Genomic DNA, 54,194 nt, shown 5'->3' with positions numbered 1-54,194 from the left:
TCCTCCTGCGCCGATTCGCGCTTCGCCGCGGCCTTGCGCCGCTCGTCGCGATGATTGGCGAACTTGTCCTCCAGCAGCAGGGTCTGCCGCAGCGACTTGGCGACCACGGCGATCCGCTTGCAATAATCGGCACCGGGCTGCGGCGCCTCGACCGCCTCGGTGCGGGTGGCCTCCATGATCTCCATCTGGATCTCGGCCGCCCGGGCCAGCATGCGCAGATGCCGCGCCGCCCGCTCCTCCTGGGGAGTGGCCGGGGCTTCCGACATCCGATCGGTCTGCGCCTTGTCCATGGAACATAGCATGAACGCAGTTGCCGATTAATACAATTGCACAATGTGTTTACTCACCGGCGCCGTGAGCTCTCGTGCTGGTCAGCGTGTCGCCGCGGCGCCGACGCCCGGCGGAGCCGGGCGGCACGTATGGCAACCGATTGCCGGGTAATGGCAACGTTAACCCCCTTTGCAATAGCTTTTTCCCGGGTCTAATGGACGGCACGTCGCCGCGGGACAGCATGGCCGGCGGCACATGGGAAAGAACGCGCGGGATCATGGCCAGGCGGCCCCGGGACAGTCAGTCGTTCGGCCCCCTCATGCGCGATGTCGCGCGGCTGGCCGGCGTCGCGACATCGACGGTCAGCCGCGCCCTCGCCAATCCCGGCCGGGTCAACGAGAAGACGCGCCGCCGGATCGTCGCGGCGGTCGAGCAGCTCGGCTACGTCCCCAACGCCGCCGCCCGGAACCTGCGGGTCGGCACGTCCAACATCGTCATGGCCATCCTGTCGGAGCCGACGATCGCCAACGGCGCCTCGCAGATCGTCCCCGAGGTGCTGCAGAGCGTCGCCTCGACCCTCTCGGACAATGGCTTCGGCCTGCTGATCGCCGGCCGCAACCGATCGGCGGCGGCGGAACGGCACATTCCCGACCTGGCGGTCAGCGGCATCGTCCGCGGCGCCATCCTGATCGGCGCCGCGGAGCTGCCGCCGCATGGCCAGCGGTCGCTGACCAATGCCGGCATCCCGATCGTGTCGGTGCTGCAGGACCGCAGCGCCGCCGGGATCCCGAGCGTGATCGCCGACGACCGCAACGCCATGCGCAAGGCGGTGCTGCACCTGATCGGGCTTGGCCACCGGTCGTTCTTCTATATCGCCGGGCCGGRGGGCAGCTATCACGAGGCCGAGCGGTTCGGCGGGCTGGCGGAGGCGCTGGCGGCGGCCGGCCTGCCCGACCGGGCGGTGGTCCGGCACGGCGGCGGCCATGCGTTCCAGGACGGCTTTCCGAGCGGCGTCGACGCCGCCCGGGCCTATCTGGCGCTGACGCCGCGCCCGACGGCGGCGGCCGCCTGCTGGGACGACGCCGCGATCGCCTTCATGAGCACGGTCCGGTCGCAGGGCGTGGCCGTGCCCCGCGACCTGTCCGTCCTGGGCTTCGACGGCGTCCCGGTCGGCGCCTTCTGCGAGCCGCCTCTGGCCACGCTGCGGCAGCCGACGGCGGACCTCGGGGCCAAGGCCGCGGAGATCCTGCTGCAGCTGCTGGACAGCGACGCCGCCGATCCGCCGCTGAAGACGACGCTGCCGAACCAACTGCTGCTGCGGGCCAGCACGGCGGTGCCGAAGTGCGGCGGGCATGGGGTCAAGCCTGTCTGATAGCGGCCTGGAGCGGAATGAATTGAGGTCGGATCACGTCGGCGCGTTCAGGCAGCGGCCGACGTCGAGCATCGATCAAGAGAGATAAAGAGTCCCCCCTCCCCTCGCGGGAGGGGGCTAGGAGGAGGGGGTTTTCGCCACCAAGACCGGCCTGGACTCTGGCGATCCGGCTCTGACCGTGAGACCTGTTCTCTGCCCATTCGCGCGCGGACGCGCGCAGCCCCTCCCCCTGCCCCCTCCCGCAAGGGGAGGAGGGACTAAAAAGGGACGGGCTTCAGTTATTCTGAAAAGACCTCGATCCCTTTAAGGACCCGCCGATATCAGATCGCCCCGGTGCCGCGCCAGCCGATCAGCGCGCCCTCGTCCTCCAGGAGGTGCAGGCGCTGGGCCGCGACCCGGCCGAACTCCAGCACCAGCGCCTTGCGCCGCGGCGGCGGCAGGCGGTGTTCCGGCGGCGGCCGCAGCAGCACCGCGTCGAAGCCGTCGGCGACGATCAGGCCGCATTCCGGGCCGATCAGCTCCTGCGGGAAATCCTCCGGCACGGCGAAGCAGAATCGGTCGCAATAGGCGGCGTAGTTCGGCCATTTGCGGTCGCCGCGGAAATCGGCGATCGAGACCTTGACCTCGACCAGGGTAATACCGCCCGCGCCATCGAGCGCGAGGATGTCGGCGCGGCGGCCGTCGGGCAGCCCGAACTCCGGCAGGCTGGTCTGGCCGGCGGCAGCCAGCCAGCGGCGCACCCCACGCGTGACCTGCGCCGTCTGCAATCGGGCCAGGGAGTCCATGTTGCTTCTTTGTTCCATGCAGCGCCTATCCTAAACTCCGTTTGGGCCCGCCGCCAAGGGAGAAGGATCGGTCTTGAAATCGACAGAATTTTGCCATGCCCATCACTGAATCTGTCGGGACAATGGGTGTTACCTGTGACACTGTTACAAAGCTCGGAATGAATTAATCAAATACGGGTCCTAGTGGGGATTCAGTTCGCTTTCCGGTAGCGGGGCGATCTGCTTCTCGATCAGTATACGACGGTATATAAAGTCGGCTTCGGGCGGTGGCGCCCGGGGGCGCCGACGAGGGGAAAAAAGCATTATGGCGAAGACCGAATCGACACCGCCGAGCGCCGCCCGCCAGGCCCTGAGATCCGTCAGGCCCTGGTTCCTCGTGGCGGCGGGATTCAGCTTCGCCATGAACCTGCTGGTGATGGTCTCGCCGCTGTATTCCTACCAACTGTTCGACCGGGTGCTGGGCAGCGGCCATGTCGAGACGCTGGTGTTCCTGACGCTGATCGCCGGCTTCGCCTTCATCATCCTCGGCTGGATCGACGGGCTGCGCTCGGCCCTGCTGGCCCGGATCGGCACCCGGTTCGAGCGCAAGCTGGCCGGCACGCTGGTCGAAACCGGGGTGAACGGCGCCGTGCTGGGCGCGCCGGTGGGCGGCCAGGCGCTGCGCGACCTGTCGCAGATCCGCGCCTTCATCGGCGGCCCGGCGATCGGGCCGCTGTTCGACGCCCCCTGGGCGCCGGTCTTCATCATCATCATGTTCCTGCTGCACTGGGTGCTCGGCGTCACCGCGCTGATCTCGGCCCTGATCCTGTTCGGCCTGGCGCTGGCCAATGAGAAGATGCTGCGCGGCCCGACCACCAATGCCAACAAGCTGCAGGTCACCGCCCAGCGCCAGGCCGAAGGCGCCATCCGCAGCGCCGAGACGGTGCGCGCCATGGGCATGCTGCCGGCGCTGCTGACCCGCTGGCGGCGCGACGCCGAAGCGGCGCTGCAGGGCCAGGAAAAGAGCTCCGACCTGTCGTCGATCATCGGCGGCTCCTCGAAATTCGTCCGCATCTTCGTGCAGAGCTTCGTGATGGGCGTCGGCGCCTATCTGCTGCTGCATGGCGAGCTGACCTCGGGCGGCATGATCGCCGGGTCGATGCTGCTATCCCGCGCCCTGGCCCCGGTCGAGCAGGCGATCAGCTCCTGGCGCCAGTTCATCAGCGCCCGCCAATCCTATGACTCGATCGAGAAGATCCTGACCGCCCTGCCGAAGCGCAAGGACGGGCTGACCCTGCCGCCGCCATCGGGCACGGTGCAGATCGACAAGCTGGTCTTCGTCGCGCCGGGCAGCAAGGCCCCGATCATCAAGCGCGTCAGCTTCGAGATCGCCGCCGGCGAGGCGCTGGGCGTCGTCGGCCCCTCGGCCTCGGGCAAGAGCACGCTGTGCCGCCTGCTGTGCGGCATCTATCCGCCGACCGACGGCGCGGTGCGGCTGGACGGCGCCGATCTCGGGCAATGGTCGCCGGAGACGCTGGGGCCGCATCTCGGCTACCTGCCGCAGGTGGTCGACATCTTCCCCGGCACGGTGGCCGAGAACATCGCCCGCATGGGCCAGGTCGACTCCGACCAGGTGGTGGCGGCGGCGCAGCTGGCCGGCGTGCACGACATGGTCGTGCGGCTGCCGCAGGGCTATGACACCCCGATCGGAGACGGCGGCGTGCCGCTGTCGGGCGGCCAGCGCCAGCGCGTCGGCCTGGCCCGCGCCGTGTTCGGCCAGCCCAAGCTGGTGGTGCTGGACGAGCCCAACTCCAACCTCGACGCGGATGGCGAGGCCGCGCTGATGGGCACGATCGCCGGGCTGAAGGCCCTGGGCACGACCGTGGTCATCGTCGCCCACCGACCGCAGATCCTGGCCGATGCCGACCGCCTCCTGGTGATGCGCGACGGCGAGATCGCCTTGCTTGGACCGCGGGCCGAGGTTCTGGCCCGCATCGCTGGACCACGTGCCGCCGACACGACGCCGGCGCCAAAGGGAAGTTCGGAAAATGTCGCTTACCCCTCAGGAGCCTGGACAGCCACTGCCGCCGGCCGTCCTCAGCAGCCCCCGCCTGCCCGCTCCGCTGGATGACACGGCAGCGACGCTGAAGCGCAACGCCTACGGCCTGAACCGCCTGAGCCTGATCGGCGGCGTCGTGATCGGTGTCTTCGTCTTCGGCTTCGGCGCCTGGGCCGCGGTGTCCCCGCTGGCCAGCGCCGCGATCGCCAACGGCGTGGTCAGCCCGGAGGGCAACAAGCGCACGGTGCAGCACCTCGAAGGCGGCATCATCCGCGAGCTGACGGTGAAGGACGGCGCCGCGGTCAAGGCCGGCGACACGCTGCTGGTGCTGGATTCGACGCGCGACCTCGCGACCTTCGATTCGGTGCGGATCCAGCGCCTGGCCGACGTCGCGGCGCTGGCCCGGATCGAGGCCGAGCAGACCGGCGCGGCGTCGCTCGCCATGCCGCAGGAGGTGCTGGACGAGGCGGCGAAGAACCCGGTCGCCGCGGCCCTGGTGCGGGCGCAGCAGGAGCAGTTCACTTCCCGCCGCGAATCGATCCTCGGCCAGAAATCGGTGCTGGAGCAGCGTGTCGAGCAGAGCCGCTCCGACATCGACGGGCTGCGCGCCCAGATCACCTCCGGCCAGACCCAGCTGGACCTGATACAGGAGGAGATCGACGGCGTCGCCCCGCTGGTCACCAAGGGGCTGGAACGCAAGCAGCGGCTGCTGGCGTTGCAGCGCGAACAGGCCCGGATCGTGGGCGTGAACGCCTCCAACGTCTCTTCCATCGCCAAGGCCGAACAGACCGCCGGCGAAAGCCAGATGCGGATACTGGCGCTGGACAGCGACTTCCGCGACAAGATCGCCGAGGAGCGCGCCACCACCCAGAAGGAGCTGGCCCAGCTCGAGGAGAAGATGCGCTCCGCCGGCGACGTGGTCGGCCGCACGCGGATCGTGGCGCCGGTCGACGGCACCGTGGTGAACCTGAAATACCACACGCTTGGCGGCGTGATTCAGGCGGGCGCCCCGATCCTGGAGATCGTGCCGAAGAACGACAAGCTGGTGATCGACGTGCAGGTGCAGCCGAACGACATCGACACCGTGCGCGAAGGGCAGACGGCTCTGATCCACTTCACCGCCTACCACCAGCGCAACATGCCGCGGATCGACGGCAAGGTGATCTATGTCGCCGCCGACAGCACCCAGGACGAGCAGACCCGCCGCTCCTACTTCCTGGCCAAGGTCGAGGTCGACCCCACCCTGCTGAAGCAGGTAGCGCCGCAGGTCAACCTGTCCGCCGGCATGCCGGCCGAGGCCTCGATCCAGACCGGCACCCGCACCGCCCTGCAATACGCGGTCGACCCGCTGGTCCACGCCTTCCAGCGCAGCTTCGTCGAGGATTGAGACGGGGCGCTGGGTTCAATCCCTTCGGCGATACAGAGGCCACCCTCTCCAGGGTGGCCTCTTCGCTTTCGGCGTTCACGCGACATCACGGCGGGGGTGTCATCGCCACCACGAGCTTGCTATAAGGGCGCCGGGTCCCCGTAGCTCAGCAGGATAGAGCGGCTGCGTCCTAAGCAGCGGGTCGGGAGTTCGAATCTCTCCGGGGACGCCATCCGCCCATTCTCTCCGTCGGTTCGGCAGAAGCCCCTCCCCTGCGCGGCACCGTTACCCGCGCGCGACACCGGACGGCTTCCCTGAACCCGAGCCCCGTCTACAGGAACGCAAAGGCATCTGGCGCTGGCGGAAATGCGCCAAAGGTGCGCGAGATCTGCCGGCAGCGGGCACAGCGGAGAAGGGAGGGAGAGCGCCATAGCGCGCTTCCCGCTTCCCCGATCCCGGCCTCGGGCCGCAGCTAGTCACCATGTGCGAGTTGTGGCCCAATCGAGACCAAACCCGAGTCAAGAAACCCATCATCAGTTAGATCGGGCGTGTCGTCGGTCACAACCCAACTGCTCGGCCCCAGGATCCCAATTTGCCAACCAGAGGTTTCACGGTTGAAAATCCAGGAAAAAAGACGCCCCTGGAAGGCAGACGAGTCCGGGGTCTGAATATAGGAACCGATCGATGTCAATTCTTCATCAGTAGCTTCTTTTTTATTAGTGTTTGGGTACATGACCAACAACTTCCAAACACTTCCGGTCCATCGAGCAGGGGCCCAAAGCGGTTCATATGGCGGGACGTCAACGAAGACCCAATAGTATCCCAGTGCACGATCAGCCATGATTATTCCCTGTCTGGTTCGGCTCAACCCTGCAGAGCAGCCATCGATCCTTATGTCCATGCCGAGTCGCCGCTCATAGTTTATCCCAGATTAGGTTTAAGGTCCCACGGGTAACAAGTGAGCGGAATCGGCGGGCGTCCGAGGGGTCTCCGCAGCCTGGGCCGCCCACGGTCCCCTAAGGCCAGGCCACCCGTCTCCGAAGCCACGGAAGCTGTCACCCGTGTGACCGATCCCGCCCGGGATGCCGGCCGAATGCCCGTCGTCATCTTGCGATGCCGATCATGTCAGCGCTGAGCGCGCGGCGCCGCCACGCGCCCGGAACTCATTCATAACGCCACCATCGGCGACGGCGAGGAACGCCTCCCCCTCGACAATGATGGTCCGTGAGCGCCGGCGACCGCGCGGGAACTGGTCGACGCCATGGCGGAGGCGGTCAAAGCCGCCAAGGCGGGCGCTTCGGTGCTGATCGACGCCAGGGTGTCGCCGGGCTACAGCCCGGCCATGGCCGCCGGGATGACCCGGCACGCCGGAGAGACGGCAACAGGCTGACTACACGTCTTCGCCGGAGTCGGGCGGAAGGTCGGCGAAATTCCGCTGCACGGCATGAAGATATGCGAGAAAGCGCGCCCGGTCCTCCGCCGAGAAGCCTGCCGTGGCCTGTTCGACGACCTCGGCCGCCAGCGGCAGAAGGACATGTTCGAGCTCCCGCCCCTTCGGGGTCAGCAGCACGTTCAGCTTTCGCCGATCCTTGGGGTCTCGCTCGCGCGTCACCAGCCCGGCCCGCTCCATGGCGGAAAGCGCCGTCAGGGTGGTCGGCTCCATCGTCCCGATCCGGCGGGAGAGTTCACGCTGCGTCAGGCCATCCGCCTCCCAGAGCGCGCGGAGGAAGTACCACATTCCGAGAGTGACCCCGAAGGGCTCGATCCTGCTCTGCAGATAGCGTTGGGTCGCGCGGTTGGCCATCCGGAGCTGGTAACCGACGCTGGCTTCGAACGGCAGTTCCCGCGGCCGCTCCGCCGACGCCCTGTCCTGAACCGCCCTGGTCGCCACCACCGCTCCAATTCGTCACGCCATTTTCCGCGGCATTATAGGCGCGGAGCCCTGCGCCGCCAGCGCGGTGGATGCGACCATCCGGAAAAGTCTGACTGGTCAAGCCAGATAGTCTTGGACCGCCCGGATCCGTGATCCCTAACGTATGACGCTCATAGGCTGCACACCGACAAGGAAGATGGCCGTGTCCAGGGATGAAAGGGATTCCGCCCGGCTCATCGAACCCCACCCCTTTCGGGCAAAGCTGCGCCGGGAGCGCCACCCTCGTGCCCGCCGCGGCTGACGATGAGCGGCGCTCTGCCGGAGGATGAAAGCGTCATGGCCACCTCGACCGCCAAGCTGCAGCTCACCGAAACCCGACGTGACGTCGATCTGGTCATCGATGACGTCACGATGCGTTTCGATGCCCGCGAGGGCCCGGTGACGGCCGTCGAGAACATGTCCTTCGCGATCGAGCGCGGCGAGTTCGTCTCCATCATCGGACCGTCGGGCTGCGGCAAATCCACGGTGTTCAACATCCTCGGCGGGCTCGTCCGGGGCTACCAGGGCCAGGTGAGCGTCGACGGCGAGATCATCGACGGCCCGCATCGCTCGATCGGCATGGTCTTCCAGGAGGAATCGACCTTTCCCTGGCGGACCGTCATCGACAATGTCGCCTTTCCCCTCGAGGTCAAAGGCGTCGGCAAGGCCGAGCGCCATCGGGTCGCACGCCGCTTCATCGACATGGTGGGGCTGGGCGGGTTCGAGCAGCGCTATCCCTCGGAGCTGTCGGGCGGAATGCGGCAGCGGGTTGCGATCGCCCGCACGCTGGTGTTCGAGCCGAAGATCCTGCTGATGGACGAGCCTTTCGCTGCGCTCGATGACCAGACTCGGCTGCTGCTGGGCGACAAGGTGCTCAAGATCCAGCAGGATCTGAGGCAGACCACGCTCCTGATCACCCACAACATCACCGAGGCGGTGCAGCTGTCGGACCGGGTCATCATCATGACCTTCCGCCCCGGCAGGGTGAAACGGATCGTCGATATCAGGCTGCCGCGCCCGCGCACCGGAGACGTCGTCGGCAGCGAGGCGTTCGGACGCTATGTCGCCGAGATCTGGAGCGACCTGCGCGAAGAAGCCTCGCGTGGGATGACTGACTGCGAAGACGGCGCACGCTGAGAGCGGAGCTGACCGATGAAACTCTCTGCACTCCCTCCGCAAGTCTTCGGATTGCTCACGGTCGCGCTCTTCCTCGGCATTGTCGAGTTGCTGCTGATGCTGGGCGCGCTGAACCAGTTCGTGATTCCATTTCCGTCGGACGTCCTGGGCAGCTTCGACCGGCTTTTTGCCGAGGAGCAGTTGCTGAACCGGCTCATGCTGACCGGTGCCGAGGCCCTGGCAGCCAGTGTCCTGGTGAGCATCGTCGGGGTCTCGATCGGCGTCCTTCTCTACAAGGTCCGCATCCTGCGCCTGGCCACCGAACCATGGGTGGCGGCAATGGCCGCGGCGCCGATCGTGCTGGCGTATCCCCTGTTCCTGGTCATGTTCGGCCGGAATGCGGTGACCATCGTCGCGATGGGCTTCGTCGCCGGCCTCGGCCCGGTCATCCTCAAGACGGTCGAGGCCTTGAGAGGAGTCCGAAAGAGCCTCGTCAATGTCGGCCTCAGCTACAATCTCAGCCCGTCCCAGCAATTCTGGAAGATCCTGCTGCCCGCCGCGGCCCCGACCATTTTCGTCGGCGTCCGGCTCGGCCTCATCTTCGCCCTGATCAATCTCATCGGCGTCGAGTTCCTGATCAATTTCGGAGGCCTCGGGCAGCTCATCAACGATCTGGCGGAACGCTACGATCTCCCCGGCGTGTTCGCGACGATCGTCTTCGTCGTGCTGGTAAGCGTCGCGCTCTTCGCAGGGCTGGAACGGGTGGAACGCTGGTTCCGGCCGGGTCGCCGATAGGGCCAGCGCCATTCGGGCTTCGGCCCTTGCCCGGCCACGGGGGGCGCAGCATGATTGCCGGGAAGAAGAACGCGCCAGGGAGGCCGATATCAATCTCCGCCAGCTTCGTTACTTCGTCAAAATCGCCGAAGTCGGGAGCATCACCGGTGCGGCGGAGCAACTGAATGTCGCCCAGCCGTCGCTGGGGCTGCAGATCAGGCAGCTCGAGCAATATCTCCGTGCGGATCTGCTGGTGCGGCATTCGCGCGGCGTCGTGCTCACGGAAGCCGGCCACCTGTTGCTGGAGCGGGCCCGCCGGGCGCTCCAGGACATCGAAGACATCAAGCGCGATATCCGGGCCCTGTCGGGTTCGGACCAGGAATTCCTGACCCTCGGACTGACGCCGAGCATCATGCTGCAGATCGGCCCCGACCTCCTGCTGAAGGCGAAGGAGGTCATTCCGTCCGTGTCGCTGAGCCTGGTGGAGGAGCTGAGCTACGGCCTGGTCTCGGCGCTGGAACGGGGCGAGCTGCATGCCGCGTTCGCCTATGGCGTTGACGAGCCGCGGCCCGGCGTGGACCGCGTCGCGCTGCTCGAGGAGGAGCTGCTCTTCGTCCGTCCCACCACCGGGGAGCGGCTTCCGGACACCGTGACCCTGGCCGAGGCCCTGACCCATGACCTGGTGCAGGCAGGCGAGCGCGACATGGTCCAGCGCCTGCTGAAGGCCGCCGCCGAGAAATTCTCGATGCCGTTGCGGATCGTCTACGAAGCGCAGTCGATCCCCGCCATGCGGACTCTCGTCGTGCGCGGCGCCGCCGCGAGCTTCATGCCCTATGGGACGGCGATCGAGGAGTTGCGGGCCGGCAAGCTGGTGATGCAGCGCATCTCCGACCTGCCGCTGAAGCGCACGCTGTATCTGATCAAGCCGAGCGGCGGTACGGCGTTCCGGCAGCAGGATGCGATCGACCGCTTCCTGGCGTCCGTGACCGACCATCTGCTGGAATCGCTGGGCCAGCTCGCGCATCGGGTCGGCGGCTGATCGTCGGCCAGCCATACGGCGTCGATCTCACTCTCATTCCTGCGAAGTCTTTGTTGGGCCGCCGGTGAACCGGCATCCTTCCGGACGTCATACGGCACTTCGGTTGTGCCGCTCGGGAGGAACCAGTGTCCGATCTGCGCCTGTCCATCGCCATCGGCGACTATGATCGCAATCGCCCGCTGATCGACGGCGCGGTGCAGATCGACGGTGTCGATCCGGTGTTCATGAAGCTTGTGCCCGAGGAGATTTTCTTCCGAGCCTTTCGCCATGCCGAGTTCGACGTCTGCGAAGCCTCGCTGTCGAGCTTCGCCATAAAGTCCGCGCGCGGCGACAATCCCTATGTCGGCGTCCCCGCCTTCCTGTCCCGGGCCTTCCGGCACACCGGCATCTTCATCCGCAACGATCGCGGCATCACCGGGCCGGAGGACCTCAGAGGCAAGCGGATCGGCTGTCCCGAATACCAGCTTACGGCATGCGTCTGGATCCGGGCGATGCTCGAGGACGACTATGGCGTGCAGCCATCCGACGTGACCTGGGTCCGGGGCGGCATCGAACAGCCGGGCCGCGCCGAGAAGATCAGCGTCGAGCCGCCGCCGCATATCAAGGTGGTGCAGGCCCCGCCCGATCGGTCGCTCAACCAGATGCTGGTGGAGGGCGAGATCGACGGGTTCATCGGCCCGCGCTCGCCCTCATGCTTCGATGCGGGACATCCGAAGATCTCCAGGCTCTTCCCGGAGCCGCTCACGGCGGCGTCGGACTATTATCGACGAACCAAAATCTTCCCGATCATGCATGTCCTCGGCGTGCGCCGCTCGATCGTCGAGCAGCAGCCCTGGCTGCCTGCCGCGCTGCTCAAGGCTTTCGAGCAGTCGAAGGCGGTCGCCCTTGCAAAGCTCGGCGACACGTCCGCGACCAAGGTGACGCTGCCGTTCATCGAAGATCAGCTTCAGGCGGCCCGCGATCTGATGGGGCAGGATTTCTGGTCATACGGGGTCGCGCCCAACCGGCACGTCCTCGACGCGTTCCTGCAGGCCCACCATCGCCAGGGGCTGTCTCATCGGCAGCTCGCCGTCGACGATCTTTTCCACGCATCCACGCTCGAGGCCTTCAAGATCTGACGGCCAACTCCAGCCACGGAAAATCCGCCGCAAGAGCGGATTCGGGCGATCACCAGCGCCACCAGACCTGAGTATGGGAGGATGAGATGAAGAGATTTTGCACGATCGCAGTCTCGCTGATCGTGTTCGGCCTCGGCGTCTTTGTCGCGAAGACCGCGCCTGCCGCGGACGGGCTCAAGATCGCCGCCGGGCAACGCGGGAACTGGGACACGTCGGTCTGCGAGATCGGCGTCCGCCTCGGCATCTTCCAGAAGCACGGCCTCGATCTGGAGATCCTGTACACCCAGGGCAGCGGGGAAACCCAGCAGGCGGTGCTTTCCAACAGCGTCGATATCGGCGTGGCCGGCGGTGTCATGGGTGCTTTGTCCGCCTTCTCGAAAGGCGCCCCCGTGCGGGTCATCGGCGCGGAGACCACCGGCGGCCGGGACCTGTTCTGGTACGTCAAGGCCGACTCGCCGATCAAGACCTTGAAGGACTTCGACGGGAAGACGGTGGCCTATTCGACCAACGGTTCCTCCACGCATGGCGTGGCCACTGCCTTCGTCAATGAAAACGGGCTGAAGGCGCAGCTGACGGCGACGGGCGGACCTTCCCAGACGCTCACCCAGGTGATGTCCGGCCAGATCGATGTCGGCTGGTCCGCACCGCCCTTCGGGCTCGACCTGCTCGACAAGAAGGAGATCCGGATCATCGCGACCGGCAACGACACGCAGGCCTTCAGGAACCAGACCGTGCGGCTGCTGATCACCAACACGAGCGTCCTCGAGGAGAAGAAGCCGCTGATCGACCGGTTCATGGCGGCCTATCGCGAGACCATCGACGCCATGTACTCCGGTGACGAGGCGATCAAGGCCTATGCCGCGTTCGTCGGCATTCCCGAGCCTATCGCCAGGCGGACCCGCGACGAGTTCTTTCCGAAGGAGGTCCTGAACCCGGACAGCATCGTCGGGCTGGGGACGATCGTGCCGAATGCCGTGACGCTCAAATACACGGCAAAGCCCATGACCGAAGAGCAGCTCGCCGAGCTGATCCAGATCCCGCCGCGTCAATGAGTGGCGGCAGGAGCACCGAGGCCGCAATGACCCCCACAGCCGCTTCAGGCAGGACCGACGGCCGCGCAACCGGGAGCAGCGAGGCGCGCGCCGTCCTGCTGACCAGGACAGGCATCGCTGTCGCGATATTGATGTGTTGGGAGCTTCTGGTCCGATCCGGACTGCTTTACCGCGACGTCGTGCCGTCGCTCTTCCTGATCGCGAAGGCGTTCGGGCGCCTGTTCATCGATGCCAGCTTCTACGCCAATCTGGGCGCCACCGCGGGAGAAGTCCTCGTCGCGATCGCTATCGGCGGGGGCGCGGGCATCGCGGTCGGCATCGTGCTCGGGCGCAACCGTTTCCTGCGGCGGGCCTATGAGCCCCTGCTGCACTATCTCGGTCCGACACCCAAGATCATCTTCTTTCCGATCCTGATCATGTGGTTCGGCGTCGGACCGGGCTCGAAGGTCGCGATGGGTGCGCTGTCGTCCTTCTTCCCCGTCGCGATCAGCGTCGCCGGAGCGGTGCGCGAAATCGATCCGGCCCTGATCCGGGTCGGGCAGAGCCTCCGGCTGAGCACCGTCCAGATGATCCGAAAGATCTACCTGCCGGCGATGCATGCACCGATCGTCAACGGCATCCGGATCGGCCTTGGGGTCGCCATCATCGGCACGCTGCTGGCCGAGACCAAGCTGGCCAACCAGGGCCTGGGCTATGCGGTGATCCAGACCTATGTGACCTTCGACATGCCCCGCATGTATGCCCTGCTCGCCGTCGTCTTCCTCTTCGCGATCGGCGTCAATTCGCTGCTGGGCCGCTACATCGAAGCCCGGGCCGCGCCCGGCGAACGTGATCCTCGAAGAGGCAGAACGCCTCGGCGGGGATGACGCGCCGGTCGATGTGCGCGCCGACTGGCCGTTCGCGGCCGGGATCCACCGGCGGCATGCTCCACGACTCGCGCGATCTGGCCGGCCATGCCGGGCTGCTCCTGGCCGACGACAACACGCGTTGATCATGCAATCGCGATGATGATCCTTCCGGTGACGTGGCCCGTCGCGCTCAGTGCGTGTGCGGCTCCGATCTGTTCAAGCGGAAACGTCCGTTCGATCGGCAGGGTGAACGCTCCCGCGACAAACAAGGCAGCAGCTTGAGCCAGCGCCGGCGTCGCGTCGCGTGGGTTGAACGACGTCCTGGCCCCATGGGCCGATGCATTGATGTCGGCTATCGAGACGACCTTCGCGGGATCGCCTGTGATCGCCACAAGCTCAGGGATGATCCCCGAGCCGGCGATGTCGAGCGCCGCCTGCACGCCCGCTGGCGCCAGTGCCGCAACCCGGTTGGCCAGACCCGGGCCGTAGGTGGTGGCGATCGCCCCCATCGACTGCAGATGGGCCTGCTTGGGTGCGCTGGCGGTGCCGATCGTGCGGATGCCGGCTGCCGTCGCCAGTTGCACCACGGCAGAGCCCACGCCGCCCGCAGCCCCGCTGACCAGAAGCATCTCGCCAGGCTGCACGCCGACCTCGTCGATGATGCGCGTTGCCGTCTCCACCGCCACCGAATAGCCAGCCGCCTCTTCGAACGACAGGGCGGCGGGTTTGGTCGTCCATTGGTGCAGGATCGCATAGTCCGCCATCGTATTGCGGCCTTTGCCGAAGACCGCATCGCCGACGGCCGCGCCCGTCACGCCCTCGCCGATGGCGTCGATCACGCCCGCCGCCTCCAATCCCGTTCCAGCCGGAAACGACAGCGGCATCACCTTGTGCATATGTCCCGACCGCAGCTTCCAGTCGAGCGGGTTGATGCCTGCCGCCTTGACCGCGATTCGGATCTGGCCTGCGCCGGGTTGCGGCAGGTCGACGTCTTCGACGGCCAGAACCTCGGGGCCGCCATATTCGTGGAAACGCACTGCCTTCATGGGTGAGCTCCTGATCCGCACGGCGCCGACGGACGAGCCATCGCCATGCAGGTTGTTGTCGGGCTATATGCCGCACGAGGTAACTAGATGAGACCAAAGCCAGCGAGAAGGAGGCAGGATTCTGGAACAAGGTCACCTGGCGGTAACCGCCCTTCCGGCCGCGCTGGCAAGGGACTATCGGAACCGTGCGGCCAGGGGGCATGACACGACGCAGTGCCCCGTGCGCGATGTCCTGAGCCGGGTCGGCGACAAATGGACGATGCTGGTCCTGCTGACCCTGGCCGAGGCGCCACACCGCTTCAGTCAGGTACAGCGTGCCATTCCCGATATTTCCAAGCGCATGCTGTCGCAGACGCTGCAAACTCTGGAACGCGATGGATTGGTGCTGCGCCAAGTCTTCGCCACCAAGCCGCCCAGCGTCGAATATCGGCTGACGGAGCTTGGCTGCAGCCTGTTCGAACCGCTCACGGCGCTGGTGCGCTGGGTGGAGAGGAGTCATAGCTCGATCCGGGCCGCGCGGCAGGATTACGATACGTCCTCCTGACCCGGCGCCGTCACGCCGACCAGATGCCGAGATTCCGCGGATGACGGGCCGATTGTTGCCGGCGATAGCCGGACGTCACGCGATCGCCGGGAGGCGATCGAGGAACTTGTCCAGCGTGATCGGATAGTCCCGAACCCGCACGCCGGTGGCGTTGTACACGGCGTTGGCCACCGCCGGCGCGACCCCGGTCAACCCCAACTCCCCGACGCCTTTCGCCTTGACCGGCGAGATCGCCGGATCGACTTCGTCCACGAACAGGACCTCGAGGTGTGGGATATCGGCGTGAACGGGCACCTCGTAGCCGGCAAGATCGTGGTTGACGAAAAAGCCGAGACGCTTGTCGACGGCCATCTCTTCCATCAGCGCGGCACCGATGCCCATGGTCATCCCGCCGATCACCTGGCTGCGGGCGGTCTTGGGATTGAGGATGCGGCCGGCGGCGCACGCCGCGAGCATGCGCCGCACCCGGATCTCGCCGGTGAAGGCGTTCACGCCGACCTCGGCGAAATGCGCGCCGAAGGTCTGGATCGCGTAGCGCTTCGCCAGGTCGCCGAACTCCATGCTGTCCTCGACGACGAGGTCGCCGTCGTCGGCCGCGCGCGCGATCGGCACGCTGCGATTGCCCGAACGGACCTCGCCGTCCGTGAACTCGGCATCGACGCCGTTGAAGCCGAGGCGCTGGGCGATCGCCTCGCGCAGCTTCATGCAGGCCGCATAGACCCCCGCGGTGACCGACGGAGCGCCCTGCTGGCCGCCGGATCCCGGCGTCTCCGGGAAGCTCGAATCCCCGAGCCTGGCCACCACCTTGTCGAGGGGCACGCCCATCATTTCGGCCGCCGTCTGCTGCACGATCGTGTAGCTGCCGGTGCCGATATCGGTCATGTCGGTCTCGACCGTCACGACACCGTGCCGGTCGAGACGGAGTCGCGCCCCGGCCTTGGAGATCGGCGCGCCGCGGATCGCCCCGGCCATTCCCATGCCGATCAGCCAATGTCCGTCGCGCACCTGCCCCGGTTCTGCCTTCCGCGCGCTCCATCCGAAGCGGTCGGCCCCGAGGCGCAGGCATTCGACGAAGGGTCGCGAGGAGAACGGGCGGTCGGGTTTTTCCGGGTCGACCTGCGTGTCGTTCAGAATGCGGAAATCGACCGGGTCGACCCCGAGCTTTTCCGCCAGCTCGTCCATCGCGATCTCCAGTGCCATCAAGCCCGGCGCTTCGCCGGGCGCCCGCATCGCGTTCCCCTCGGCGAGGTCGAGCGTGGCGAGCCGCACCCGCGTCATGCGGTTGGGTCCCGCATAGAGCGCCCGCGTCGAGAGGGTCGCCGGCTCGGTTCGCCCGCCGGCGAGGTTGCCGGACCAGCTCTCATGGCCCACGGCCGTCAGCCTGCCGTCGCGCGTCGCCGCCAGACGGATGCGCTGGATGGTCTTCGGCCGGTGAATGGTGCTGTTGAACATGATGGGCCGCTGGAGCGCCAGCTTCACCGGCCGCCGCGCCGCGCGGGCGCAGACCGCGGCGAGCGCGAGGTCGGCCTGGACCGTTCCCTTGCCCCCGAAACCGCCGCCGATGAAGGGCGAGATCAGCCGGAGATTCTCTCGCGGAATTCCCAGGATGAGGCCGAGGTCGCGGATGCCCCAGTTCATCTGCTGAATCGAGGTCCAGCAGGTCAGGCGGTCGCCGTCCCAGCGGGCGATGGTGGCGTGCGGCTCCATCATCGCATGCGCCTGATCGGGCACGACATAGGTCTCGTCGATCTTGACCTCCGCGGCGGCGAAAGCCCCTTCGAAATCTCCGACATCCGTCTGGGTCGGCCCGCCGAACTGCATTTGCGGCGCCACGGGCGCGCTTTCCAGCTGGGCGGCGAGATCGAACCTCCCCTCGCCGCGCGTGTAGTCGACGCGGATCAGCGACGACGCGGCGCGGGCCTGCTCGAAGGTCTCGGCCACCACCACGGCGACGGGCTGATGGTAGTGGTCCACGTCGGGCGCCGCCAACATGCGCTGGACGTAGAACTTGCCGACGCCGAGCGGCCCGGCATTGCGGTGGGTGACCACGGCCAGCACACCGGGAGCGGCCTCGGCCTGCCGGATGTCGATCGACGTGATCCGGCCCTTGGCGATCGCCGCGCCGAGGATGTAGCCATAGGCGACGTTCGGCGCGATATCATGATGCTCGTAGGCGTAAGTCGCCGTGCCCGTTGTCTTCAGCTTCGCCTCGAAGCGGTCGACAGGCTGTCCGACCACTTTCAGCCGGTCGATCGGGTTCTGCCCAGCAAGCGTATCGAATTTCATGGTTCACCCTCGCGCTTGCGCCATGACCAGAGCGAGCGAGCGCTCCACCAGCGGCACCTCGAATGCGTTGTCGTTGGTCGGCCGGGCGTTCGCCATCGCCTGCCCGGCGACAGCCTCGGCGCGATCCCGCCCAGCGCGACCCGTCCGCTGCCGTCGTCCCGGATGACGTCACCAACCACCAAAGACGTATGGGCTGTGGGAGAAACCATTAGCGCCATGAAAACGCATGAGGCTATCAGCCTGGCTCATGAATGACGGTCATCGTCACCCGGCTGCGTTTCCAGTCAGGCGTTCCCAGTTTTCTTGGGCGAATTGCGCCTTGTGGGCCTCGTCGAGCGCCAGACCATCCAGGAAGCGGCGCGCGTCCCCGCCGGGGCGGTACTGGTACGGATAGTCGGTCGAGAACAAGACCCGGCCGGGACCCACCGCGTCGATCGCGCGCTGAAGATAGGCCGGGCTGAACATGCCGCTGGCCGTGAGGTAGAGATTGCTGCGGACATAGTCGATGAACGGCCGTTCGAGCCCGGCCACATGGTCGAGCGCCGCGAGCCGCTCGAGATAGAAGATCACCAGCTCGCCCCAATGGCCGAGAATGACCTGCAGGCCGGGATAGCGGTCGAACACGCCCGCCAGGACCAGGCGGACGAACTGGATCCCCGCCTCATAGTGCCAGCCGAGACCGAAGGTGGAGAAGGCGAGGTCGATCCGGTCGCCGAAGCCCGAATAACAGGCCTCGCGCACGCGATCCTGGGGGATCTGCGGATGAATCAGCAGCGGCACGCCCAGATCGGCCGCGCAGGCAAAGGTCGGCTCGAACATCGCATGATCGAGATTCCTGTCGCCGACGCGGCCATGCAGGATCGCCCCCCTGCAGCCCAGCTCCTCGACGCATCGGCGCAGCTCATGAGCGGCAGCTTCGGGCTCCGCGCACGGCAGCACCGCGAGCGCCTGGAAGCGGGACGGGTTCGCCGAGACCGCATCGGCGAGGAGATCGTTCGTCCGGCGGGCCAGGTCGACGCCCTGCCGGCCGGACAGATTGTTCAGGCCCGGCGTCGTCAGCGACAGCACCTGGACATCGACCCCGGTCTCGTCCATCAGGGCGAGCCGCTGCTCATCGAGATCGGCAAGACGCTCGCCAAGCACGCCCGGATTGAGAGCGAGGGTTCCGTCGTCGGCGCCGGGGGTAGAGCCCCACGCCTGTCTCACCTCATCCGGCAGGACATGCTCTTCGATTGCTATGATTTTCATTCACGGCCCTCTGCAATGATCGCCAGAGCTTGCCTCGCCGTCTGAACCTGCTTCGGGGGAGGATCAGGCGGGCTTCCCCGCGAAGAAGGCCTTGATCACCCCGGTCGCGGAGATCGCGAACGGCCAGCCGGAGTAGAAGGCGATATGCGCGATGATCTCGCCGAGATGCTCCCTCGTCACGCCTTTCTGAACGGCACGGTTCAGGTAGAACGGCAGGAACTCGAGCTGGCCGAGCGCCATCAGCGCCGAGATGGTCACGAGATTGCGATCGCGCATCGCCAACCCGGGACGAAGCCAGACCTGATGATAGAGAGGATCGTCGGTGAAATGCTGCAGCGCGCGCGAGACCGGCGCGACGCTGCCGCCGATGAAGGCGACCCGGTCGCTTTCGTCCGGCACCGCATCCTCGAGCGAAAGCAGCGGCGGCGCGACCTCGGGCAGCTGGTCGGCACCGATTTCCCGTTGCGCGAAGATGTCCTTCAGGACGTCGACCGCAGCGAAGGCTGTCGACCACCCGCCATAGAAGGCGAGCTGGGTCACGATCTCGGAGATCTCCGCCGGGGTCACGCCGCCGTCGAGCGCGCTGTTGAAGTAATGCAGCATGCCGATCGTCTGCGTCCGGGCGATCAGCGCCGACAGCGTGACGATGTAGCGATCCTTCTTCGACAGCCCTGGCCGTTGCCAGAGCTCGTCGCCGATCTTGCTCTTGGTATAGCTCGCCAGCACGGGCGAGACCGAAGCGATGTCGGCCGGCGTCAAAGCGGAATGCGGAAGGTTGGGCGTGGCCATGGGATTTCCCCTGATGGTGCTGATCAAGCTTTGGGCGCGAGCTGCGCGGCGATCGCCACGCCGACGCCATGGGCGGAGGCCGGGTTCTGGCCGGTGATCAGGCGCCCGTCGACCACGACGTTCTCCGCCCAGTTCGGGGCGGGGTTGTGGTGAGCACCGCGCTGCTCGAGGGTCGAGGCCAGCAGGAACGGCACGATCCTGGTCGCCTGGACCTCCTCTTCCTCCGCGTCGGTAAAGGCGGTCAGCTGCTTTCCGGCGACGAGATGGCTGCCGTCGCTGAGCCTGGCGTTCACCAGGGCCGCCGGCCCGTGGCACACCGCGGCAACCACGCCGCCGGCCTCGTAGATCTCGCGGATCACGCGCTGCACGTCCGGACTGCCGGCATAGTCCCACATGGTCCCGTGCCCGCCGGCAAAGAACACCGCCGAGTAGCGCGAGGTGTCGACATCGGCAAGGCTGAGGCTGTTGCCGAGCGCCGTGCGAAACGCCTCATCGTTCCAGAACCGTGCGTTGACCGGATCCGACAGGTCGAAGCCGTCGATCGGCGGCTGGCCGCCGCGCACGGAGGCAAGCTCGGTCCTGACGCCCGCGTCCTCGAGGACGGCCAAGGGATGGGTCAGTTCGCTCAGCCAGAAGCCCGTCGGCTGGCCGGAATCCCCCTTGATCGGAAAGCTCGTCGTCACGCACAGGACGGGCTTGGTGCTCTCGGCCATTGTCGTGCTCCTTAGGATTTGAGGGATGCGCATCTCTCTGCGTCAGACCCGGGCGCCGCCGAGGCTCCCGATGGGCGTCCCGAGCACGACAGGAGGATGAGGTGATGCCTGATGGCCGCCCAAGAGCCAGTCAGCCCGGGGCCTTTTGCTGGCGCCCACTGTTACCGTAGAGCGACGGTCCGTAGTGGCGATTGTTTTTCGCATACTTGTCTCTTCCTGTTCTACGATCATCAGATCGCCGTCCGAGAAAGGGCCCTTCCGTGCGCGACAGGTTCGATGGCGTGGAGGTCTTCGTGGAGGCGGTCGAAGCCGGAGGCTTCGCCAAGGCCGCCGACCGGCTGTCGCTGTCGCGTTCGGCAGTCGGCAAGGCGATCGCGCGGCTGGAGGAACGGCTCGGCGTTCGGCTGTTCCACCGGACGACACGTCTGCAAAGCCTGACGGAGGACGGCCAGCAATATTACGAGCGATGCCTGCGTGCCATCGAGGAACTGCGGGCGGGTGAGTCTCTCCTGGAATCCGGCCGACGCGATGTCTTCGGCCGATTGCGCGTATCGATGCCCGTGCTGTTCGGGCGATACTGCGCGGCGCCCATCCTCCTTGCCTTTGCGCGCCAGCACCCGAAGCTCGAGCTCGAGCTGAGCTTCAACGATCGTCAGATCGACCTGATCGCCGACGGCGTCGACCTGGCCATTCGCAACGGCGTCCTCGGCAGCGGATCCGCCTTGTCTGCGCGCCGTCTGGTGAGCCAGCGCAAGGTGCTCTGCGTCTCTCCGGCCTATCTTGCCGCCCGCGGGCAGCCCCGTTCGCTGGCGGATCTGGCCGGCCACGACAGCCTTGTCTACTGGCGCAACGATCACGGGCTGACCTGGCAGCTTCCCGACGCCGGCGGCGCCCTCGTCGACGTTTCCGTCACCTCCCGGCTGCGTTTCGACGACCTCGAGGTGATCGCGGACGCCGCCGTCGCCGGGATGGGGCTGGCTTGGCTTCCGCACTGGCTCATCCGCGATCGGATGCGTGCGGGCGCTCTCGTCGAGCTCTGGACGGATCGCCCGAGCGCGTCGATGGAATGCTACGCGGTGTGGCCGGCCACCCGATATCTGCCGCTGCGGTCGCGGCTGGCGATCGATGCGCTCGTCTCCGGGTTGCCGAAATGCCTCGACACTTGAAGCCACGGATCCATTGCGTCGGCCATCGCCGCTCCAGATACGAGGCTGATCGGGGAGCCCCTGCGCCTTGAGCATCGACGCACGAGCTTGACGAATTACGTCGCCGGGCCGGAGGTCGCCGCGGCGATGCTGCGCGAGAATTTGCCGAACATCCCCTCATAGGCGGTGTTTGTCAGCGAGACGACGGTTCGTTTCCGTTCGAAGTCGATGCCCCACGAGGCGCCATACACGCCGCCCCAGGACACCGATCCCTTGCTCCATCCGCTCGCGGCTTCCGCGGGGTCGATCAGCACGGCGCCCAGCCAGGAAAATCCCCAGCCCGGGCCGGCCGCCTGCGCTTCCGCGCCGACACGTGGCAGCCTCGCCGCCTGGCGGAGGTCGTCGCGCAGTAAATCGCCGGAGCGGTGCGCTTCGAGCAGTGTCAGAACATCCCGGGCTCGTCCCGCCATGCCCGCACCACCCGAGGGCCAGGTGGATTCGGTTCGGATCCGCTCCGGATCGAACCGGACGCCCGGCCCTTCGCCGAAGGGCAGCGGCACCTCGACCCCGGCCGTCATTCGCACCGGCTGCGGCTCGCCGTCGCGATACGGGACGGCAAGCTCATCGCCGGGCCAATGAAACGCCGCGTCGAGCCGCAGCGGATCGCAGACCAGCGTGCGGATGGCTTCGCCGAGGGCTGTGCCGGTGACGGCTTCGATGACGCCGCCGAGCACATCTGTCGCGACGGAATAGCGCCAGCCCTCGCCCGGCCTGCGGTCCAGCGGCACGCTCGCGATGCGAGCGATGTTGGCAGCCAGAGACTCTTGGCTTTCGTCCAGCCCATCCGAAACCTGCGCGCGGGCGTAGGCGCCATCCACTGGCTGCTGGAAGCGGTAGTCGAGCCCGGCCATGTGCGCCATCAGGTGAGCGATCCTGATATCGGCGGCCGAGCCGTCCTGCAGACGAGGCCGAAACTCCGGCAGATACTTCGTCACGCCGTCCTCGGGCGACAAACGACCGGCTTCCATGAGCTTCAACGCCGCCATGGTCGTGAACGGCTTCGTCACCGAAGCCAAGCGGAACGGCGTGTCGACCCGCATCTGCCTGCCCGTTTCGCGATCGGCATGGCCTGCCGCCCGTTCATAGACCAGCTTGCCGTCTTCGGCGACGAGCACCACGCAACCGACGATGCGGCTCTCGGCCAGCGCCTCGTCGACCGCAGCATCGATCGCACCCGCCGAATTTCCCTTCAGGCTCCGTGCTGTCAGCGCAATCTCTCCGGTCATTTGTCGCTCCAGATCGAACTATGAACGTGTCCGAAGATGCGGCCGCTTGATCATGAAGTTGAGCTGGTTCATCCTTTAAGGCTCCTGAAGCAGTGCTTAACGATGGAATCCGACATCTTCCCTTTGCTGCCCGCCTTCCGCATGGTCGCGGCGACTGGCGGCTTTACCGCCGCATCGGGCCGGCTGGGAATGACGCCGTCTGCGGTGTCGCAGAAGATCCGTCAGATCGAAGCCCTGATCGGTGCCAGGCTGTTCGAGCGCACCAGTCGCAGCGTCCGGTTGACCGAGGCGGGCCGGCTGCTGCTGCACGACACCGACCGGGCCTTCAGCGACATCACGGACGCACTCGACCGGGTCCGGGCGGTCGGAAAGCGGCCAGCAGGCAATCTGCGTATCAACCTGTCGCGGCTGGCTGCCCAGGCCTGCATCCTGCCGCGGCTGGCCGGCTTCGTCCGCCACTACCCCGACATCACGCTCGAGCTCACGACCGAAGACCGGCTGACGGATATCGTCGCGCAGGGTTTCGACGCCGGGATCCGCTTTCCGGGCATGCTGGAGATGGACATGATCGCCCGTCCCATCGGTCCGGCGCTTCGCCGCCCGACACTGGCCTCGCCCTCATATCTGCAGGCGGCCGGCATCCCCCAGCATCCGAACGATCTCGCAGGTCATCGCGTCGTGCGCTACAGGTTGCCCGGAAGCCAGCGGCTCCAGCCGCTGATCTTCAAGGTCGACGGTCAGGTGCTTCGGATCGACCCGCCGTCCCGACTGGTGCTCGACGACAACGAGCATATTGCTCTCGCCATTCGTGAAGGTTTGGGCATCGCCCAACGCTACATGGCTGCGGACACAATCGCCGTCTGCTCGGACGATCCCGTCGAGCTTCTGACGCAATTCGAGCCGGATCCTCACCAGTTCCAACTCTACTACCCCTCGCGCGGTCAGCCGCCGAAACTTCAAGCCTTCATCGAGTGGTTCTGTGGCTGATGCGGAGCCCGAGCTCATCGCGCTCGGCGCTCCCCATGACGGTGACCAAACATCCGGCTCGCCGTGCGTGCCTCACCCATCAGGAGCGCCAGGCAGCGACCAACCGGTTGCGGCCTCCTGGGAGCGCTGATAGAAACGTCATGTCGAAAGAGTGCTGACCGGATGGTAGCCCGGTCGTCGCCCGCAGCTGGGCGGCAACTCTCCCGTCAGGGTAACCGCGACACCGAGACCGGCTTGCCGGTCGTGAAGGTGTGTCCGCTGAAACCCTGATGTTCTGATGGGCGCACCTTCTATTCCAATCAAGAAGGACGTTCGACCATGAGCCTGACCGCAAACACCATCCTTGTCACAGGCGGAGCAACCGGCATCGGCTTTGCGCTGGCGCGGGGACTCTCGGAACGAAGCAACAGCGTCATCATCTGCGGCCGAAACGAGCATGCTCTCCGCAAGGCGCGGGCGCAGGTGCCGGCGCTGATCACCCGGGTCTGCGACGTCACCAACCCGGAGAGTCGCCGGTCCATGGTGGATTGGCTGAACGCGGATCACCCCGAGCTCAATATCCTCGTTAACAATGCCGGCGTTCAACATCGCCGGAACTTCAACGAGGATGGAGCGCTCGAGCACATCGACCAGGAAGTGGCGGTCAACCTGACCGCACCGATTTCTCTGATCGCCGAGATCCTGCCTCTGCTGAAGCGACAGCCGCAGGCCGCCATCGTCAACGTCAGCTCGGGGCTGGCCTTTGCGCCGATGGCCGATGTTCCCGTCTATTGCGCCACCAAGGCGGCCATTCACTCCTTCACGCTCAGCCTGCGCCATCAACTGAAGGCGGCAGGGATCAAGGTCGTGGAGATGGTTCCCCCGATCGTGGATACCGGCCTCGGCGGAGGAGCCCGGAGCAAAGGCACAGCCAGTCAGCAGATGATGTTGCCGGAGGACTTCGCCAAAGACGCCCTCGTTCAATGGGAGAACGGCCAGGACGAGATTCTGGTCGGCATGTCGGTCAATACCCGCAGGCAGGGCGAGGCCTTGTTCGACCGGATGAACAGCCGCTGACACGGAATGTGAGCTTGGCATTGCCGCGGGGCCTCCGCGGCAATGCCAGCACATGCTTTTTGCCGCGGCGCAGGTCCATTGTCTGGCGTGGCGTCGCACACAGACGCGGGTCAAACGACGGCGACGTCCATCGCGCCGATCTTGCTGATCCAGGCATGAACGACGTCGCCCGCAGCGAGCTCGCCAACCCCGTCCGGCGTTCCGGTCATGATGATGTCGCCCGGGAAAAGCTCATACATGGCCGATGCCCGGACGATCAGGTCTCGAACATCGACGATGAGCTCGCGGGTGTTCGAGGCCTGCCGCCGGACACCGTTGACGGAGAGTTCCAAATCGAGGTCGTCGGGGTCGTCGATTTCATCGGCGGTGACCAGCCAGGGCCCGAGGACGGAGTAGCTGTCGGGCGACTTCCGGAAGCTCCGGTCCTCCGGCCCGCGCACCGTGACGTCCAGCGCGATGCTGTAGCCCGCCACATGGGCGAGGGCGTCGGCGCGGACAATCCCCTTGCCGCCCGTGCCGATGACCACAGCCAGTTCGAGCTCGTGATCGGTGCGCCGGCCGGGGAGGTGGAGCGTTATGCCCTGTCCGGGCCCGACGAGCCCGGTCTGTGATTTCAGGAAGAGGCCGAACTTGTCGATCGGCGTCGCGAACCCTTCATAGCTCGGCATGTGGACGCCGTGATTGATCGCCGGGTCGTGCCCCTCGCCGATGTGGAGCGGATAGTTCAGCGGCGCGGCGATGATACGCGACGGGTTCGCGACCGGGCTGTCGAGACGAAGGTCCGAAAGCTGAAGAAGGGGACGGCCGCGCCCCGTCGGCGCAGTGCCGATCCGCTCGATCAGCTCGGAAAGATGCCGAATGAAATGGTCACCGTGAGCGACCGGCCACATCAAAGCGGGGAGATCATCGAGGACGTCGCTGACATCCCGAACCGTGCTCTCCTCGACGATCCCGATGCGTTTGCCGTTGAAGCGACAGATCTTCACGCTGGATATCCTTTGCTGATGCAGCGTTTCGCCGGCTGGGACCACGCGAGGAGCCCCGGAGGCGGCCGGCCGGCTATGCGGGCAGTGCTTGCGGCTCGGCGTCCAGGCGGCCGGCAGAACGCTCACGGCCGAGGAGGGCCATGGCGACGGCGGCGATCAGGATCGGTCCCACCGCGACCAGGAGCATCGTCTTCGGCGGCAGGCCGAGGCCGAGGACCACGCCGCCCAGGGCCGGGCCCAGCACGTTCCCGAACCGGCCGACACCGAAGGCCCATCCCGAGCCGGTCGCGCGGATGCGCGCCGGATAGACCGAGCCGCTCAGCCCATTCATGCCGAACTGAGCGCCCTGTATTCCGGCACCAATCGCGAAGACCAGGATCACCGTGCACGGCGTGGTCGGGTTCACCAGCCAGAGGGCGAAGATCGAGACAGCGCCCACGACCAGCCCGATCGCGAGGAGCCGTTCGGTGCCGAGCCGGCCCGCGAGGGTGGCGACAAAGACCACGCCGAACAGCCCTCCCATCGGCAGCAGCGCGCTGAAGAACGCCGCATGGCCCGGATCTGCGCCCGCAGCGCTGAGAATGGTCGGCAACCAGAAGATCACGAGCCAGGTGGACAGGAAGTTGCCGAAGAACATGACCCAAAGCAGCAGGGTTCGCCTGGCATTGCCGTCGCGGAACAGGGCGACGACGGGATTGCCCGGCTCGGTGGCGCTTGAGTCTTCAGGCTGGGCTGCCGGCAGCTTTTCCGGGTCGATGCTCAGTGCCTTGAGAAGGGCATCGACTTTTTCCTGCGACTTGCCCTTTGCGAGCATGATCTGGATCGACTCGGGAAGACGGCATGCGAAGAATGGCAGCAGGCAGAGCGGCAGCGCACCGCCCAAGACGAAGATCGATTGCCATCCAAATGTCGGCAGGAGGATCGACGACGCCAGGCCGCCAAGCGCCAGGCCCACCGGAACCGCGGCGGTCATCGCCCCGACGATAATGGTGCGGTTCTTCCCCGGGACATAATCCGATGACAGCGCGATCGCCGCCGGCAGTCCGCCGCCGAGCCCGAGGCCCGTCAGCAGCCTGGTCGCCGCCAGAAACTCGGTCGTCTCGGACAAGGCGCTCGCCAGGGAGAAGACGCTGAAGACCAGAATGCACGTCATGAAGACAGGCTTCCGGCCGTACCGGTCGCTGAGGACGCCCGAGATCATGGATCCGACGAGCATGCCGACGCCGCCCAGCACGATCGCCGGGGTGAAGGCAGACGGCTCCAGATGCCAGGCCCCGACAAGGGCGGGAACGGCATAGCCGATGCCGCCGATGTCGTAGCCGTCGAAGACCAGAAGCAGCGAACACCAGACAACCACCCGATACTGCAGCGGTCCCATCTTGGCATTCGAGATCGCCGTCTCGACCGCCGCCGCGCTGATCTCTCTCATCTCGTCTCCCCGCGCGTGGTACCTCGGGTGGTGATCACCCGCTGGTCTCGTCGCGCCAGATACCGAGAGCTTGCTGCATGGCGCAGTCGGAGAATGAGAACAGCACCGAATCCCTCTCCGAGACGTGGTGCCGCCAGGTCCAATTGGGGACGACGAAGACATCGTTCTCCCGCCAATGAAGCTCCTGGCCGCCGACGATCGTGGTGCCGCTGCCCTCGAGGACCACGAAGATCTCGGCGTCGGTCTGGCGCTTCGGACGGGACGCAAAGCCGGCTGGCAGCAATTGGAGAAAGGCGCCGATCGTCGGCAGGACATGGCCGCCGGTCATAGTGTTCGAATAGCGCAGCTTGTAGCCGTCGGTCGGATCGGGTCCGGCCGCGCTCTCCATCATCGACAGGGCCGTCCGGGCGTTGCCATAGGGATATCGCAGCTGCGGTGCCGACCCGCTGGTCGCGGCGTGGCTGCCGAAACGCGCGTCGACCGGCGTGACGCCGCGACCGAAGGTCGCTTCCGAGAATCCGGCCGGCCGTGATTGAGGGAATTGGCGGCCGTGCAAATCTTCATAGAAGGTGACGTGCAGTTGATTCAGCAGCGGAACATCGAGGCCGTCGAGCCAGATCATGGGACCATCGCTCGTCTTCTCATGGTCGTGCCATGCCCAGCTCGGCGTCAGAATGAGATCGCCGCGCTCCATGGTGAGGCACTCGCCGTTGACGGCGGTATAGGCGCCCTGCCCTTCGATGACGACGCGCAGGGCCGCCTGCGTGTGCCGGTGCGAATCCGCGACCTCCCCGCCGATGATCAGCTGAAAGCCGGCGCCCAGGGTCGACGTCGTTGCCGGGCGGGGCAGCGACGGGTTCGCGAGAAGCAGCACCCGCCGTTCCGCCTCCTCGGCGGAGATCGTGCCCGCATCCAGCATCGCCGGGCGAATGACCTTCTCGTATTCCCAAAGGCAGGGGGCACAGGATGGCCTCGGTTCGGTCGGCACCAGGCTCGATGCGACCTCCCAGAGCGGAATCAGGTTGGCGGCGCGCAAATGGGCGAAGTGGCCTGCGGACGACGCGGGGCTCGTATCCATTGTGTCGGGTTCCTCGGCGGGCGGTTCAGAATTCCCGGCCGATGGCCGAGTCGACCGAGAGCCGCCCTCCGCCGCCGAGCGCGACCGCGAGCATGGCGACCGCCCACAGCAGCGGAAACTCGATGCCCCCATTCGTCCAGAACCAACCGTTCGGCATTTGCACCCCGACCGCGATGAAGAGCAGCCCCGATGTCGCCAAAGCCGCAGGACGCGTGAGCAAGCCGACCGCAACGAGAAATCCGCCGACGAGTTCGACGAGGCCCGCGGCCATGACCCAAAACGCGCCGGGCACGAAGCCGATGCTTTCGAAAGCGGCGGCCAGTCGCTCCGGATTTCCTCCGAACCAGCCGAACAGCTTCTGTGCCCCGTGAGGCATGAGAACGAGCCCGGCGGCGACGCGGATCAGCGGATAGGACAGCCAGGAAACCCGCTCATACACGGATTGCAGCGGCGCGATGATGGGTCGAGGCGCAGCGGTGGCGCTCCAATCGCGCGGGGATCGGATCTGGTCGGCAAGTCTAGACACGAGGCCCTCCCGTTGATGGTCGTTATGTTTGATACCGTACTGTATGGTATCGACTTTCGGAGTCAATCCGGAATCGGATGAGGTGCTTCGACGAGCCGCGTTGGCGGCTTCACCGATTCTGAGATAGGAATTGGGGTCACGGACCCTGGAGCGCGTATCCTCTGATGAGAGAGACTAAGCGGGCGGAAACCGCCCGAGTGGCGATCCTGACCCACGCGGCACAGCTGTTCCTGGAGCACGGCTATGAGCTCGTCAGCGTCGACTCCATTGTCGCCCGGGTCGGTGGCTCGAAGACGAACATCTATCGCCATTTCGGAGGCAAAGAAGGACTCCTGAACGCTGTCGTCGAACACGAAAGCGCAATCCTGCGGAGACAGTTGGACGAGCTGCGTCTGGATGGCCTGCCGATACCGCGAGCGCTGGAGAAGATCGGCGAAGCCTTCCTCTCGGTGATCTACGATCCTCAAGCGGTCGCACTGCATCGGCTCGTCATCGCGCAGGGGCGGCGATTCCCGGAGATCGCGACGACATTCTCGACCAACGGGCCCGAAGGCGCCGTAAAGGCGGTGGTGGGCTTCATCGAGAGCCGGCAAGCTCTCGGCGATCTCGACGCGTCACGCGACGCTCACCTGCTCGCACACCAGTATCTCGGCCTCTTGCGCCTCGACGCCCACGCGCGCGTCCTACTCGGGCTCGACGCCGTCCCGTCGAAAGCCGACCGCCCCCGGATCGTCGCCGAGGCGGTGAGAACATTCCTCACCGGCGCCGGGCCGTAGCGCATGCCGGCTGCTCAGAACGACATCCATACGGCATCAGTGCAGGCCGTCTGAGCACCCCGCTCGGTCGGCGCGACAGCGGTGCTCATGCCACCCGCAGAATGGTCTTTCCTTGGCTCCGTCCGGGCTTGCCATGACCATGCGCGGCCGCGGCGCCGACCAGACCTCTTTCCGCCCGGCAGCCTTCAACGCTCTAACCGATGAGCCGAACGCGGTGCGGCGATCTCTCGATCTGTCCGCGAGTTGTCGCCGTCGGCCAGCCGGAAAAACTCTGCTTGCGCGGGCCATTCTTCCGCATTACTTTCCGCAATCGTTTGCATGAACGAGCCCTGAAGGCGCCAAGACCGTGCGGGAGGAGACAAAGCCGATGAATGTTGTCCGGGAAAGCCCGCTGCCCTTGCAGGCGGCAGGCACGAAGAGTGCCACTCCTCTGATTGTCTCCACCGGGCTAACCGTCGGATACGAACTCTTTCGCGAACGGCAGAGGCTCACGGCGCTGAGCGATGTCAGCCTGACGATCAACCGCGGCGAGTTCATCGTGCTGGTCGGACCTTCGGGCTGCGGCAAGACAACCTTCATCAACGCCATCTCCGGCCTGGTCAAACCATGGGCCGGAGCCATCACCGTCAATGGTCGGCAGGTCACCGGTCCCGGCCCCGACCGCGCCATGGTGTTCCAGGACTATGCGCTGATGCCATGGCGGACAGTAGAATCGAACGTGCGCATGCCGTTCGAATTCCAGAAGCTGGGCCTTTCTCAGGACGAGATGGACGAGCGGGTACGACGCTACATCGACCTCGTGGACCTCACCGGCTTCGAGAAGTCGTTCCCCTACGAACTCTCGGGCGGCATGAAGCAGCGCGTCGGGATCGCTCGCGCCTTGGTTTCCGAGCCGGACATCCTTCTCGCTGACGAGCCTTTCGCCGCCATCGACGCGATGACTCGCGAAGCAATGCAAAGCGAGATGGAACGTTTCGTCGCCAAGACGAACCAGACGGTTGTCTTCATCACCCACTCGATTGACGAGGCGATCATGCTGGGCGACCGGGTCGTCGTGATCTCCTACCGTCCAGGACGCATCAAGGAAGTGGTCGATGTGAACCTTCCGCGGCCGCGTTTCAATGACGACACCAAGACGCTGCCGGAATACACGAGGCTGCGCGATCACATCTGGCGTCTGGTCAAAGACGAAGCGATCCAGTCATCCCGGGGAGGAAAGCGATGAGAGTGAGCAAAACTACCGATCCCGCACTCTCGACCGATACTTCGAACCGGCTGGTCAAGACAGAGTGGACGTTGCGCGAATTCTGGAGGCGCTACGGCGCCTGGGGCATCACGGCTCTCAACTTGGCGCTCTTCTTCTCCGCGTGGGAAATCTTCGTCAGGATGGGCTTCGTCAACGAACTGTTCCTGCCCAAGGCGAGCGACATGTTCGCCGCGCTGTGGAAGGGGCTGACCACGTCAGCGCCACCGGGCGCGTCGGTTTCCGGAAGCATCCGCGACCACCTGTTCTTCACATTGCGCACGCTCGGCATCGGCCTTGTCATCGCATTCGTGCTGGGTATTCCGGCCGGGCTGCTGATGGGCGGCAACAAATATGTCGAGACCATCCTCAGCCCATACATCTGGGCGCTCGCCTCGGTTCCGCGCGTCGCGCTGGTGCCGCTGTTCATCCTGTTTCTCGGCTTTACGGTGAAGATGCAGGTCATGATCGTCGTTCTGTCGGCGATCTTTCCGATCATCATCAATGCATGGGCAGGGGTGAAGACGACCGAGAAGTCGCTTCTGGCGGCCGCCAGGGTATTCGGGGCAAACCGCTGGGAGCTGTATGCCAAGGTCGTGCTGCCCTTCACCCTTCCATTCATCATCGCCGGCGTGCAGCAGGGAATCGGCCGCGGCCTTGTCGGTGTCGTGATCGCCGAGATCTTTGGAGGCTCGAACGGCCTCGGCTACCTGATCAAACGCGCGGCAGACACGTTCAACTCGTCGCTGATGTACTCCGTCCTCTTCGTGCTGGTCGTGGTCTCATTGGCGCTCATCCAGGCGACCCGATGGCTGGAAGCCTATGTCGCGCCGTGGCGCCGCATCGACAGCCTTTGAGGCAACACAATTTCTTAAAACGCAAATCAAATGGGGAGGCAACAAACAATGACAAAGATCAACAACAGCGAAAGCGCGAATGCGGACTTGCGGCGCCGCGACGTGCTTCGGATCGGCGGCTACAGTGCCCTCGGCATCATGCTGGCCTTGGCGACCGGCCGCTCTGGATTTGCCCAGACCGCAGGCCCCAGCCTGGACAACATCAAGGCAAACCTCAGCACACTGCGCTACGGCGAGATCAGCCCGAACTATGCCGACGCCTGGCCGACGACGATCGGTACCGTGAAGGGCTATTTCAAGGAGGTGGGCATCACCGATCTGAAGGCCACCCTGACCGAGGAATACATCCCCGGCCTGGTGAGCAACAGTCTCGACATGACCCACAGCGACACCGACAGGGCCCTGTCGGCCGCCATCGCCAGCAACATGCCGATCAAGATCATCGGCGTTTTCCGGCAGCGGGAGCGTTGGATCCTTGCGGCGCGCAAGGGCATCGACACGCCGGCGGATCTGAAAGGCAAGAAAGTCTCCGGCGGTGCGCTCGCCGGCCGCAACACCTGGGTGCTGAAGCAGATCCTGATCAAGATGGGCCTCGATCCCGATAAGGACGTCGAGATCGTTCCGATGACCGGCGCCTCCAACGCCCGGCAGATGGCCGTCATCAGCGGCACCATCGATGCCGCGGTCCTGTTCCCGCGCCACCGCGCCGGCGTCGAGCAAGCAGGCGGGAAATTCATTCATGACGAACTTTTCCCGGCACCGCAGGAAGCGATCGTCGCGCTGGGTCCATGGCTTACAGCGAATGAGGACACCGCCTATGCCTGGATGGTCGCCGACATCCGCGCAAGACAGTGGCTCTTCAATCGCGCCAACAAGGACGAAGCGTACAAGATCATGCGCGAGGCCGGCTACGAGATCCCGCCGGCATTCGAGGCGCAATACCAGGAAGAGCTCGACATGCTCAGTCCGGACGGAGGGTTCGACAGCAGCGAGGTCATGGACACATTCATCGCGCAGTTGAAGGAATCCGGCGACGTCCCGGCGGAGGTCAATTGGCGCGATCATGCCGAGCTGAAATACCTGTGGGCGGCGCAGGATGCGCTCGGCCTGCCGCGACGGCCATCTTCGATCTGATGCGGGTGGCGCGCATCGCGAACCGATGCGCGCCAAATCCATACCTGGACCCGGTCGAGCATGAACGGCATGCGGCCAACATGACCGCCGACCTCAAGGAGCGTGCTTGATGACCAATACTTCCACGCCGACCACCCAGAATTGGACGACGATCTACGACCATCCGGAGAAGGTGAGAAGCAAGTACATCACGGTCGACGGCTATCGCACCCACTACCGCGAAGCCGGATCCGCATCGAGCCGGCCGCTGGTGCTGGTCCACGGCGCGAACATTCAGGTCGGTCTCGGCAGTGATCGTTGGTTTCCCACCCTTATTCCTTTGGGCGAGCATTTCCACGTCTTCGCGATCGATGAACTGGGCGGCGGCGAGACCGAGCCACCACGCGGCATCGACGATATCGGGCACGTAGGTGTGCGGGCGGACCACGTGCTTGCGTTTATCGAAGCCCTTGGCGTGGGGCCCGTTCATCTGCTTGGTCAGTCGCAGGGCGCCTGGATAGCGACCTATGTCGCGCTGCGCCGACCGGATCTCGTTGCCGAACTGATCCTGGTCGACAGTGCCAGCCTGGCTCTGCCCGCGGGCGGCGTCGGCGCCAAGGGGGTCGACATCAAATACAGCGATGCGTTCGTGCCGGGCACGATGGTCCGCAGTGGGCTCGAAACGACCCGTGAGGGCATGCGCCGCTGGCTTTCCACGATGACCTACGACGCCTCTATTTTGCCTGACCCGTTCCTCGATAGATGCGCTGAACTCGGCACGAGATGGATGCCCATCTGGGAAGCGCCATGGGCGAAGTTCTGGGCCGATGGCGGAAAGCGGAACGTCGAGCAATATGAGGTGGATGGCGCGCATATCAGCGAGCACTTGGCCAGGCTCACCAAGCATCCGCTCGTCATCTGGGGCAACAACTCGGTCAAGGGCCTGGACAACGGCGTGTCGCTGTACAAGCGGATGCCCGGTGCGGAGTTCTACGTCTTCGACAAGGCGAACCACTTTCTGTGGATCGACCGGTGGCGGGACTTCAACAGCCTCGTCCGCTGGTTCCTGACCCGAAACGGCTGACCCAATCGGCAGAGATGTTGGCGGGCTGAGGAACTCCATTCGGACGCCTCCGCCCGGTCTGGACTGATGCAACCGGTAGAACAGGAAATAACCGGATGAATTTTCAACTGGATGCCACGGCCCCGAAGGCTCTCAGCATGTCGCAGACATCGCCCGATCTCGATCATCTGCTGATCGAGATCGTCGAAACCGGCATTCCACGTCCCGGCCCCGGCCAAGTCCTGGTCGAGGTGGTCGCGGCAGGCGTCAACCCCAGCGACGTGAAGGGGGCGCTCGGTCACATGCCGCAGGCGGTATGGCCGCGCATTCCAGGTCGCGATTTTGCCGGCATCGTCCGCGAGGGTCCGTCCCGCATGATCGGCCTGGAAATCTGGGGCGGCGGGGGCGAACTCGGCATCACGCGAGACGGCAGCCATGCCAGATGGATGGTGCTCGACGAGAGGGCGGTTCGTGCAAAGCCCTCCAACCTGACCATGGAGGAGGCGGCCTCCGCCGGTGTGCCGTTCATCACCGCGCACGAAGGACTGCGCGAAGCCGGCGGTGTCCAGCCGACGGACGTGGTGCTGGTCTGCGGTGGAAACGGCAAGGTCGGGCAGGCCGTGATCCAGCTGGCGACGATGGCCGGCGCCAGGGTCTTTGCCGTCGAGTACAACGACCAGCCGCTGCTCGGCCACACGAACGGCCCTGTCGAGATGTTCAACAGCGGCACACAGGACGCGGCAGCGCTCCTGCTCGAGAAGACGGGCGGTCATGGCGCCGACATCGTCTTCAATACGGTGGGCAGCCCCTATTTCGAGATTGCGAACAGGGCGATGGCGAAACAGGCGCGACAGGTCTTCATCTCGACCTTCGACCGCGCCGTTCCCTTCGATATCTTCAACTTCTTCCGTGGCCGCCACAAGTACGTCGGCATCGATACTCTGGCGCTGTCGTCAGTGGATGGCGCGCGGATATTCGACAAGCTGAAGCCCAAATTCGAGGAACGTCTCCTGAGGCCGTTCCCGATCAATCCGGACGCCTGCTACGGCTTTGGCGATGCCGCCAAGGCCTATGCATCGGTTCTGCGCGGCACCACGAACCGGGTCCTGCTCAGGCCATGAGCAAGCGCCTCGGAGAGCGTCGCGCATGATTGCCTCGGTTGCGTTTCGGCTCAATCGGTCCGAAGTGACCCTCGACGTCCACGCTGACGAGCCGCTGCTGTTCGCCTTGCGAAATCGTCTCGATCTGAAAGCGACGCATTTCGGCTGCGGGCTGGAGCAGTGCGGCGCATGCATCGTCGATATTGATGGGCGGGCGCGATACGCTTGCACGTTTCCCGTCTCGGCCTTGGCCGGCTCGGTCGTGACGACTGCCGATGGACTCGCCGATAGCCCAGTGGGGGCGGCGCTGCTCGATGCGTTTCGGCACGAGCATGCTGGACAGTGCGGCTATTGCCTCGCCGGAATTTTGATGAGCGCCTACACCTTGTTGAAGGCGGAGCGCCGTCCGGCCCGCGACGCGATCGTTGCCGCACTGGACCGGCACCTGTGCCGGTGCGGCGCCCATACCGGGATCCTGCGCGCCATTGAGCGAGCGGCAACAAGCTGCAGCGATGACGCGGCATGATCGCGAGCGCTCTGCCCAAGAGCATTCAGGACAATCCGGTCCTGGGCCGGTGGCTGTCCCTCGCCCGTCGCGGGCATGTCACGGTCTGTACGGGCAAGGTCGAACTTGGCCAGGGCATTGCGACGGCGCTCGCGCAGATCGCGGCCGATGAGTTGGACATCGGCCTCGAGAGAATCGAGATCCTGTCCGGCGATACGGACCGGTCGCCAGATGAAGGCATCACCGCCGGGAGCCGATCGGTGGAGGTGTCAGGCGCATCGATTCGCCTGGCGTCAGCACAAGCCCGCGCCGCCTTGCTGCAAGCCGCTGCCACGCGCCTCGGTGCCGATTTGAACGCCCTGTCTTGCCGCGACGGGATCATTTTTCTCGACGGGACCGCGACCGAACTGGACTTCTGGTCGCTCTCGCCGGATGTCGATTGGCAGCAGCGGATTACCGGCGATGCCGTGGTCAAGCCGGTGCGTGACTATCGCCTTGTCGGCTCGAGCCCGCCCCGCATGGACTTTCCCGCCAGGCTTTTGCGTGGGGGCTTCATCCATGACATGTCGCTCGAAGGCATGATGCATGCGAGGGTGGTCAGGCAGCCCTTTCGCCTCGCTCACCTCGAAACCGTGGACGAAGCATGGCTCCGGCAACGCTACCCGGACGTAGGGATGTTGCGAAAAAATGACTTTCTGGCTTTGGTCGGCGACGACGAATACGTCGTTCACCGCGCGCATGCGGAGGCGGATGCGTTTGTCCATTGGCGGGAGATTCCGGGCCTCTGGCAGCCCGCCGAATCGAACGGTGAGACGGTGGCGGTCCTTCGCGTGGCCGAGCGGCCGCAAATTTCCGGATGCGCAACCTTCGCAGCCCGATATTCCCGTCCCCATCTTGCCCATGCGTCGATCGGGCCGTCCTGCGCGCTAGCCCACCATGCGGCAGGCCGGCTGACGATATGGACGCATTCGCAGGGAGTATTCGCGCTGCGCAGGCAAATCGCCACCTGCGGCCTGGGTGTCGATCCATCGAGCATCAGGGTCATCCATGTCCCCGGTTCCGGTTGCTATGGTCACAACGGCGCTGACGATGCGGCGCTCGACGCGGCGATTATCGCCATGTCATTCGAAGGAAGGCCGGTCCGCGTGCAATGGTCGCGCGAGGACGAACTCAGTCGTGGCCCGTTGGGCGCTGCAATGTCGTCCGAGATAGAGGCGGAACTCGACTCCTCAGGCCACGTCGCGACGTGGCGGTTCTCGGTCGTCAGCGTCCCCCACGCCCAGAGGCCGGGCTCCGGCGGTTACGTGAATCTCAGCTCCGCCGAAGCTTTGGACAGCGGGCGCCTGCCGAAGCGAGTCGATGACCTGCCGGACGCAGTGGGTGGCGGCGCATCGCGCAACGCCGCGGCGCTTTATGATTTCCCGCGGCATGAGGTTCGCGTCCGGCTCGACACGCAAAGCAGTATCAGGACCTCATCGCTGCGCTCGCTCGGGGCGCACCTGAACGTGTTCGCAATCGAGTCGGCGATGGATGAGCTTGCCGAGCTGGCGGGTGCCGATCCCATCCAGTTCCGGCTGCGCCATCTCACGGATGAGCGCTGTCGCGCGGTCCTGAACGGAGTGGCCAAGATGAGCGCCTGGCCCGGCCGGCAGTCGGCAGGCCGCGCCTTGGGGATTGCCGCTGCCCGATACAAAAACAGGGGAGCATGGCTGGCGGCGGCGGCCGAGGTCGCGGTCGATGAGGACGTGCGCGTCGAGCGGCTCTGGCTTTGTGTCGATGCGGGATTGCTGGTCAACCCGGAAGGGGCGCGCAACCAGATCGAGGGGGGCGCGATCCAAGCCATCAGCTGGACGCTGAAGGAAGAGGTGAGGATCGACAATGATCGGGTGCCCTCACTGGACTGGCTGAGCTACCCGATCCTGAAATTCTCTGAGGTCCCATCCATCGAGACACGGTTCATGGTTGATTCTGCCCATCCTTCTCTGGGCACGGGAGAGGCCGCGCAGGGACCGGTGGCAGCCGCGATCGGAAATGCCGCATCGCGGGCGCTTGGCATAAGAGTGCGTGACTTGCCGCTGACGCGGGATCGGCTGGTCAGTGTTCTGATGCAGGGTTGAGTGCAGCGCGGATCGACTCTGCTCGGCATCCTCCAGGGTGCTGCCGGCGGCTCTCGATTGGACTGGATGCGCCGATTACCGCTCAGGACATTGCCTTGGCACTTAAAATCCCGCCGATTTAGGTGCCCCGGCGTTTTGATCCATTCCCGCTCGCGGTGCTCGGCCGTTTGTTGACCGGATCCTCGAGGGCGCGCTCCCGCTTTCCGCGGGCGCTCGCACCCGAACGCTGTGACATCGGCGCCTTGGCGGTCGATTGCCGGATGATGAGGGTTGGTCGCGTGACGATTCTACTCTCAGCCGTCTCCTGCCCTTCGATCAGCCCGACAAGCAGCCGTGCGGCTGCCTCGCCCATCTCGCGATGGCTTATTCTGATCGTCGTCAGCGCGGGGCTGACCATATCCACAAGCGGCATGTCGTTGTGGCCGACGATCGAGACATCGTCCGGACAGCGGCGGCCCTCCGCCGCCAAGGCCTGATAGGCTCCCAAAGCCAGCAGGTCGTTGGCGGCGACAACAGCGGTCGCATCCGGATTTCGCTTCAACAGCTCTGCGGCCGCCGAGGCCCCCGCCGCGCGCGTGAATGCGGCGGACTCCACGATGTCGTGACGATTGACAGCGTATCCGGCGGCGCGCATGGCCGACTTGAAGCCTTCGCGCCGCAGCAATCCGGTAGAAAGCGCGCGCGGACCCGCGAGGTGCACGATGCGTCGATGCCCCAGGGCGACGAGATGCTCGACAGCCAGCTTCATGCCCTCGATATCGTCTGAAACGACCGATGGCGCACGGTCGTCCGCCTCCGCCCGGTTGACCAGCACCACCGGCACACCACGTCGAATGCAGCGGGTTACGGCGTTGTCCTTCAGCGCGACAGTGGCAAGCACGAGCCCGTCGACGCGACGGGCCGTGAGCGTCTCGATAATATCCGGACGCCCACTGTCTTCGGACGGTTGATCGGCCACGATCAAGGCATAGCCTTTCGCGGCCAGGGCATTCTCCAGCCCGCTGATGATGGGCGAGAACACGGGATTCGCGATGTCCGGAACGATGACGCCGATCAATTTCGACCGACCCCGCCGCAGGGTGGCGGCCGCCGCGTCCGGCGTGTAGCCCAGCCGCCGGGCCGTTTCGATAACCCGTCGCACCACGTCCTCACCCAAGACGCCGCGCTTTGCTGGATCGAGTGCGCGCGACACGGTGGACGGGTGAACCCCGAGCTCGTTCGCGACATCCTTGATGGTGATGGCCCCACGCATGGGTTCACATCTATGCGATGCCATTGGTGAATGCAATCGGTTGCGAATGGCATGTCCGCGTGTTCCAGGAACGTCGAGGCAAACAGAACCCGCGCGCGTCGGCCTTGAGTTTCCGCAATCGATTGCATTAATTTCCGCGGCAAAGTACTCTACGGCCAGCACCAATGCGTTGATCGAGGAGGGGCGCACAGGATGCAACAGCCGATGCCGGTGCAGGCGGCAGCTCCCATCAAATTGCTTGGTTTCGCTGGGGCATCCAACTGGCCGGTTTGGGTCGGCCAGACGAAGGGCTTCTTCGCTCGCGACGGGCTCTCGACAAGCCTCACCATCACGCCGAACTCGACGCAGATGGCAAAAGATATGGCCAGCGGAGCCTTCGATATTGCGTTGACGTCGATCGACAATGTCGTCGCCTATGCCGAGCGGCAGGCCGAGGTCGGGGTGCCTGGCGCGAGCGATTTCGTCGCCTTCCTGGGAATCGATGACGGCATGCTGTCGCTCATGGCGGCTCCGGGCATCGCTTCCATGGAGGATCTGAAGGGGCGCGTGCTGTCGGTGGATGCTCTGACCACCGGTTTCGCTTTCGTCCTTCGTGAAGCTCTCATCAAGTCAGGCATCGGCCTCGACCAGGTCACTATCGAAGCCGTCGGCGGTGGCGCCCAGCGGCTCGCGGCGCTTCTGGACGGCAGGCAGGCCGCAACCCTGCTGAACGCGCCGCTCGATCTCCTTGCAGAACATGCCGGCGCCGTGCGGCTTGCCGACATGAGCAGCATCATCGGGTCCTACCAGGGCGTTTCGGCGATGGCGCGGCGGGCTTGGCTGGACCTGCGTCGGTCCGATGCAGTTGCTTTCGTCAGGGCCTTCCGCGCTTCGCTCGGGTGGCTGACGGATCCCGCCAACAGGAGTGAAGCCACGGCTATCCTGCGGGCCAACCTCGCCAACATCCCGCCGGAGTTGGCAGAGCGGATTTATGCGCGGCTGACCGACCCCGGGCGTGGCATCCGGCGCGACCTCTCCATCGATGAGGAAGGGCTGCGAACCGTTCTGCGCTTGCGCTCGACTTACGTCCCGCAAAAGCATCTGACGGATCCTGGCCGATACGTCGACATGACGATCCGCGCAGAGGCGGGGCTCTGAAGATCGCTTCAGGCGCCACGGCAAGGCTTACCACCCACGGCCCACCACCGCCTTCGTCCTCGCTCGCGCAAACATCCGCGCTCCTCCCGCAACCGCTCCATTCTCCGACGGGCGGGCGAACGGGCACTGAGCTGCGGCTCCTCATCCGATAACAATCCGGCTTGCTCGCAATGCTGGCCCGGTGTATTACGCAAACGATTGCACAGAATGGATCGAAGATCGACGCATCCGGTCGGAGGCAGACCCATGGATAATGAACAATCGGCAGCGTCCTCTCCAAAGCACTCGAGCATCATCACCGACGAAGGCTCGGTGACGGCTGTCGTCCTCGACGCAATGGCGGATACGCCGAACGCAAGGCTGCGCGAGGTGATGGCGTCGTTTGTCCGTCACATGCATGCCTTCGCCCGCGAGGTTCAACTCACGGAGGAGGAGTTCGATCTGGGGATCGACGTCCTGAACCGCATCGGTCAAGCGAGCAACGACCTGCATAACGAGGCGATCCTCTTTTCGGACGCCATCGGTTTCTCCACCCTGGTGTGCCTCCTCAACAACGGCCGAAACGGCGCGACGGAGACGGCCTCGGCCTTGCTCGGTCCGTTCTGGCGCATGAACTCGCCACCAACTCCGAACGGCGGCTCGATCGTTCGCTCGGAGACGCCGGGGCCTGCCCTGTTCGCGAGTTGCCGCATCACGGATCCGCAGGGCCGGCCGCTCGCCGGGGTCGAGGTCGACGTCTGGCAGGCCTCGCCGGTCGGTCTCTACGAAAACCAGGACGCGAACCAAAGCGAGATGAATTTGCGCGGCAAGTTCATGACTGACCCGGATGGCCGCTTCTGGTTTCGGTCGGTGAAGCCGGCCGGCTATCCGGTGCCCACCGGCGGCCCGGTCGGCGACCTGCTCCGGGCCCAAAATCGTCATCCGTATCGCCCGGCCCATCTGCACTTTCTCTGCTTCAAACCCGGCTACAAGACTCTGGTCACGCAAGTCTTCGTGGGCGGCGACGAATATCTTGGCAGCGACGTGGTGTTCGGCGTCACCGAACACCTGATCTGCAACTGCCGCCAAGGTGAGGGCACAACTCCTGCCGCGCATTTGGCCGGGCCCTGGTTCCAGCTTGATCACGCATTCGTGATGGAACCTGGCGAAGCCAAGCTCCCGCAGCCGCCAATAAAGTAAATCATCTTCAACTTCGACCGAATGAGCCCAGGCATGTCAAAGGCTGCCGTCGTCGAACCAGCTGCTGCGCCACCGGCGCGGCGCTTGTCGTATCCGCGCTCCCTTGATGGCAAGGTTGCGCTGATCGTTGGCGGGGCGGGCGGGATCGGCGCGGCGACCAGCCGGATGCTGGCTGACGCCGGGGCGACGATCGTCATCACCCACCGCTTCGGCGATGGCAACCCGACGACGGCCGCAGCCGTCCTGGCCGATCTCGGTGGCGAAAATCATCTGGCCCTCCCTGCCGATGTGACCGACACGTCGACCCTGATCGCCTTGCGCTCGCAGATAGAGGCGAGATATGGCCGTCTCGACATCCTGGTCAATGCAGCCGGCTTCACCAAGCCTGTGCCGCATGCGGATCTGGAAGCTCTCACGGACGATCTCATCGACAGCCTTTTCCAGGTCAACTGGCGCGGTCAGTTCGCGGTGATCCGCACCTTCGCGCCTCTGCTCAAAGCCTCGGGCGATGGGCTTGTCGTCTCGATCTCTTCGGTCGCCGCCTTCACCGCGGTCGGGTCTTCGATCGCCTACTGCGCGGCCAAGGCGGGAATCGACGTCATGACCAAGGCGCTCGCCCGCGTTCTCGCGCCGGAGGTCCGCGTTCTGGCCGTGTCGCCGGGTGTGGTCGACACGAACTTCGTGCGCGGCCGCGGGGCCGACTTCAACGACAAGGTGTCCGCGTCGACGCCGCTCAAGCGCATCGCCGATGCCGATGACGTCGCCGCCGCCATCACGGCCTGCGCCACGCTGCTCGGCTATTCGACCGGGAACATCATCCAAGTCGACGGCGGCCGGGCGCTCTGAGGATAGGAGGGGACCATGCGCGCACCACGCGACACGGTGTTCATCACCTGTGCCGTGACCGGCAATCTGACGACACCGGATCAGACACCCCATCTGCCGATCACGCCCGAGCAGATCGCGGATGCGGCGCTCGAGGCGGCAGAGGCTGGCGCTGCGGTTGCCCATATCCATGTACGAGATCCACAGACCGGCAAGCCGTCGATGGCGCTTGAGTATTACCGTGACGTCGTGGAGCGGATCCGGGCGAAGGACAGCCAGCTCATCCTCAATCTGACGACGGGTCCGGGCGGGCGCTTCGCACCCAGTGAGGACGACCCAAGCGTCGCAGGTCCCGGGACAACGCTCCTCGTGCCGGAGAGGCGCGTCGAGCACGTGGCGGCGCTCAAGCCCGACATCTGCACGCTGGATCTCAACACCATGAACTCCGGCAACGAGGTCGTGATCAACACGCCGGGCAATGTGCGTCGCATGGCACGGGTGATCAACGAAGCCGGGGTGAAGCCGGAGATCGAGTTGTTCGATTCGGGCGACGTTGCCCTGATGCAGGACCTGCTCGCGGACGGGACCCTCGCGCCCCCGGTCCTTTGCTCCTTCGTGATGGGCGTGCGCTACGGCTTCCAGGCCTCGCCGGAAACGGTGCTTTACGCGCGCAATCTGCTGCCTGCAGACGCCCAGTTCACGGCGGTCGGGATCGGGCGCGCTGCGTTCCGGAGCGTGGCCTTCTCCTTTCTCACCGGCGGTCACGTGCGCGTCGGCCTGGAGGATTCGGTCTATCTCGATCGTGGCGTTCTTGCCCCGTCGAACGCTGCATTGGTCGAGAAGGCGCGCCGGATCGTCGAGGATCTCGGCGGGCAGATCGCCAATGCGCGCGAGGCGCGCGAGATCATCGGCCTGCCAATCCGGATTTCAGGCGGCTCGGCGCCGCGGCCCGTTGCTCACCAGCTCACCGCGAAAGGTCGAATCTCGTGAACGTTATCCGCTATACCGCCGCTCCACCCTACTCGGCACCCGGTCACCACGGCATGAGCATGCGACGGCTGCAAGGCCGGGAGGCCGGGCCCTCGGACACGCTCTGGCTCGGGATCTCCGAGATCGAGCCGACCGGCGGGACGACGCTCGACGCCTCGTCAGTCGAGAAGATGTATGTCGTGCTCGACGGCGAGGTCACGATATCCAATGGCAGCGAGGAGGTGGTGCTCCGCCCGTGGGACTCTTGCCGCATCGCCGCAAATGAGGGGCGAGCCCTCAAGAACAATACAGACAAGCCTGCCACGATCCTGCTCGCCATGCCGCTTCAGGCCGCAACGGCGTGATGGGACGAAAACACCAGCGGATCTCGATGCCGCGACAGAGTGCGTCCACCGTCTCCGAGAGTTGCGAAAGACGTCAATGACGCGAAGAACAGGCGCGGCCGACGCCGAACGGGTGGCATCGCGTTGAAGGGACTGGCTCGACGGTTACGACGGATATGCTCCGGAGATTCGCCGGATCGCCCGGTCAAGCTTCGGAACGTTGACGGACCGTACGTCGCGACCATCTCCGCGCATTGGCGCAACGCGTCGACGTCGGGAGATCCGCATCACTGGCTCGAGTTGCCGCGGGCCCTTGAGCGCCGGATCTACAAGGCCCGCTCCGTCCCCGCGTCGAACACGGACGCCCGGTTCAGGTTGATCTCGAGTCCGATGGTTTCGCCGGCGGAGCCGACGTCATGGGCTTGCAGCTCCGCCATGGCCTGCGCGTCGCCCAGGCGGAAGGTCGCGAAGGTCCGGGAACCGGTCGGCTGGAGCAGTTCGATGGTCGCGTCGATCCGGACCGTGCCCGGCCCGGCACCCTCCTCCCGCGCCCGCACCACATGCTCGGGCCGCAGCCCGAGCAGCACGCGGGTCCCGGCCTCCGTCGCATCCGGAATGCGGCCCGCCGGCAAGGGCAGCGGGACCTCCCGACCGTCGACGAGGATCCCGGCCTTTCCGTCCCCGCGCGTCACGCTGCCGGGCAGGAAGCTCATCCTCGGCGAACCGAGGAACCCCGCGACGAAAAGCGATACCGGCCGTTCGAACAGCTCGGCTGGCGACCCCATCTGCTCGATCCGGCCGTCGCGCATGAGGACGATCCGGTCGGCCAGCGTCATCGCCTCGATCTGGTCGTGGGTGACATAGATCATCGTCGTGGCGATGTCCTGGTGCAGGCGCTTGATCTCGCCGCGCATCTCGTCGCGCAGCTGTGCATCGAGATTGGATAGCGGCTCGTCGAACAGGAAGATCTGCGGCTCGCGCACGATGGCGCGGCCGATGGCGACACGCTGCCGCTGGCCGCCCGACAATTGGCGCGGATAGCGGCCGAGCAGCGGCGTGATGCCGAGCATCCCGGCAACCCGGCCGACGCGCCGGCCGATCTCATCCGCCGGCATCTTCCGGGCCCGCAGCCCGAAGCCGATGTTCCGCTCGACCGTCAGATGCGGATACAGGGCGTAGTCCTGGAACACCATGGCCACGTCGCGGTCGCGCGGCCGCATGTCGTTGACCACCTCGCCGCCGATCTCGATGGTGCCCTCGCTGATGCCCTCCAGCCCGGCGATGGTCCGCAGCAGGGTGCTCTTGCCGCAGCCGGAGGGGCCGACCAGCACCGTGAACTCGCCGTCGGCGATCTCCAGGTCGATGCCCTGGACGGCATGGAACGGGCCGAAGCGTTTGTGCAGCCCGCTGATCTTGACGTCCGCCATCGGCGAGCCCCTTTCATCCACGCACGGCGCCGAGCGTCAGCCCGCGCACCAGATGCCGCTGCGCCAGCACGCCGAGCGCAATCGACGGCGCGAGAGAGACGATGGCGAGGGCGCTGGCCTCACCGTACTGGGCGCCCTGGAACCCAAGGAAAGCCCGGAACACCGTCGGCAGCGTAAACGCCGAACGGCTGGTCAGGACCAGGGCGAAGAAGAACTCGGTCCAGCAGGCGATGAAGGCGAAGACCGCGGCGGCGACGATGCCGGGCGCCGCCAGCGGCACCGCGACCTGCCAGAAGGCCTGCCACTGCGTGCAGCCGTCGACCAGCGCCGCATCCTCCATCGAACGCGGCATGCTGCGGAAATAGGCCAGCATCATCCAGACCGACACCGGCAGGGTGAAGACGGTATAGGCGATGATCAGCCCGAGCCGCGTGTCGTGCAGGCCCACGCTGCGGTAGATCAGGAAGATCGGCAGCACCACGGCGATCGGCGGCAGGAAGCGCTGCGACAGGATCCAGAAGGACAGGTGCTTCCCGCCGGTGTTGAAGCGGGCGAGGCTGTAGGCCATCGACGTGCCGACCAGCACCGACAGGAAGGTCGCCGCCAGCGACACGACCAGGCTGTTGACGATGCCCTGCAGCCCGCGATAGGCGAACAGCGCGGCCGTGTAGTGCACCGTGGTCGGCTCCGCCGGGAACCACACCGGCGGAATGGCCAGGTAGTCGTCGCTCGGCTTGATCGAGGTGACGAACATCCAATAGATCGGCGCCAGCACGAAGAGCATGAACAGGCCGAGGAACACGAAGCGGCCGATCGCGGGCCGGCGTCTTCGCCTGCGGGGACTGGCACGCCGCGTCGTCAGGGTCTGCGTCATCAGGCCGGCTCCGATTTCACCAGGCGCTTCACCAGAAGCCCTACCAGCAGGGCGGTCAGGATCAGGAGGATCCAGCTTCCCGCCGTCGCCTGCGACAGGTGGAACTGGGTGAAGCCGACGGTGTAGAGATAGAAGGAGCTGGTGTAGGTCTTCGTGCCCGGCCCGCCCGCGGTCATGATGAAGATGGTGTCGAACAGGCGCACCGCGTCGAGCAGGCGGAAGGTGATCGCCAGCATGATGATCGGGGCGATCTGCGGCAGCGTGATCAGCCGGAACGCCTGCCAGCCGTCGACGCCGTCGAGCTCGGCCGCCTCGTAGAGGTTGGGCGGGATCGCCGTCAGCCCCGCGAGCAGGATCACGAACATGAACGGCGTCCATTGCCACACATCGGCGAGGATCAGGGCGAAGTAGAGCCACGGGCTTTCGGTCAGCCAGCCGATCGTCACCTCGCGGCCGAGGAGCTCGCCGAGCAGGTAGTTCATCGGCCCGAAGGGGCGCTGCAGCAGCAAGGCCCAGGCCTGGCCGACGATCACCGGGCTGATGAACAGCGGGATGATCAGGACGGACATGACCAGGCCGCGGCCCGGGAAGCTGCGGACCATCGCCAGCGCCAGTGCCAGACCCAGCACCAACTCGATGGCGACGTTCGCCGCCGACAGCAGGATGGTCAGGACCAGCGACCACCGGGCCACCGGGTCGAGCACCACCATCGAGAAGTTCTTCAGGCCGACGAAGGCGTGGCCCGGGATCTGGAAGTCGTAATTGACGAAGGACACCCAGAGCGAGAAGACCAGCGGGTAGACCGACAGCGACAGGATCAGCAGCACTGCCGGGATCACGAGCAGCCACTTGAAATGGCGGTCGCTCCATTCGGACAAGCCGGCCCGTCGGCGCGGCCGGCGCCGGGGCGGAGCGATCGCGGAGGTGGCATCGGTCGTCATAAGGCTGCCCGTCGACGATATGGGCCGGCGGCGGCGAATCCGAGGCCCGCCGCCGCCGGCGCCGTCACAGCTTCACGGCCATCCCGAGCGCCTCGACCGTGTGGTCGGCCGAGGAGCCGGGCAGCTTCTTGTATTCCGCGTAGAACGCCTTCTGGCTGTCGGTGCCCAGGCGCTCGGTCGTCTGGTCCCACTCCGCCGCCGCGGTCTCGAGCGCGGCCTTGGGATCGGCGCCGGCCCAGACCGAGGAGCACATCCGGTCGAGGCTGAGCGCGTAGTCCTGCCAGCCGGGCATGATCATATCGAGCAGCCCGACATTGGCCGAGTTGCAGAGGTTGGCGAGGTAGTCCTTCGCTTCCGGCCAGAGGGCGCCATACAGCTCCGACTTGTAGTGCGACAGCCGGTAGGGATCGCGCAGCGCATAGGGCAGCATGGTGCGGGCCAGCGACACCGGCGGGGAGGTCGCCCATTGCATGAACAGGTAGGCGGCCTCCGGATTCTCGGAATCGGCCGCGAGCGCCTTGCTGTAGCCGGTCGCATGCTCCGGATTGCCGGGCACGACGGCATAGCCGACCTTGCCGGCGATGGTGGAGCGCGGGATGAAGTTGATCGCCGCATCGCTCTGCGAGTAGTTGGCGGCCATGCGGCCGCTGGGTGGCCAGGAATAGATCATCGCCACCTTGCCCTGCAGGAAGGCGGCCCACAGCGACACGGCATCCAGCTCGTTGTTGCCGGGGATCGACGCCTTGTTGGCCGCGATCATGTTCTCAAGGGTCTTGATGCCGGCGGCCGAAGCCAACCCGGCCTTCATGTCGCCGTCGAACAACTCGCCCCGGTTCGCCCTGAACTGCTGCAGGAAGTCGTACTGGTTGCCCGGGCTGCCGGCCTTGCGGAAGTGCCCCGCCCCGTAGAGGTTGGGCGCCATCTGGTCGGTGATGAACTGGGCGACCTGGGCATAGTCCTCCCAGGTCTTCGGGACCGCCAGCGGCTTGCCGAACTTCTGGCTGTAGCCGTCCTTGAGCTTCGGATCGTCGAAGACATCCTTGCGGTAGTAGAGGGCGAACATGTCGCCGTCGTCGAACACGCCCCAGATCTTGCCCTTGTAGGTGGGCAGCGCCTTGAACAGCGGGTGATAGTCGTCGAAATCCGCCTTGTTCATGTGCTTGGCGATGTAGTCGTCGAGCGGCGCGATGACGCCGCCATCGGCCAGCGACGGGGTCCAGGCCGGCTCGATGTCAAGGATGTCGTAGGCGCCCGATCCGGCGATGTGCTCGGCGACGGGCTTCGAGTACTGGTCGGGATGCGACAGCTCGACGACATTCGACTTCATCCCGGTCAGCTGCTCCCACAGGGGTCCGGAGAAATGCCGCGGGTCGAGCGCCTGAAGCCCGGACTCGTAGGTCATGGTCAGGGTCACGTCCGGGAACTGCTTCGCCGCCTGCACGGCGCGATAGGCCGAACCATCCGCCGGCCCCTCCGTGGAGGCCTTGAGGGCGGCCGCCTGCGCCTGACCGAGCGGTGTCGACGGATCCGCCAGCTGGGCGGCCGCCTGGGCCAGGGCCGAGCGGCTGATCGAGGCCAGCAGCGGTCCGGACACGGCCAGCATCCCGGTCATCTGCCCGAATCTCTTGATGAAGCTGCGCCGGGTGGGCTCGCCCCGCAGCCAGGCGTCGACATCGGCCGCCAGGCCGGCTTCGAATTCGCGTCTCGTCCGATCGTTCATGCTCGCCTGTCCTCCCTGGATCCGCCGGTCGTGAGCGCCGGCTGCTTTGCATCGATCTCTCCCCTTTTGGAGGAGAGCGTCGCCCTCAAGGTCCCGCGCCGAAGCGCCGGCCGAATTCCGCCAGACGTTCGCGCCAGCGGGACGCGTCGAGCACGGCGCGGTTGACCACGCCCCGCGGCACCCGCCCCTGCTGCACCTCCAGCACGGCGCGGACATCCGCGGCGCCGTTGCCGGCGAAGCACTGGTCGGTCCAGCACAGGGCGTGCGGTGTCAGGATGGCGTTGTCGAGCTTGAGGATCGGGTCGTCCGGGTCCGGCGGCTCCTGCTCCAGGACGTCGAGCCCGGCCCCGGCGATCCGCCGCGCCTGCAGGGCCTGCGTCAGCGCCGCCTGGTCCACGATCGGCCCGCGCGCGGTGTTGATCAGATAGGCCGTCGGCTTCATCAGCCCGATCCGGTCGGCGTTGACGAGGTGATGGGTCTGCGGGGTCAGGGGACAGCTGACCGACAGGACGTCGGCGCGGCGGAACACGTCGTCGAGCCCGACGAGCTCGATGCCCAGCTCCGCCGCCACGGCCGGATCCGCCGCGGGGTCATGGGCGATGAATGTCATGTCGAACGGCCTGGCCATCCGGAACATCTCGGCGCCGATATTGCCGATCCCGAGCGAGCCGAGCGTGCGCCCGACGAGGCCGAGGCCCATATGCTCGGACCGCCTGGCGAAGCCGGCCGCGGCCTCGCGCGTCAGCCGGTCCTTGACCAGCAGCTTGCCGGTCAACGCCAGCATGAGCGTGATGATCGACACCGCGACCGGCCGGCGCACCCCGTCCGGCGTGATCACGAGCGCGATGCCGGCCCGGGTGCAGGCGTCCACATCCACCGTGTCGTAACCGACGCCGAAGCGGGCGACCACGGCGAGGCGGCCGCTTTTGGGCACGCTCTCCGCGGTGAAGCGGTGGGTCAGCAGGATCAGCGCGTCGACATCCTCCAACTGCTCGGCGCGCAATGGGTCGGCCACGTCCAGGAACAGCATCTCGACCCCGGGCGCCGAGCGAAGCGGCGCGAGATCGAAGTCCGGATAGGTCGGCGTTCCGTCGGGCTTCCGGAAATCGCCCGACAGCGCGACGCGGAACGGTGCGGCCATCGCCCTAGCTCCGCCCGGCCTTCGCGCCTTCGCGCAGGCGTGTCATCGCCTCCGCCAGCGCGTCGTGCAGCACCCAGACATCGCCCGAGTAGCAGATGAAATCGAAGCCCGCGGCGTTGAGCTCGATGCCCTGGGCGACCGTCGGCACCAGGCGGCCCAGCGCCTTCTTGTGCTTCGCGCAGGCCGCGATGGTCCGGTCGATCGCGTTCCTGAAGTCGGGGTGGTCGAACTGGCCCGGGATGCCGAGCGAGACGGACAGGTCGAAATGCCCCACCCAGAGCGCATCGACGCCTTCGGTGGCCGCGATCTCGTCCGCATTCTTCACGCCGTCCGCCGTCTCGATCTGGCAGAACAGGGTGGAGCGCCGGTTGGCGGCGGCGAACTTCTCGGTCACGGCACCGGGCCGGTACCGGTCATGCGCGACCTGGAGGGCCACGCCTCGCCCGCCGGCTGGATGGTACTTCATCGACCGCACGATCTCGCGCGCCTCGGCGGCCGACCCGACCATCGGCAGCATCAGCCCTTCTGCCCCCATGTCCATCGCCCGGGCGATGTGGTGGTACTCGCGCGACGGCACCCGTACGATCGCTGGCAGCTGCGCGGCCTCGAAGTAGCGCATCGCGCTTTTGACCGTCTCGAAGTGGAAGCCCGAGTGCTCGAGGTCGAACAGCACGAAGTCGCAGCCCGCCGACTTCAAGATGTGCCCGATGCCGGGCGTGGCGAATTCGACGATGAAATGCCCGAATTTCGGCGCCTTGGTGCCGGCCATGGCCTTGAGATCTTCGTATGCCACTCCGCTTCCTCCCGTTGCTTCGCCCGACCTGTAGGTTCTGGGCGGCGTTTTTCGAAACCTCTACAGCGCCCCCTCGCAGACAAGCTCGCCGACCGTCACCGACTTGCCGACCACATAGCCGGCGCTGGCGGTGTCAAATTTGGCGTAGTGCCGGGACGCGACATGCGCGTCGAAGGCGGCACGGTCGTCGTAAATCTCGTAGAGCAGGACGGCATCAGGATCGCCCGTGGGCTCGATCACGTCGAAACGACGGCACCCGGCCTCGTCGCGTGTCGATGTCTTGGCGTTCTCGTCCACCAGCGGCCGGAAGTCGCCGCGCGACCCGCTCTTCAGGCGAAACTCGACCAGCACGACATAGCCCCCCATCACTCCCCCCCGACGATTTCGTTGTAGCGGCGGGCGACATAGTTGAGATGCTCATGCATCGCCCGTTCGGCGCGATCGGGATCGCGGGCCGTCACGGCCTCGAAGATCGCCCTGTGCGCCTCGTAGGCGATCTCGTAGCCGCCGGCCCTCAGCGTGGTCTTGCGCTGCTCCAGCAGCCACTCGACCAGCCCCTCGTGGATGGCGATGAAAATCGGATTGCGCGGGATCACCGCCAGGACATAGTGGAAGCCGACATCGGTCTCCTGGAAGCGCTTGAGGTCGCCGATCGCTTCCTGGTTGGCGGCCAGCGCGGCTTCGAGATTCGCCAGGTCCTCCGCGGTGGCGTGCGACGCGGCGTAGCGGGCAAGGCCGGTTTCGAAGAAGCTGCGCGCGCTCTGGAAATTCTGCACCCCGCCCGGTGCGGCGAGCATGTGCCGCGTCGTGCCGGACAGGGCATCGATCACGAATTGCGGCGTCGGCTGCGTCACCCGCGCCCGCTCCCCCGACCGGAGCTCCACCAGCCCCATCTTCCGCAGATGGAACAGCGCCTCGCGGATCGCCGGGCGACCGACCCCGAACTGCCGCATCAGATCGCGTTCGGATGGCAGGAGATCCGACGGCGCGTAGGAGCCGTCCTGGATCATGCGCTCCAGATGCTCCGCCACATCTTCGTACAGCTTGCGGCGCCGGATCGCGACCGTAGCCATTTGGTATACCTTTGATACCAGTATCGCGCTACGCTAGTCACGCCGACGCGCTTTCGTCAAAGCAATTCCATGCTGCATCGCGGCGGCGGGCGGGGCCTCGCCCGTTCCGCCATTCATTTCAACCGGACTGTCACGAGGCTGAGCATGACTGCGGACGCATCCTCTTCCGGGCGCCTCTCCCAAGGCGGGCTCGACCTCCGGCTCGACCGCAACGGCGCCTTCGCCCGCGAGATCAGCCTCGATGGGGAGGAGTTGTTCCGCGGCATCGGCTTCGTCGTGCGTGACGTCAACTGGGGGACGGCGGACCTGCCCGCCGAAGCCCGCCTGCAGCGGCAGGACGGGCGGGTGACGGCAACCGCGGGCGGTGCCCTCGACCCGGCCGCCGCAGACCTGGCCTGGTCGGTCACCTGGACCATCACCGACCGTATGGTCGAGGCCAGGGCCCGGGCCTCGTCGGCATCCGGCTTCGACACCAACCGGACCGGCTTCGTCGTGCTCCACAGCCTGGGGGCCGCTCGCGGCCGCCCGGTGGCCGTGACCCATGCGGACGGCCGGGTCGAGGACACTCGGTTCCCCGACTTGGTCTCGCCGCACCAGCCATTCTTCGACATCGCCGCGATGGAATATGAGACCGCGGCCGGCCACCGCCTCCGTCTGGTGTTCGAAGGCGAGGTGTTCGAGACCGAGGACCAGCGCAACTGGACCGATGCCTCGTACAAGACCTATTGCCGGCCGCTGGCCCGGCCCTATCCGTACCGGATCGGGCCCTCATCGGCCGTCGAGCAGGTCGTCAGGCTCGAGATCCTGTCCCGGGCGACCACGGCCGGACAAGCGCAGGACGGCGGCCCGGCCGTCGAGAAGACGGCACCGTTTCCCGTTCTCGGCACCAGCCTGCCGCCCGGCCCGATCGCAGTTGCGCAGGCCGACGCCATCCGCGCGCTTGGCCTCGGCTTCACCGCGATCGAGATCGACCCGTCCGAACCCGCCTGGCTGGAGGAGGCGCGCGCGAAGGTGTCGGCCGTGCCGGGACCGCTGCGCATCGATATCAGAGGCGGCACCGCAATCGGCCACCACCCGATCCTGGAAGCCCTTGCGTCGGCCCTGATCGACCGGCCCGCGATCGGCGTTTCGCTATGGGACGCCGACGATGCGGCCGTCGCGGCGGCCGGGGAGATCCTGCCGGGCACCGTCATCGGCGCGGGTACGGGGGCCTTCTTCACCGAGCTCAACCGCATGACCCATTGGCCGGCAGCAGACTATCTGGCCTGGACGTCCAATCCCACGGTGCATGGGTCGGACGACGACACCATCGGCGAGACGACCGAGCCGCTGGAGGAGATCCTGGCTTCCGCCAGGGCCAAGCTCCCGGTCCGGCGGCTTCAGATCGGTCCAATGACGCTGGGCCTGCGCTACAACCCGAATGCCACCTCGCCCGAAGGCCGCCGTCGATCCGCCGCACCGGATCCAAGGCAAGGACAGGTCATTGCCGCCGCCTGGCTGGCCGGCACCGTCGCGGGCTTCCTCGACCCCGACGTCGAGGCGCTGACATTCTTTGAGCCGTCAGGGCCGAAGGGACTGATTGCCGATGACGGTGCCTGGACGCCGGCGGCGCACCTCCTGAGCCGTCTGTCGCGCTGCGCGGGCCGGCCGGCATCGGCCCTGCGCTGGACCGGCCATCCGCGCCTGCGCGGCCTTCTGATCGAGATGGTCGACCACGATGCGCTCTGTATCGCCCATCTACGGAACGAGCGCATCGCCTTGGCCCTGCCCGAGGGGGCCTGGCGGAGCGCCGAGGTGCTGATGCCGAATGGCTTCGTCGATCGTCCGGTCGAAGGATTCGACATCGGTCCCTTCGCGGTCTGTTGGCTGCTCCGCCCCAAGTGACGGATCGGGCTCAGCAGGCGATCGTCGCGGGTTGCGATGCGGCGCCGGTCCTAAGCAGCGGCGGCCGACGCGGATGCCTGAAGATCGAGGGCCAGTTCCTCTATGGCGGCGCGGCCTGCGGGACAGGCGCCCCCCGGTTGCTGCACCGAAAGGCTGCCGCAGGCGACGCCCCAGGCAAGACAGTTGTCGAGCGGGGCCCTGGCCAGCCAGCGGTAGAGGAAACCCGCGTCGAAGGAGTCGCCCGCTCCGGTGGTGTCGACGACCGGAACAGACGGCGCCGCGATTCGCGACGTCTCCTTCCCCGCCTGCGCCACGGCGCCGTTGGCGCCGAGCTTGACGGCCACGACCGGAATCCGCGCCGCCAGGAAGGCCAGGGCGGCATCGACCGTTTCGGCGCCGGTCAGGGCCATCGCCTCATCCTCATTCGGCAGGAACAGGTCGATTCCGTCGAGCAGCCGGAGGGTGCCCGGGTCGTCGATGGCCGCCTGATCCCAACTGCAGTCGAGCGACACGGTCAGGCCCTGCCGACGGGCACGATGCGCCAGGTCAGGGATCTCCCTCAGCGTCGCCAGTTCGGCAATGTGCATGTGCATCGCCAACCCGCTGGCCAGCGCCGCGTCGAGGGTTGCCGGCTCGGCCCTGCCGGCGCGGCGGGTCAGGAAAGCGCGGTCGCCGTCGACCGCCATGGCGACCGTGAGCTGCGGTCCGGCATCGGCGGCGCGGTCGAGCCAGCGCAGATCGACCCCGCTCGCGGCGAGCGGGCCGTCCAGCCCCCTCCCGAAATGGTCGATCCCGATCCGGGCCGCCAGCGCCGCGGGTCGGCCGAGCCCGGCGAGATGGGCGGCGGTGATGAACGCCCCGCCGCCCGGCACCAGCGTGACGTCCCGGGCGAAATGCTCCCGCCCCGGCTCCGGCATCGCGTCGAGCCCGGTGAACACCAGATCGGAATAGAGGCGGCCGACGCACAGGACGAAGCCTTCGACGGGCACGGCGGTCAGGCCTGGCACAATGTCTGCTCGCTCTCGGCGTCGAAGAGATGGAGGGTGTCGTTG

At 66.1% G+C, this 54,194-nt stretch carries 51 protein-coding genes and 1 tRNA gene; 29 read left to right on the top strand and 23 right to left on the bottom strand.

Translation table 11 applies throughout. From position 1 onward, the window contains the following. Positions 1-290: hypothetical protein (locus AB4Z01_RS21250; protein WP_441697216.1), on the bottom strand; the 290-nt coding region annotated here is incomplete at its 3' end. 299 nt (positions 291-589) lie between these two features. Between AB4Z01_RS21250 and AB4Z01_RS21245 the strand changes: the two genes are divergently transcribed. Then, positions 590-1,642: a LacI family DNA-binding transcriptional regulator gene (locus AB4Z01_RS21245; protein WP_441697214.1), complete on the top strand. Its 1,053-nt coding sequence runs from the start codon at positions 590-592 to the stop codon at positions 1,640-1,642. Positions 1,643-1,962: 320 nt separating this feature from the next. Here the strand turns inward: AB4Z01_RS21245 and AB4Z01_RS21240 are convergent, their stop codons facing one another. Then, a complete protein-coding gene (locus AB4Z01_RS21240) occupies positions 1,963-2,445 on the bottom strand; it encodes an MmcB family DNA repair protein (RefSeq protein ID WP_441697211.1) in 483 nt (160 codons plus the stop codon). Positions 2,446-2,731: 286 nt separating this feature from the next. Between AB4Z01_RS21240 and AB4Z01_RS21235 the strand changes: the two genes are divergently transcribed. The 4 genes from AB4Z01_RS21235 (at position 2,732) to AB4Z01_RS21220 (ending at position 7,221) form a co-directional block, all read left to right on the top strand. Next, positions 2,732-4,537: a type I secretion system permease/ATPase gene (locus tag AB4Z01_RS21235; RefSeq protein WP_441697208.1), complete on the top strand. Its 1,806-nt coding sequence runs from the start codon at positions 2,732-2,734 to the stop codon at positions 4,535-4,537. Continuing rightward, positions 4,455-5,852: an HlyD family type I secretion periplasmic adaptor subunit gene (locus tag AB4Z01_RS21230; RefSeq protein WP_441697205.1), complete on the top strand. Its 1,398-nt coding sequence runs from the start codon at positions 4,455-4,457 to the stop codon at positions 5,850-5,852. The genes AB4Z01_RS21235 and AB4Z01_RS21230 overlap by 83 nt, the downstream gene beginning before the upstream one ends. Before the next feature lie 134 nt (positions 5,853-5,986). Then, positions 5,987-6,063: transfer RNA gene (locus tag AB4Z01_RS21225), tRNA-Arg, on the top strand. A 1,029-nt stretch (positions 6,064-7,092) separates the two neighbouring features. Beyond that, a complete protein-coding gene (locus tag AB4Z01_RS21220; RefSeq protein ID WP_441697202.1) occupies positions 7,093-7,221 on the top strand; it encodes a hypothetical protein in 129 nt (42 codons plus the stop codon). Here AB4Z01_RS21220 and AB4Z01_RS21215 read toward each other — a convergent pair whose 3' ends face one another. Then, the gene (locus AB4Z01_RS21215) at positions 7,222-7,722 is read right to left on the bottom strand and encodes a MarR family winged helix-turn-helix transcriptional regulator (protein ID WP_441697200.1); all 501 of its coding nucleotides are present in this window, start codon (positions 7,720-7,722) and stop codon (positions 7,222-7,224) included. A 318-nt stretch (positions 7,723-8,040) separates the two neighbouring features. Here AB4Z01_RS21215 and AB4Z01_RS21210 point away from each other — a divergent pair, with 318 nt between their 5' ends. The 6 genes from AB4Z01_RS21210 to AB4Z01_RS21185 all read left to right on the top strand — a co-directional run bounded on the left by AB4Z01_RS21210 (position 8,041) and on the right by AB4Z01_RS21185 (position 13,708). Continuing rightward, a complete protein-coding gene (locus AB4Z01_RS21210) occupies positions 8,041-8,880 on the top strand; it encodes an ABC transporter ATP-binding protein (RefSeq protein ID WP_441697197.1) in 840 nt (279 codons plus the stop codon). A 15-nt stretch (positions 8,881-8,895) separates the two neighbouring features. Next, entirely contained in the window at positions 8,896-9,654 is a 759-nt protein-coding gene (locus AB4Z01_RS21205) for an ABC transporter permease (RefSeq protein ID WP_441697194.1), read from the top strand. Positions 9,655-9,664: 10 nt separating this feature from the next. After that, positions 9,665-10,672, top strand: a complete 1,008-nt coding sequence (locus tag AB4Z01_RS21200) for a LysR family transcriptional regulator (RefSeq protein WP_441697219.1) — start codon at positions 9,665-9,667, stop codon at positions 10,670-10,672. 125 nt (positions 10,673-10,797) lie between these two features. Then, the gene (locus tag AB4Z01_RS21195; protein ID WP_441697192.1) at positions 10,798-11,790 is read left to right on the top strand and encodes an ABC transporter substrate-binding protein; all 993 of its coding nucleotides are present in this window, start codon (positions 10,798-10,800) and stop codon (positions 11,788-11,790) included. Between the two features lie 122 nt (positions 11,791-11,912). Then, positions 11,913-12,842, top strand: a complete 930-nt coding sequence (locus AB4Z01_RS21190; protein ID WP_441697189.1) for an ABC transporter substrate-binding protein — start codon at positions 11,913-11,915, stop codon at positions 12,840-12,842. A gap of 26 nt (positions 12,843-12,868) precedes the next feature. Next, the gene (locus tag AB4Z01_RS21185) at positions 12,869-13,708 is read left to right on the top strand and encodes an ABC transporter permease (protein WP_441697186.1); all 840 of its coding nucleotides are present in this window, start codon (positions 12,869-12,871) and stop codon (positions 13,706-13,708) included. A gap of 125 nt (positions 13,709-13,833) precedes the next feature. Here AB4Z01_RS21185 and AB4Z01_RS21180 read toward each other — a convergent pair whose 3' ends face one another. Then, positions 13,834-14,736: an NADP-dependent oxidoreductase gene (locus AB4Z01_RS21180; RefSeq protein WP_441697184.1), complete on the bottom strand. Its 903-nt coding sequence runs from the start codon at positions 14,734-14,736 to the stop codon at positions 13,834-13,836. A gap of 220 nt (positions 14,737-14,956) precedes the next feature. Here AB4Z01_RS21180 and AB4Z01_RS21175 point away from each other — a divergent pair, with 220 nt between their 5' ends. Continuing rightward, positions 14,957-15,280: a winged helix-turn-helix transcriptional regulator gene (locus tag AB4Z01_RS21175; RefSeq protein WP_441697181.1), complete on the top strand. Its 324-nt coding sequence runs from the start codon at positions 14,957-14,959 to the stop codon at positions 15,278-15,280. Between the two features lie 75 nt (positions 15,281-15,355). Here the strand turns inward: AB4Z01_RS21175 and paoC are convergent, their stop codons facing one another. The 4 genes from paoC to AB4Z01_RS21155 all read right to left on the bottom strand — a co-directional run bounded on the left by paoC (position 15,356) and on the right by AB4Z01_RS21155 (position 20,316). Continuing rightward, entirely contained in the window at positions 15,356-17,566 is a 2,211-nt protein-coding gene (gene paoC, locus AB4Z01_RS21170) for an aldehyde oxidoreductase molybdenum-binding subunit PaoC (protein ID WP_441697178.1), read from the bottom strand. Positions 17,567-17,830: 264 nt separating this feature from the next. Then, entirely contained in the window at positions 17,831-18,814 is a 984-nt protein-coding gene (locus AB4Z01_RS21165) for an amidohydrolase family protein (RefSeq protein WP_441697175.1), read from the bottom strand. 63 nt (positions 18,815-18,877) lie between these two features. Continuing rightward, positions 18,878-19,630: a carboxymuconolactone decarboxylase family protein gene (locus AB4Z01_RS21160; RefSeq protein WP_441697172.1), complete on the bottom strand. Its 753-nt coding sequence runs from the start codon at positions 19,628-19,630 to the stop codon at positions 18,878-18,880. Next, positions 19,627-20,316: a type 1 glutamine amidotransferase domain-containing protein gene (locus AB4Z01_RS21155; RefSeq protein WP_441697169.1), complete on the bottom strand. Its 690-nt coding sequence runs from the start codon at positions 20,314-20,316 to the stop codon at positions 19,627-19,629. The genes AB4Z01_RS21160 and AB4Z01_RS21155 overlap by 4 nt, the downstream gene beginning before the upstream one ends. Before the next feature lie 260 nt (positions 20,317-20,576). Here AB4Z01_RS21155 and AB4Z01_RS21150 point away from each other — a divergent pair, with 260 nt between their 5' ends. Further along, the gene (locus AB4Z01_RS21150; RefSeq protein WP_441697166.1) at positions 20,577-21,482 is read left to right on the top strand and encodes a LysR substrate-binding domain-containing protein; all 906 of its coding nucleotides are present in this window, start codon (positions 20,577-20,579) and stop codon (positions 21,480-21,482) included. Between the two features lie 95 nt (positions 21,483-21,577). Here AB4Z01_RS21150 and AB4Z01_RS21145 read toward each other — a convergent pair whose 3' ends face one another. Beyond that, positions 21,578-22,747, bottom strand: a complete 1,170-nt coding sequence (locus AB4Z01_RS21145; RefSeq protein ID WP_441697163.1) for a serine hydrolase domain-containing protein — start codon at positions 22,745-22,747, stop codon at positions 21,578-21,580. 102 nt (positions 22,748-22,849) lie between these two features. Here AB4Z01_RS21145 and AB4Z01_RS21140 point away from each other — a divergent pair, with 102 nt between their 5' ends. Next, positions 22,850-23,734: a LysR substrate-binding domain-containing protein gene (locus tag AB4Z01_RS21140; RefSeq protein ID WP_441697160.1), complete on the top strand. Its 885-nt coding sequence runs from the start codon at positions 22,850-22,852 to the stop codon at positions 23,732-23,734. Positions 23,735-24,052: 318 nt separating this feature from the next. After that, entirely contained in the window at positions 24,053-24,790 is a 738-nt protein-coding gene (locus AB4Z01_RS21135) for an SDR family oxidoreductase (protein WP_441697157.1), read from the top strand. 110 nt (positions 24,791-24,900) lie between these two features. On the opposite strand, the gene AB4Z01_RS21130 is transcribed toward AB4Z01_RS21135, so the two are convergent. From AB4Z01_RS21130 to AB4Z01_RS21115, 4 genes are all read right to left on the bottom strand, one after another. Beyond that, positions 24,901-25,776, bottom strand: coding sequence for a fumarylacetoacetate hydrolase family protein (locus AB4Z01_RS21130; RefSeq protein WP_441697153.1), 876 nt, complete (start codon positions 25,774-25,776; stop codon positions 24,901-24,903). A 73-nt stretch (positions 25,777-25,849) separates the two neighbouring features. Next, positions 25,850-27,205: an MFS transporter gene (locus AB4Z01_RS21125; RefSeq protein WP_441697150.1), complete on the bottom strand. Its 1,356-nt coding sequence runs from the start codon at positions 27,203-27,205 to the stop codon at positions 25,850-25,852. Positions 27,206-27,239: 34 nt separating this feature from the next. After that, positions 27,240-28,283, bottom strand: a complete 1,044-nt coding sequence (locus AB4Z01_RS21120; protein WP_441697147.1) for a cupin domain-containing protein — start codon at positions 28,281-28,283, stop codon at positions 27,240-27,242. 25 nt (positions 28,284-28,308) lie between these two features. After that, complete coding sequence (locus AB4Z01_RS21115) at positions 28,309-28,809, bottom strand: DoxX family protein (RefSeq protein ID WP_441697144.1); 501 nt, start codon at positions 28,807-28,809, stop codon at positions 28,309-28,311. A 197-nt stretch (positions 28,810-29,006) separates the two neighbouring features. Between AB4Z01_RS21115 and AB4Z01_RS21110 the strand changes: the two genes are divergently transcribed. The 8 genes from AB4Z01_RS21110 to AB4Z01_RS21075 all read left to right on the top strand — a co-directional run bounded on the left by AB4Z01_RS21110 (position 29,007) and on the right by AB4Z01_RS21075 (position 37,583). Then, a complete protein-coding gene (locus AB4Z01_RS21110; protein WP_441697142.1) occupies positions 29,007-29,585 on the top strand; it encodes a TetR/AcrR family transcriptional regulator in 579 nt (192 codons plus the stop codon). Positions 29,586-29,952: 367 nt separating this feature from the next. Further along, the gene (locus tag AB4Z01_RS21105; RefSeq protein WP_441697139.1) at positions 29,953-30,810 is read left to right on the top strand and encodes an ABC transporter ATP-binding protein; all 858 of its coding nucleotides are present in this window, start codon (positions 29,953-29,955) and stop codon (positions 30,808-30,810) included. After that, positions 30,807-31,685: an ABC transporter permease gene (locus AB4Z01_RS21100; protein WP_441697136.1), complete on the top strand. Its 879-nt coding sequence runs from the start codon at positions 30,807-30,809 to the stop codon at positions 31,683-31,685. The genes AB4Z01_RS21105 and AB4Z01_RS21100 overlap by 4 nt, the downstream gene beginning before the upstream one ends. A 48-nt stretch (positions 31,686-31,733) precedes the next feature. Continuing rightward, positions 31,734-32,819 carry an ABC transporter substrate-binding protein gene (locus AB4Z01_RS21095; RefSeq protein WP_441697134.1) on the top strand — a complete coding sequence of 362 codons (1,086 nt, stop codon included), beginning with the start codon at positions 31,734-31,736 and terminating at the stop codon, positions 32,817-32,819. A 109-nt stretch (positions 32,820-32,928) separates the two neighbouring features. Beyond that, positions 32,929-33,882 carry an alpha/beta fold hydrolase gene (locus AB4Z01_RS21090; RefSeq protein ID WP_441697132.1) on the top strand — a complete coding sequence of 318 codons (954 nt, stop codon included), beginning with the start codon at positions 32,929-32,931 and terminating at the stop codon, positions 33,880-33,882. A gap of 95 nt (positions 33,883-33,977) precedes the next feature. Then, a complete protein-coding gene (locus tag AB4Z01_RS21085) occupies positions 33,978-34,982 on the top strand; it encodes a quinone oxidoreductase family protein (RefSeq protein ID WP_441697129.1) in 1,005 nt (334 codons plus the stop codon). Positions 34,983-35,007: 25 nt separating this feature from the next. After that, positions 35,008-35,487 (top strand): (2Fe-2S)-binding protein, encoded by a 480-nt coding sequence (locus tag AB4Z01_RS21080; protein ID WP_441697126.1) that lies wholly within the window; start codon positions 35,008-35,010, stop codon positions 35,485-35,487. Then, complete coding sequence (locus AB4Z01_RS21075; protein ID WP_441697123.1) at positions 35,484-37,583, top strand: molybdopterin cofactor-binding domain-containing protein; 2,100 nt, start codon at positions 35,484-35,486, stop codon at positions 37,581-37,583. Before AB4Z01_RS21080 ends, AB4Z01_RS21075 begins: the two co-directional genes overlap by 4 nt. Before the next feature lie 118 nt (positions 37,584-37,701). Here the strand turns inward: AB4Z01_RS21075 and AB4Z01_RS21070 are convergent, their stop codons facing one another. Then, the gene (locus AB4Z01_RS21070; protein WP_441697121.1) at positions 37,702-38,835 is read right to left on the bottom strand and encodes a LacI family DNA-binding transcriptional regulator; all 1,134 of its coding nucleotides are present in this window, start codon (positions 38,833-38,835) and stop codon (positions 37,702-37,704) included. 192 nt (positions 38,836-39,027) lie between these two features. Between AB4Z01_RS21070 and AB4Z01_RS21065 the strand changes: the two genes are divergently transcribed. The 5 genes from AB4Z01_RS21065 (at position 39,028) to AB4Z01_RS21045 (ending at position 43,310) form a co-directional block, all read left to right on the top strand. Continuing rightward, positions 39,028-39,972 (top strand): ABC transporter substrate-binding protein, encoded by a 945-nt coding sequence (locus AB4Z01_RS21065; RefSeq protein WP_441697118.1) that lies wholly within the window; start codon positions 39,028-39,030, stop codon positions 39,970-39,972. A gap of 246 nt (positions 39,973-40,218) precedes the next feature. After that, positions 40,219-41,151 (top strand): dioxygenase family protein, encoded by a 933-nt coding sequence (locus AB4Z01_RS21060; RefSeq protein ID WP_441697115.1) that lies wholly within the window; start codon positions 40,219-40,221, stop codon positions 41,149-41,151. A 33-nt stretch (positions 41,152-41,184) separates the two neighbouring features. Then, entirely contained in the window at positions 41,185-41,997 is an 813-nt protein-coding gene (locus AB4Z01_RS21055; protein ID WP_441697113.1) for an SDR family NAD(P)-dependent oxidoreductase, read from the top strand. A 15-nt stretch (positions 41,998-42,012) separates the two neighbouring features. Continuing rightward, on the top strand, positions 42,013-42,966 hold the full coding sequence (locus tag AB4Z01_RS21050) for a 3-keto-5-aminohexanoate cleavage protein (RefSeq protein ID WP_441697111.1): 954 nt from the start codon (positions 42,013-42,015) through the stop codon (positions 42,964-42,966). Continuing rightward, positions 42,963-43,310 carry a cupin domain-containing protein gene (locus tag AB4Z01_RS21045; RefSeq protein ID WP_441697110.1) on the top strand — a complete coding sequence of 116 codons (348 nt, stop codon included), beginning with the start codon at positions 42,963-42,965 and terminating at the stop codon, positions 43,308-43,310. The genes AB4Z01_RS21050 and AB4Z01_RS21045 overlap by 4 nt, the downstream gene beginning before the upstream one ends. A 305-nt stretch (positions 43,311-43,615) precedes the next feature. On the opposite strand, the gene AB4Z01_RS21040 is transcribed toward AB4Z01_RS21045, so the two are convergent. The 8 genes from AB4Z01_RS21040 to nanR all read right to left on the bottom strand — a co-directional run bounded on the left by AB4Z01_RS21040 (position 43,616) and on the right by nanR (position 51,258). Continuing rightward, positions 43,616-44,716 carry an ABC transporter ATP-binding protein gene (locus AB4Z01_RS21040; protein ID WP_441697107.1) on the bottom strand — a complete coding sequence of 367 codons (1,101 nt, stop codon included), beginning with the start codon at positions 44,714-44,716 and terminating at the stop codon, positions 43,616-43,618. Between the two features lie 13 nt (positions 44,717-44,729). After that, positions 44,730-45,590 carry a carbohydrate ABC transporter permease gene (locus AB4Z01_RS21035; RefSeq protein WP_441697105.1) on the bottom strand — a complete coding sequence of 287 codons (861 nt, stop codon included), beginning with the start codon at positions 45,588-45,590 and terminating at the stop codon, positions 44,730-44,732. Further along, positions 45,590-46,531, bottom strand: coding sequence for a carbohydrate ABC transporter permease (locus tag AB4Z01_RS21030; protein WP_441697103.1), 942 nt, complete (start codon positions 46,529-46,531; stop codon positions 45,590-45,592). The genes AB4Z01_RS21035 and AB4Z01_RS21030 overlap by 1 nt, the downstream gene beginning before the upstream one ends. A gap of 64 nt (positions 46,532-46,595) precedes the next feature. Continuing rightward, positions 46,596-48,251 (bottom strand): extracellular solute-binding protein, encoded by a 1,656-nt coding sequence (locus AB4Z01_RS21025; RefSeq protein ID WP_441697100.1) that lies wholly within the window; start codon positions 48,249-48,251, stop codon positions 46,596-46,598. A gap of 85 nt (positions 48,252-48,336) precedes the next feature. Then, positions 48,337-49,392: an NAD(P)-dependent oxidoreductase gene (locus tag AB4Z01_RS21020; protein ID WP_441697097.1), complete on the bottom strand. Its 1,056-nt coding sequence runs from the start codon at positions 49,390-49,392 to the stop codon at positions 48,337-48,339. A gap of 4 nt (positions 49,393-49,396) precedes the next feature. Continuing rightward, complete coding sequence (locus tag AB4Z01_RS21015; protein WP_441697095.1) at positions 49,397-50,185, bottom strand: HpcH/HpaI aldolase family protein; 789 nt, start codon at positions 50,183-50,185, stop codon at positions 49,397-49,399. A gap of 60 nt (positions 50,186-50,245) precedes the next feature. After that, the gene (locus AB4Z01_RS21010; RefSeq protein ID WP_441697092.1) at positions 50,246-50,551 is read right to left on the bottom strand and encodes a putative quinol monooxygenase; all 306 of its coding nucleotides are present in this window, start codon (positions 50,549-50,551) and stop codon (positions 50,246-50,248) included. Next, positions 50,551-51,258, bottom strand: a complete 708-nt coding sequence (gene nanR / locus AB4Z01_RS21005; protein ID WP_441697090.1) for a transcriptional regulator NanR — start codon at positions 51,256-51,258, stop codon at positions 50,551-50,553. The genes AB4Z01_RS21010 and nanR overlap by 1 nt, the downstream gene beginning before the upstream one ends. Before the next feature lie 144 nt (positions 51,259-51,402). Here nanR and AB4Z01_RS21000 point away from each other — a divergent pair, with 144 nt between their 5' ends. Then, entirely contained in the window at positions 51,403-53,142 is a 1,740-nt protein-coding gene (locus tag AB4Z01_RS21000; RefSeq protein ID WP_441697087.1) for a hypothetical protein, read from the top strand. A gap of 50 nt (positions 53,143-53,192) precedes the next feature. Here the strand turns inward: AB4Z01_RS21000 and AB4Z01_RS20995 are convergent, their stop codons facing one another. Then, on the bottom strand, positions 53,193-54,149 hold the full coding sequence (locus AB4Z01_RS20995) for a carbohydrate kinase family protein (RefSeq protein WP_441697085.1): 957 nt from the start codon (positions 54,147-54,149) through the stop codon (positions 53,193-53,195). Positions 54,150-54,194 lie beyond the last annotated feature (45 nt).

The organism is Inquilinus sp. YAF38 (assembly GCF_052113205.1).
In the GTDB taxonomy this organism is placed as follows: Bacteria; Pseudomonadota; Alphaproteobacteria; order DSM-16000; family Inquilinaceae; genus Inquilinus.
Note: the sequence above shows the minus strand (reverse complement) of the source record. Positions and strands in the feature narration are given on the sequence as shown.

Bases quoted from the DNA above. Each gene is read 5' to 3' on its own strand.
- AB4Z01_RS21090 (WP_441697132.1), top strand. From the start codon at position 32,929: ATGACCAATACTTCCACGCCGACCACCCAGAATTGGACGACGATCTAC.
- AB4Z01_RS21040 (WP_441697107.1), bottom strand. From the start codon at position 44,716: ATGGCGGACGTCAAGATCAGCGGGCTGCACAAACGCTTCGGCCCGTTC.
- paoC (WP_441697178.1), bottom strand. From the start codon at position 17,566: ATGAAATTCGATACGCTTGCTGGGCAGAACCCGATCGACCGGCTGAAA.
- AB4Z01_RS21185 (WP_441697186.1), top strand. From the start codon at position 12,869: ATGACCCCCACAGCCGCTTCAGGCAGGACCGACGGCCGCGCAACCGGG.
- AB4Z01_RS21100 (WP_441697136.1), top strand. From the start codon at position 30,807: ATGAGAGTGAGCAAAACTACCGATCCCGCACTCTCGACCGATACTTCG.
- AB4Z01_RS21155 (WP_441697169.1), bottom strand. From the start codon at position 20,316: ATGGCCGAGAGCACCAAGCCCGTCCTGTGCGTGACGACGAGCTTTCCG.
- AB4Z01_RS21025 (WP_441697100.1), bottom strand. From the start codon at position 48,251: ATGAACGATCGGACGAGACGCGAATTCGAAGCCGGCCTGGCGGCCGAT.
- AB4Z01_RS21075 (WP_441697123.1), top strand. From the start codon at position 35,484: ATGATCGCGAGCGCTCTGCCCAAGAGCATTCAGGACAATCCGGTCCTG.
- AB4Z01_RS21000 (WP_441697087.1), top strand. From the start codon at position 51,403: ATGACTGCGGACGCATCCTCTTCCGGGCGCCTCTCCCAAGGCGGGCTC.
- AB4Z01_RS21140 (WP_441697160.1), top strand. From the start codon at position 22,850: ATGGAATCCGACATCTTCCCTTTGCTGCCCGCCTTCCGCATGGTCGCG.
- AB4Z01_RS21145 (WP_441697163.1), bottom strand. From the start codon at position 22,747: ATGACCGGAGAGATTGCGCTGACAGCACGGAGCCTGAAGGGAAATTCG.
- AB4Z01_RS21235 (WP_441697208.1), top strand. From the start codon at position 2,732: ATGGCGAAGACCGAATCGACACCGCCGAGCGCCGCCCGCCAGGCCCTG.
- AB4Z01_RS21010 (WP_441697092.1), bottom strand. From the start codon at position 50,551: ATGGGGGGCTATGTCGTGCTGGTCGAGTTTCGCCTGAAGAGCGGGTCG.
- AB4Z01_RS21135 (WP_441697157.1), top strand. From the start codon at position 24,053: ATGAGCCTGACCGCAAACACCATCCTTGTCACAGGCGGAGCAACCGGC.
- AB4Z01_RS21085 (WP_441697129.1), top strand. From the start codon at position 33,978: ATGAATTTTCAACTGGATGCCACGGCCCCGAAGGCTCTCAGCATGTCG.
- AB4Z01_RS21020 (WP_441697097.1), bottom strand. From the start codon at position 49,392: ATGGCCGCACCGTTCCGCGTCGCGCTGTCGGGCGATTTCCGGAAGCCC.
- AB4Z01_RS21080 (WP_441697126.1), top strand. From the start codon at position 35,008: ATGATTGCCTCGGTTGCGTTTCGGCTCAATCGGTCCGAAGTGACCCTC.
- nanR (WP_441697090.1), bottom strand. From the start codon at position 51,258: ATGGCTACGGTCGCGATCCGGCGCCGCAAGCTGTACGAAGATGTGGCG.
- AB4Z01_RS21055 (WP_441697113.1), top strand. From the start codon at position 41,185: ATGTCAAAGGCTGCCGTCGTCGAACCAGCTGCTGCGCCACCGGCGCGG.
- AB4Z01_RS21220 (WP_441697202.1), top strand. From the start codon at position 7,093: ATGGCGGAGGCGGTCAAAGCCGCCAAGGCGGGCGCTTCGGTGCTGATC.
- AB4Z01_RS21065 (WP_441697118.1), top strand. From the start codon at position 39,028: ATGCAACAGCCGATGCCGGTGCAGGCGGCAGCTCCCATCAAATTGCTT.
- AB4Z01_RS21035 (WP_441697105.1), bottom strand. From the start codon at position 45,590: ATGACGCAGACCCTGACGACGCGGCGTGCCAGTCCCCGCAGGCGAAGA.
- AB4Z01_RS21070 (WP_441697121.1), bottom strand. From the start codon at position 38,835: ATGCGTGGGGCCATCACCATCAAGGATGTCGCGAACGAGCTCGGGGTT.
- AB4Z01_RS21060 (WP_441697115.1), top strand. From the start codon at position 40,219: ATGGATAATGAACAATCGGCAGCGTCCTCTCCAAAGCACTCGAGCATC.
- AB4Z01_RS21030 (WP_441697103.1), bottom strand. From the start codon at position 46,531: ATGACGACCGATGCCACCTCCGCGATCGCTCCGCCCCGGCGCCGGCCG.
- AB4Z01_RS21050 (WP_441697111.1), top strand. From the start codon at position 42,013: ATGCGCGCACCACGCGACACGGTGTTCATCACCTGTGCCGTGACCGGC.
- AB4Z01_RS21205 (WP_441697194.1), top strand. From the start codon at position 8,896: ATGAAACTCTCTGCACTCCCTCCGCAAGTCTTCGGATTGCTCACGGTC.
- AB4Z01_RS21180 (WP_441697184.1), bottom strand. From the start codon at position 14,736: ATGAAGGCAGTGCGTTTCCACGAATATGGCGGCCCCGAGGTTCTGGCC.
- AB4Z01_RS21240 (WP_441697211.1), bottom strand. From the start codon at position 2,445: ATGGAACAAAGAAGCAACATGGACTCCCTGGCCCGATTGCAGACGGCG.
- AB4Z01_RS21105 (WP_441697139.1), top strand. From the start codon at position 29,953: ATGAATGTTGTCCGGGAAAGCCCGCTGCCCTTGCAGGCGGCAGGCACG.
- AB4Z01_RS21095 (WP_441697134.1), top strand. From the start codon at position 31,734: ATGACAAAGATCAACAACAGCGAAAGCGCGAATGCGGACTTGCGGCGC.
- AB4Z01_RS21165 (WP_441697175.1), bottom strand. From the start codon at position 18,814: ATGAAAATCATAGCAATCGAAGAGCATGTCCTGCCGGATGAGGTGAGA.
- AB4Z01_RS21125 (WP_441697150.1), bottom strand. From the start codon at position 27,205: ATGAGAGAGATCAGCGCGGCGGCGGTCGAGACGGCGATCTCGAATGCC.
- AB4Z01_RS21120 (WP_441697147.1), bottom strand. From the start codon at position 28,283: ATGGATACGAGCCCCGCGTCGTCCGCAGGCCACTTCGCCCATTTGCGC.
- AB4Z01_RS21210 (WP_441697197.1), top strand. From the start codon at position 8,041: ATGGCCACCTCGACCGCCAAGCTGCAGCTCACCGAAACCCGACGTGAC.
- AB4Z01_RS21230 (WP_441697205.1), top strand. From the start codon at position 4,455: ATGTCGCTTACCCCTCAGGAGCCTGGACAGCCACTGCCGCCGGCCGTC.